We start from the raw sequence: 54489 nt of genomic DNA, 5'->3' as shown, positions 1-54489 counted from the left end.
CTCCAAATATCGTCCCTGCCCGCTGCTGGTGAAATATGTCGAAGCAGGCTGGCTTGGCCGCAAGTCCGGCCGCGGCTTCTACGACTATCGCGGCGACACGCCGATCCCGACCCGCTAAGACACCAACCGAGCTGGCGAACCATCAAAGCAGCCTATGCGCCACGGGCGTCGCGCTTCGCCTGTGAAACGGCGCCGGCCTTCCGCAATCTGCCTCGCTCCATCGGACGGATGAGATTCTTGCGCTTCGAGCTTTCGATCGAGTGCATGCCGGCATGCGCCTGACGTGTGTTGAATGCCTCGTCCTTCTCGCTTTTCGCTTCTTTCCTTCGCGCCAACGCGGCCCGCAGATTCTCGACCATCTGAACTTTAGCAAGCATTCTGCGCCGGCGGGCTTGTTCGGCATTCACACTACGCACGCCCATGGCCAGAACTTCGAGTTTAGCCCGCGTGCCCGTATCTTTGCGCGCTGGTGTCGCCCCTTTGGGTTGCGCCTTGCCCCTGATTTCCCTGCGCTGCCTATTCGCCTCGCTTTGCGCCCGATCGCGCCTTTCCCGTATGCGCTTGGCAAGATCGGAGAGATCAGCATCCGACAGATCCTGCATTGCCGGATGGTGGGTTTTCTGAACGAGCTGCCATTCGTCCGCCGTTAGCAAACGCTCTGCCTGCTTGCGCGAAATTGCCATCTACGCCTCCTATGCTGTCGCACCAGTGAACTGACTTGCGTTCGAATAGGGCTCGCCTGCGCCCGGGGCGAAGCGAGCTGAAGCTTCAAAAGCTTGGGAGATGCCGTCTCCCTGGCCATCCATTTTGGCGGCTTGACTATCGCTAGGCGCGCGACTGCATCTCATTCACAATCTAGCGCCGTATGGCGAGCTCGGCAATGGCCTTCAATATCGGTGGTCGCACGATCTCTTTCGAGGAAACACTCCAGGTTGTCGCCTGGCAACGAGCCGCGTCGCACAACGGGCTCGGACCATGGATGCCGCAATGAATGACGGAGCGCCAGATGCCACCCTGACAAAAGTTCAGCGTTGACTCTCCTCATATAAGCAAATGCCATCACTGGGGCTTCATGACGGCCTGCGACCGGAAGGCTAAGTCCAAATAAAATCAAACAGAGCGGGAGGCGAGCAGCATCCAGGCGTCGAGATTTCTATCGGCAGCTTCCCGTGTTATGATCGCGCTACTGGCGTCGTCCGCCGTGGGGTTATACGCACGGAGACCTGTCGAATGAGCGAAGTGGACGTGCTTTTTGCGACCTTGCGACAGGCGGCTGACCCGCAGACGGTCGAGTGCATCGAGACCGTTGTCATGCATGGCTCGGATCGCGATCTCAACCGCATCAATGCGCTCGCCTTCGCCGATGCGCATCATCTCGATGAAGAAAAAACCATCGCGGCGCTGCTCCATGCAGCCCGCATAGGCGCGTTCGAGATGACCTGGAATGTGCTTTGCCCGGGATGCGGCGGCGTCCTTGACACCGGCGCAACCCTGAAGGGAGTTGTCCAAGAGACCTACCATTGCGCGCTTTGCGCGGCCGGATACGAGCCAACCCTCGACGAAATGGTCGAGGTAACCTTTACGGTCAGTCCGAGAGTGCGCAGGATTGCTGCCCACGAGCCCGATCGGTTGCCTCCACTTGAGTATTACCGGCAAATCTTCTTCAGTTCCGGGGTCGATCTGCCCGATGACTTCGAAGCGCGGTTCGCACGCATCGTATTGGAGATGATCGAGTTGGCGCCGGGCGAGAAGGCTTTCGTCTCACTACAACTGCCGGCGCAATTCGTCATCATCTTCGATGCGGTGACACACTCGGCACAGTTCATCGACGTGAAAGGTGAGCCCACCCACGAACGTCAGAACCTCTCAATGGTCATCAGCCAGGCGCATGCGCTGAACGAAACGATTACTTTTTGTCCCGGCGTTCTCCGGCTCACCCTCGAGAACCACACCGATCGCAGAGTGGTACCGAACGTCTGCGTCGCCGGAGACGACCTGCACGACCTACTGGGCCGCAGACGAGCCTTTCTGACCGCCAAGCGCCTGCTGACGAACCAGAGCTTCCGCGACATCTATCGGACAGACACACTTGACGTGGACCAGCGTCTCCAGATCACAAGTCTGACCTTCCTCTTCACTGACTTAAGGGGCTCGACCGCCCTTTACGAGCGCGTCGGCGATCTTGCCGCCTTCGATCTGGTGCGAGCACATTTCAGGGTTCTTCACGAGATCGTCGCCACAGAGACCGGAGCGGTCGTGAAGACCATAGGGGATGCGGTGATGGCAACTTTCCCGAGCCCCGATCGCGCGGTGGCGGCCGCGCTGCGGATGCGGCAGGCGATGCTTCGGCTAAATGCCGAACGCGGCAGTGACGATCTCCTCCTGAAGATCGGCATCCATGAGGGACCATGCCTGGCAGTCAGCCTGAACGACCGGCAGGACTATTTCGGCCAGACCGTCAATATCGCTTCCCGCGTACAGGGTCTTGCTGATCCCAATGTGATCCTGACGACGGAGGCGATTGTCGGGGATGCCCAAGTTTCAGAGATCTTACGAGACAGCGGCATCACATCGGTCTCCCGGATGGAGGAACTGCAGGGCATCGGGAGGGAGGTCAGGATCTTCGCCCTGTCATGAACTTCGTCAGATCTTCTACGTCGTGCGAACTTCAGCAGGGCCTCACCGGCAGTTTGACATGACCTCGGTACGGCCAGCTCGGGCCAACGTTTCATTGTGGTGTTTGCAGCTGTCGCCATAGCCTTGCTGCCGATCGCTGCCGAACGAGATCGGCTTCGACGGTGGCGAGAGCATGCTGGTTTTCACGCAACCAGACGTGCTGCGATCAATCCGAAGAACGCCACAAGGACCAGGCCCGTGGCCATCAGACCTTGACCGAACTTCGGGCCTCTGTGACGCCCTTGATAGCGTCCGGCAATAGTGTCGCGTTCCTTTGTCAGATAGTCGATTCCATGCCGACCGAACATGCGTGTCTCCACCAAACAGCCCTAGTGGAGCGAGCTTGCATGTTCCAGCATATGAAATCGATATGGCGACGCGGCGCCGAAAATAGAAACTGCATTATAGCCAGAGCGGCGGTCAGCTTGCGACCCAAAGGATAAAAGCCAGTCCGGCGAAGAACGCCGCAAGCACGAGTGCGAGCCTGACGAAGATCCAGACATCGTCTGCGCGATCGAACGCGACTTCGTGCATCTCGGCGTTCCAAGACGGTCGACCTTGAGCCACCTGACGCGTCAGTTTTGCTTTTAAAGGGGGAATCCCAACTCCAAGACTGTCGTCACGATCAATGATCGCGTCCACTCATGCGCTCGATCCTGATCATAGCGAGAGTGCCAGTAGAGGTTCACGTGCGGCGCGGGAACATCGATGGGCGGTTCGACAAGGCGGAACTTCCCGCCGCGACCGCCCCGTCTCCCGAGATGATCGACGCGGTGACGCGCTGCTGCGCCGAGAACAATATCGCGATCGTCGGCCAACCGCTCGCCTAGTGCCTCACGTCCCAACCGCACCCTTGATCAGCGCCTTGGCGTCGTCGCTGTCCCAGGCGGCGGGGCCGTTCATGGCGGAGATCAGGCAGCCCTTGGCGTCGATCAGAAGCGTGACCGGCAAGCCGAAGGCGAGCCCCTCCTTCTTCAGGCTGTTGAAGACCTCGATGGTGTTGTCGCGATAGAACTGTAGCGCATCGACACCGATTTCCCTGAGGAAGGCCTTCGGCTTCTCGTCGTCGCCGGTATCGATGTTGACGGGAACGACCTGGAACCTGTCGCTGCCCAACTCCTTCTCCAGCGCGTTCAGAGCCGGCATTTCCTCGCGGCACGGCACGCACCAGGTTGCCCAGAGATTGAAGAGCACGGTCTTGCCGGCAAAACTGTCGAGCGTCATGGGCTTGCCGTCGGGGCCCTTGAAAGCAACCGTGGTGAGCTTGCGGTGCTCGTCAGGAGCAACCATCGCCGCCACTTGTCCCTTGAGCAGCGGCGCAATCCTCGTGGCGATGTCCTTTGAAGCCGCGCATTCGCCCGACGCCGTTTGCGTCCCGCCATTGCCAGACCCGGCTTCCCTGATGTAAACCGCTGCCGCACCGGCAATAATGCCTGCGACGGCCGCGATCCCAATCAGCTTCAGGGATGGCAGGCGCAGGGGCGTTCTTGTCGTCATTTCATTCTCCGAGACACGCGTTCTTCAAGGCAGGCATCGTCATGGCCGACAGCACGGACACCAAATCCTCCAACCAGATGTGGGGCGGACGTTTCGCTTCCGGCCCAGATGCGATCATGGAGGAGATAAATGCCTCGATCGGTTTCGACAAGAAGCTGTTTGCGCAGGATATCCGCGGTTCGATCGCCCACGCCACCATGCTCGCCCACCAGGGCATCATCCAGGCGGACGATAAAGACAAGATCGTTCAAGGACTAAGCACGATCCTGTCAGAGATCGAAAGCGGCAATTTCGAATTCTCCCGCCAGCTCGAAGACATTCACATGAATGTCGAGGCACGCCTTGCGACGTTGATCGGCCCGGCCGCCGGCCGCCTGCACACGGCGCGCTCCCGCAATGACCAAGTCGCGCTCGACTTCCGCCTCTGGGTCAAGGAAGAGCTTCAGAAGACCGAGCAGCTGCTGACCAACCTGATATCAGCCTTCCTCGACCGCGCCGAAGAGCATGCCGACACCGTCATGCCGGGCTTCACGCATCTGCAGACGGCGCAGCCCGTCACTTTCGGCCATCACTGCATGGCCTATGTCGAAATGTTCGGCCGCGACCGTTCGCGCGTGCGCCATGCCATCGAGCATCTGGACGAAAGCCCGATCGGTGCGGCGGCCCTCGCAGGCACCAGCTATCCGATCGACCGCCACATGACGGCAAAGGCACTCGGCTTCCGCGAGCCGACCCGCAATTCGATCGATACTGTCTCGGACCGCGACTTCGCAATCGAGTTCCTAGCGATCGCAGCCATCGCAGGCATGCACCTGTCGCGCCTGGCTGAGGAAATCGTCATCTGGTCGACGCCGCAATTCGGCTTCGTGCGCCTGTCGGACGCCTTCTCCACCGGCTCGTCGATCATGCCGCAGAAGAAGAACCCTGACGCCGCCGAACTGGTGCGCGCCAAGACCGGCCGCATCAACGGCTCGCTGGTGGCGCTTCTCACCATCATGAAGGGCCTGCCGCTCGCCTATTCCAAGGACATGCAGGAAGACAAGGAACAGGTCTTCGACGCTGCCGAAAGCCTGGAACTGGCGATCGCCGTGATGACAGGCATGGTGCGCGACATGACAATCAATGCCGCGCGCATGAAGGTGGCGGCCGGCTCCGGCTATTCGACGGCAACCGACCTTGCCGACTGGCTGGTGCGCGAGGCGGGTCTGCCGTTCCGTGACGCCCACCATGTGACTGGCCGCGCCGTGGCGCTTGCCGAAAGCAAGGGTTGCGATCTTGCCGAGCTGTCGCTTGCCGACTTGCAGGCGATCAATCCTGAAATCACCGACAAGGTCTACGATGTGCTGACGGTTGAGGCATCGGTCGCAAGCCGCAAGAGCTTCGGCGGCACTGCGCCTTCGGAAGTGCGCAAGCAGATCGCCTACTGGCGGGCCCGCAACTGACCTCAACAATCAGGGTGCACAAGGTGGATAAACTTCGCTATGAAGGTGTCCACCAGTGCCGCTCCAAGAGGAATTCCATGCAGAAGAGCTTGCCGCAGATCGTCCGCCTGACGGTTGTTTTTGCCGTGATCGGCCTTGCCGTCGCCGGGTGCGGGCGCAAAGGCGATCTCGATCCGCCAAGCGCGAACGCAACGAAGACCGGCGACTCGTCGAAGCCGACGCCACAGCCGGGCACCGCGGACAGGCCCTTCATCCTCGATCCGCTTCTCTAAAGCGCGCGGCGATCTTTCAGATTCGCCAGTCGCGCTTTAGTCTTTGTTTTTGCGCATGTCCTTACCCCGAAACCGGTTCCCACTTTCGGGAGACATGCTTTAAGAGGCCACTGACGTGAACCATTTCGAGTACCGCGACGGCGTCCTCTACGCCGAGAACGTTCCCGTTCCCGAGATCGCCAAGGCTGTCGGCACGCCCTTCTACTGCTACTCCACAGCGACGCTCGAGCGCCACTACCGCGTCTTCGCCAAAGCGCTCAGCGATGTCGATGCCATGGTCTGCTACGCCATGAAGGCGAATTCCAATCAGGCCGTGCTGAAGACGCTCGGTCGTCTCGGCGCCGGCATAGATGTCGTCTCCGAAGGCGAGCTGCGCCGCGCGCTCGCCGCCGGTATCCCGGCATCGCGCATCATGTTCTCCGGTGTCGGCAAGACACCGCGGGAAATGGACTTCGCGCTCGAGGCCGGCATCTACTGCTTCAATGTCGAGTCCGAGCCGGAACTCGAAATCCTCAACCAGCGCGCCGTCAAGGCGGGCAAAAAGGCGCCCGTCTCCTTCCGCATCAATCCCGATGTCGACGCCAAGACGCATGCGAAGATCTCGACCGGCAAGAAGGAAAACAAGTTCGGCATTTCCTGGGAGCGCGCCCGCGCCGTCTATGCCCGCGCAGCCACCCTGCCCGGCATCGAAGTGACCGGCATCGACATGCATATCGGCAGCCAAATCACCGAACTGCAGCCGTTCGAAGACGCCTTCAAGCTACTGCGCGAGCTGGTTAGCACGCTGCGCGCCGACGGCCACGATATCCATCACGTCGATGTCGGCGGCGGCCTTGGCATCCCCTACCGCGATGACAACAACCCGCCGCCGCATCCGGAAGCCTATGCCGAAATCGTCAAGAGCCAGCTGCGCGAACTGAACTGCAAGATCGTTACCGAGCCCGGCCGCCTGATCGTCGGCAATGCCGGCATCCTTGTGACCGAAGTGATCTATGTGAAGGACGGCGGCGAGAAGACCTTCGTCATCGTCGACGGCGCGATGAACGACCTCATCCGTCCGACCCTCTATGAAGCCCATCACGAAATCCGCCCCGTCGTGATCTCGGCGGCGAACGCACCGCGCATCAAGGCGGACGTCGTCGGCCCCGTCTGCGAAACCGGCGACTTCCTGGCGCTCGACCGTGAAATGGCGATGCCGAAGCCCGGCGATCTCTTTGCCATCAGCTCCGCAGGCGCCTATGGCGCGGTGCAAGCCGGCACCTACAATAGCCGCCTTCTCATTCCCGAAGTGCTGGTCAAGGGCAGCGATTTCCACGTGGTTCGCCCGCGCGGAACCTATGAAGAGCTGATCGGTCTCGATTCCGTCCCGACCTGGCTGGACTGATCACGCGTTCCCAGTAATGGCATCACTTTTTGGCGAAGAACCGTGAAAATCCGGCATTGGCCAGCGCTTGCCCTCGCCTTCGCCACAAAGAATGTTATCCTTGACCGAGAGCGAATTGCCCCGGCAATCGCCGGAAGTGCACTCTGCCCTCGAACGCCAGCTCGCGGAGACCGGTTTGAATAAGAGCTCCAGCAGCGAGAAACACGGTGCATTTGCCCTGAGGCCGTCCTTGGCGCGGCTGGTTGCGGCGAAGCGCTTTCTGGCGCGCCTGGTCCTGCTGTCCGAGCAGATCATGCCGCTGCTGTTGCCGATCTTTTCGGTCGTGGCGCTTTATATGGCGGCGTCCTGGTTCGGCGTTTTCCGCTATACGCCCGATTGGCTCCGCGTGGCGCTGCTGATCGGTTTCGCGGTTGCCTTCGTTGCCGCGCTTCTTCCACTTCGCCGGCTTTATTGGCCAGACACCGCCGCTGCGGATCGGCTGCTCGAACAGCGCAACGGCCTGCAACACCAGCCGGTGGCCGTTCAGGAAGACGAGCCCGCCACCGACACTCCCTTCGCGCGTGCCCTCTGGCGCGAACACCAGACGCGTATGGCGGAGAAGATCGCGGCGCTCGATACCGGCTTTCCCCGCCCTGACATCGCCTCCCACGACCGGCTGGCTCTGCGTGCCGTTCCGGTTTTGCTGGTGGTAATGGCCTTCGCCTATTCGCTGTCGCCGAGCGGCGGCTCGATTTCGGATGCGCTACAGCCGCGGCCGGCACCGCAAGCGAGCGATCCTGCCGTGCGCATCGATGCCTGGGTCACGCCCCCCTCCTATACGGGCCGCGCCCCGATCTACCTGACGGCAACCGGCACCGAGCAGGCGGCGATCCGCGTTCCCGAACTCTCGAACCTTACGGTCCGTGTCAGCGGCGGCAAAACCGCCGAGAAGGTCGTCTTCCGGCGTGAGAACGGCGAGGCGCAGGACATCGCGCCCCAGGAAGCGGCCAAGCAGCCCGCGACGCCAGCGGCGACGCAGCTGGCTGAAGGCGCGGCAGCAGCCAACCCCGTTCCGTCCGCCACCACGCATTTGATGAAGCTCGAGGAAAATGGCAGGCTCGAGGTCAATGGACGTACGTGGAGCTTCGATGTCATTTCCGATAAGGCGCCCGAGATCGCCTTCAATGGAATGCCGAAGCCAACCGTCAACGGCGCGCTTGAAATCGGCTTTACCGTCAAGGACGATTACGGCGTGCAGGAAGCGCGGGCAGAAATCGTTCCTGTCGAGGCCGATCCGACCGCAACACCGCTTTACCCGTTGCCGGACTTCCGCCTGGACATTCCTCGCCGCAATTCGCGAGACGCCAAGGGGCTGACCAGCAAGAACCTCACCGAGCATCCGCTTTCGGGCAAGCGAGTTCGCATTACCCTCGTGGCAAAGGACGCAGCAGGCCAGACCGGTCGCAGCCCGCCGCACGAGATGACGCTGCCCGCCCGGCCATTCAACGAGCCCCTTGCCGCAGCCGTGGCCGAGGAACGGCAGGTCTTCTCGCTCGATACCCGGAAGATGCCGGAAGCGATCGCACTGAACGAAGCGCTGACGCTCCGCCCGGAAGAGACGATCCCTAACCTGACGAACTACCTGTTGCTGCAATCCGCCTTGACGCGGATGAAGATTGCCAAGGGCGAGGAGGCGCTCAAGGACACGGCCGACTACCTCTGGGATATCGCGATCGGCATGGAAGATGGCGACCTCTCGCAGGCCGAGCGCAATCTGCGCAACGCCCAGCAGAACCTGGCGGATGCCCTGCAGCGCAACGCACCTGATGCCGAGATCAAGAAGCTCATGGACGAGCTGCGCAAGGCGATGCAGGAATACATGAAGGAGCTTGCCCAGCGCATGCAGAATGCGCCGATGCAGCCGAACCAGAACGCTCAGAACATCATCCGCCAGCAGGATCTCGAGCGGATGATGGACCAGATCGAGAATCTGGCGCGTTCAGGTAACCGGGACGCTGCCCAGCAGATGCTCTCCGAGCTGCAGCGGATGATGAACAACCTACAGGCCGGCAGGCCGCAACAAGGGCAGCAGGGCCAGGACAACAGCCAAATGCGCCAGCAGATGGACAAGCTCGGCCAGATCCTGCGTGACCAGCAGAAGCTGATGGAAGAAACCTTCAAGCTGGACCAGCAGCTGAAGGACCGCATGCAGCGCGGCGACCCCAACATGGGGATGAACGATCCGCTTCTCGACGACATGCCGATGGACAACGACGGCATGCAGCAGGATCAGCAACAGGGCCAGCAAGACCAGGGTCAGGACCCGGGCCAGCAGGGTCAGAATCAGCAGGGGCAGTCACCTTCCGACCAAATGACGGCCGAGCAACTGCGCGAAGCCCTGAAGCAATTGCGTTCGCGCCAGGACGAACTCGGCAAGCAGCTCGGCGAGCTACAGAAGGGTCTCGGCGACATGGGCATCAAGCCCGGCCCGGGCTTCGGCCAGGCGCAGCGCGAAATGGAAGGTGCCGGACGCGAACTCGGCCAGGGGCGCGGTGAACCGGCCATCCAGGGCCAGGGACGTGCCTTGGAGGCGTTGCGCCAGGGCGCGCGCGACATGATGAACCAGATGATGCAGGCAATGCAGGGCCAACAGGGACAAGGTCCGCAAGGCCAGGTCGGGCAAGGCAACCAGAACGGCCGCGACCCGCTTGGCCGTCCGCGCCGCGCCGAAGGACCCGATTTCGGCGATCAGGTTAAGGTACCCGACGAAATCGACGTACAGCGCGCCCGGGAAATCCTGGACGCCATTCGCGAAAAGCTCGGCAACAACCCACCGCAGGAAATCGAGCGACGCTATCTGGAGCGCCTGCTGGACATCCAGTAGGCCCACTTGTGCCAATTCGGGTCACAATCCCGTGAGATTCGCCGCCTCCACGCCGTAGATACCTATGTGTCTACTGTGACGCGAGGTTGCGTCGTTTTGGGCACGAGTTGAGGGTACTTCCATGAAAACGGAATTGAGGCTGATCGCAGCTGTCGCTCTTGGATTCGGCATGGCTGCTGGCACGGCAAGCGCATGGGATATCGGTGGTTTTGCCACGACGAACAGCGGCGGCAAGACCCTCGCTCACGACAACTACGAATCGACCCGAAGCGGGCGGGATTCGGACGCTTACAGACCGGCTCCCTACAGCATGGAGACGACAGGCAGCATCTCGTCCAATGGCACGATGGGACGACGTCCCGTCAATTGCCCACCGAGGCCGGTTCCTGGCACGCTGCAAACGCAGGGCGGAAACAGCGGAACGACGATCAATCCCGCCTGCCCCGACTACTGACAGGCCGCGGTGTGGATTTTGCCGATTGTGCCACCGTCCCCATCCAACGGGGACGTTGGCATTGAACGTGCATGACCTCACGGACACCGGGCTTTAATTTCGTCGCCGAGGCTAGCCCTGCCTGGCGAAAGCTTCGTATTGTCACCCTGCAGGTGATTAATGATAGCGATTCGATGGCAATTCTCTTCAAGACGGTAATCGGTGAAAACGCAGCGTTTGAGCTGATCGAGAACGCACTCTCCCGCACCGGCGACTATGATGGCTACCTCAACGTCGTAGCAGACGAGGGCGAGCGCACCCTTTCCTGGTCCCCTGGCATGCATGCCGAACAATTCCAGGCGGAGATCACCGAGATCCTCCGTTCGACCTGGGACATCTGCCGCTTCTGGGTGATCTACGAGCGGCGCGACGACCGGCAGGATGCCGAGGCCAACGCGATCCGCAACGCGGCGTTCAGACTGACGCGCGGCTATGCTGGCGTCATCGTCGTGACGCTCAGCCTGCTTCACAAGCGCGACAACCTGGCGGATATCGAATTGATCTTTGTATGTTTTCAGCAGGACTTCCAGCGCCGCAATTTCCGCGTACGCTACGAAGGCAAATTCATCCCCGAGGAGGGTTGAATGGTCGAGGAGTGCCGTTAGCCGCCTCAGGCGGCCAACGCACGCGCGACGGCCTTGCGGATATCCGGCAAGGCAAAGGGCTTCGAGACGACGTCGACGATCTTTTCCGCCAAATCGTCAGCGCGCTCGCGTTGTTCCGCATAGCCGGTCATCAACAGGATCTTCAACGCCGGAAAGGCGGATTTTGCCTGGTGCGCCAGCTCAATGCCGTCCATCACGGGCATGCGGATATCCGAGAGCAGCAGGTCATAGACGCCGTCTCTGAGCTTTTCCAGTCCTTCCGCACCATCGGCGGCTTCTTCGGTCTCATGACCGTCAAGACGCAAAGCGCGGGCTACGAAAGAGCGCAGGGAGTCCTCGTCTTCCGTAATCAGAATTTTTGCCATGGTGTGCATCACTCCGTTTCATGCCCCGCAACGGAAATCACACGACTTTCCTTTGCGATCGGTAAACGGCAGGAAGGGATGGACGGGATGGTTAACAACCCGTCTTATCCTGGCACGGTCAGGCGTCGCCGGTGACCACGCCGACAAACGGGAGTTCGCGGAACGCGTAAGCGACATCCATGCCATAACCGACCACGAAATAGTCGGGGCATTCGAAGCCGACGTAATCGGCTTCTAGCTTTTCCTTGCGCTTGACGCTCTTGTCGAGGAGCACGGCGATGGTGACGTTGCGTGCGCCGCGTTCGTAAAGCAGTTCCTTGGCGAACAGTAGCGTGCGGCCGGATTCCAGAATATCGTCGATCAGGAGAACGTCGCGATCCTTCACGTCGCTGTCGATATCCTTGACGATCCGAACGCCCTGCGACACCGTGCCAGTGCCGTAGCTCGACAGCGTGATGAACTCGACTTCGGGCGCCAGGCCACTGTCATGCAGCGCGCGGATAAGGTCGGCGGCAAAGATGAACGAGCCCTTCAACACGGCTATGACCAGCAGATCCTTCGTCGGTCCGGCTGCAATCTGCTTCGCCATCGCATGGTTGCGCTCCGCAATCTGCTCGGCGGTGAAGAGTGGCTCGATGTTTTTTCCGCGCACGACGGGCATAAGAAGGCTTGCTCCATGAATAGAAGGACAAGCCGTTACCACAAACGGCGGGACGAAACACCCCTTACGGCATGAAGGAGAGCCGGACTTCCGGCATTTTTCCACCCGCGTACTGCACTCTTGTAGAAAATCCGCGGCTTTGCCCACCGTAAATGACATCCGCAGGCGGATTGATCACAATGCTTGCGGTCAGCTGTTCGCCGGCAAACAGGTCCGCGCGGATGGGGCGCACTGCCTGGGTGGTACCGCTCTGATTGTCGATGATGCCGTTGATCAACAGCACCCGCATCCCGTTCGCATCACGCGGCGTCATCGTGACGTGCGAGAAATGTAGCGGCGAGTCCGTCGATGCAGCTTCGCTTTGAGAGAGGCCGGAGAAGCCACCAAAGAGGCCGAACACCAGCACCGACAGCGTAAGCACCAGCGCAACGAAGGTCTTGACCGATGCCTGCTGCAACCAGGATTCGCCCGCTCGAATGAATGATTCCATCAAGGTTCGCGGGAACGAAGGCTGGATCACCAAAGAGGCCGAGGGACGCCGGCGATTGTCGTTGAAGCTGCGTGCATTGAAGGTCTGCGCGCGACTGTTCGTTATCACCACGAATTCAGCGTCGGTCACATCGACCGGTCGAGTTCGGCGGGCCTCGCGCTTGGCCGGCTCTGGCGGCAGAAAATCATAAGCGCGACCGGGCGCCTGGCGTCTGAACGAGGAGGAGGTCATGATGACGGCCTTTCCGGTGTCCACATGGTTTCGGCCGGACGGAAATCCGGCATTGAAACGAATCCTGCCCAGTCGTAAATTTTAATGGTTAATGCTTCGCAAAGATCGCCATCAAAGCGGCGTCTTTCCGGTAAAATTTACTGGTTGTTAATGCTGTTGGTTAACAAGTCGTGCGGTGAACAAACAAAAGACTGATCTACCGTTGATCCACTTCGAAAATGTCGGTTTGCGCTATGGGATGGGCCCGGAAATTCTCCGGGACCTGACGTTCGACATTCCGAAAAAGTCGTTTCAGTTTCTGACGGGCCCTTCGGGCGCCGGCAAGACCACGCTGTTGCGACTGCTGTTTCTGTCGTTGCAACCAACCCGCGGGCTGATCCGCATGTTCGGGCGCGACATTTCCGATATTCCGCGCCCAGAGCTGCCGTTGCTGCGCCGCCGTGTCGGGATCATCTTCCAGGAATTCCGTCTGCTGGACCATTTGACCACTTACGAGAACGTGGCGCTGCCGCTGCGCGTTCGCGGTAAGGACGAAAGCTCCTACAAGACCGACGTGCTCGAGCTCCTGAAATGGGTTGGCCTCGGCGAACGCATCAACGTGCTGCCGCCGGTTCTGTCAGGCGGCGAAAAGCAGCGCGCCGCGATCGCGCGCGCCTTGATCGACCGTCCGGAGATCCTTCTGGCCGACGAGCCGACCGCCAACGTCGACCCGCCGATGGCCCGCCGTCTGCTCAATCTCTTCCTTGAACTCAATCGTCTTGGCACGGCGGTTGTGATTGCGACCCACGATCTGGCGCTGATGGACCAGGTGGAAGCCCGCCGTATGATTCTCTCGGAAGGGCACCTTGATATCCATGACTAAAGCCGCCCCCAAACCGCCGGCAGAGGCCGCTCCAAAAAGCCCGAAGCGGCCAGAGATGAAGGTGCGCCCGACGGCGCCGATCCTGCCTTCCGCCAACATCCAGGGAAATGCGCTGATGGTGGTCATCGCCATCATGGCCTTCCTCGCCTGCCTGACGCTCGGCGGCGTCAGCATGGTGCGTTCCACGGCCGCCAGCTGGGAGAGCCAGATTTCCCGCGAGATCACCATCCAGATCAAGCCCGAAGAGGGGCTGGACATGGACAAAACACTGGCGCAGGCACGTGATCTCGCCTTGACGTTCGTCGGCACGAAGAACGGCCAGATTGTTGATGAAGCAGCCACCGCCCGTCTGCTCGAGCCCTGGCTCGGCACCGGGCTCGACATCAAAGAACTGCCGGTTCCGCGGCTGGTGATCATCACCATCGACGAGAACAATCCGCCCGATTTCGAGGCGATGCGCTCGCTGCTCAAGGAAAGCATTCCGCAGGCCTCGCTCGATGATCACCGCACCTGGGTCGACCGGCTGGTTTCGATGGCCCACACCACCGTCATGATCGGCACTGGCATCCTGCTGCTGGTCTTTTCGGCGATGGTGCTGACAGTCGTTTTCGCGACCCGTGGCGCCCTGTCCGGCAATCGCCACATCGTCGAGGTGCTTCACTTCGTCGGTGCGGAAAGCTCGTTCGTCGCCACTGAGTTCCAGATGCATTTTCTGAAGATCAGCCTCAAGGGATCGGCGGTCGGCAGCGCCCTTGCCGCGCTCTTCTTCCTGACGGCCGGCTTCCTGCAAAGCCGCACGCTGGCCACACCGCAGACGGATCAGGCAACCGCTCTCTTCGGCACATTTTCGGTCGGTGCGCTTGGCTATGCCGGCATCTTTGCCACCATGATCGTCATCGCCCTGCTGACGACCTTCACGGCCCGGCTGACGGTAATGCGGACCATTTACGAGATTGACACGCTGCGTTCCGATCCGGCACGTGCCGATGGGCTCGTGAATTGAGCTTTACATGCCTTTTTTGCCATGAAAGCGTCTGTTCGCCGCCGCAATCTGCATATATTTTTCTGATTCATGAGCATGGGCAACTTTTCGCGCACCCCGATTCGCCCTGGAACGGAGCTTGCTCGCTCCGAGGGAGGACCTGCGCGCCGCGGTCCCGTACGGCGCATGCTGCGCTGGGGCGGTGTTACCTTCATCCTTGGCATCGCCCTCATCTTCGGCGGCTTCCTGCGGTTTGCCGATTCCGTTACGACCCTGAAGCCTCCGCCCGATCCGCGCGCGGACGCGATCGTCGTTCTGACAGGCGGCTACCAGCGCATCGATCAGGCCGTCGAGCTACTTAAGAAAGGTGCCGGTAAGCGCCTGCTGATTTCGGGCGTGCACCCAACAACCACGCCGAAGCAGATCCGCAGGATGACCCAGGCTTCGCCGGAGCTTTTCTCCTGCTGCGTCGACGTCGGCTACGACGCGCTCGACACGATCGGCAATGCCCAGGAAGCATCGAACTGGATCCACCAGCGCGGCTACAAGAGCGTCCTCGTCGTCACCAATAACTACCATATGCCGCGCAGCCTGGCAGAACTCGCCTACGTCGATTCCGAAACCCAGTTTATTCCCTATCCTGTGGTGAACACGGATCTGAAGACCAGCAACTGGTTCACCGATCCCAACGCCGTGCGGGTCATGCTTGCCGAATATGCGAAAGTGCTCTTCGCCGGCGTGCGCAATGTGACGGGTCTTGGCCGTCATGCGGGGCTGCGTTCGGCCGGCGTCTCCGGCTAAAGCTCAGCGAAACCTTTTTCTGACGGTCAATATCGTGTAGGAGGGCGCAACCCGCGTTTTGCGGACATTGGCCTTGGGAAAGTTTATGATCGCCCTGCGTTCCGTTCTCTTTAACACGATCTTCTACGCCAACCTCATCGTTCGCATGATCGTGCTGTCCCCCTACTATTTCGTCGCGCCACGCAAGGACGCCTATCGCATACCGAAAAACTGGGCGCTGTCGAGCCACTGGTTGATGGAAAAGATCGTCGGCACGACCTTCGAGATTGAGGGCTTGGAGAATCTGCCTGATGGCGGCTATATCCTCGCGCCGAAGCACCAATCCTTTTGGGACACCTATGCCCTCCTGCCGTGGCTGAAGGATCCGGTCTACATCCTGAAGCGTGAGCTGATGTGGATCCCGCTCTTCGGCTGGTATGCCAGGAAGCAGCGGATGATCCCGATCAACCGCGGGGCCCGCGGCAAGGTCATGGTCGAGGCATTGAAGCGCACGAAGGAAGAGCTGGCAACCGGCCGTCAGCTGATCATCTATCCCGAGGGCACCCGCCGCCCGCCCGGCGCCGAGCCGCTCTACAAATACGGCATTGCCCGCATGTACCGCGATCTGCAGCTGCCGGTCGTGCCGGTCGCCATGCATCCCGGCCTCTTCTGGCCGCGACGTCGCACGATGCGCTACCCCGGTCACTTCAAGGTGCGGATACTGCCGCCGATCCAGCCCGGCATGGATCCCGATGCCTTCTTTGCGCATCTGATCGACGTGACCGAGACGGCGAGCGACGAACTGCTGGTCGATACCGTCAAGCGCAATCCGAATCTGCCGCTTCCGCCGACCGCCGTTCAACGGCTAGCAGAATTGCAGAAGGCGAAGGCCGCGACGGCCTGAGCTCAGGCCCCGTTTCTCAGCCGTTCCACTTCGCCGACCACCTGCTCCAGCCAGTGATCGCGAATGCCCATCTCCTGCAGGTGCGCCAGCGTGTTGAAGACATAGGCGTCGTTCGGTCCTGATTTGCCCTTAGCGCCGTGGACGACCTGTGCCGCCGCGATCGCGTCGAGTCCACCAGCATATTGCGTGTGTTTGCGATCAACAACATAGGCGATCGCCTTGCTTGTTCTGCCATCGGCCAGTTGTAGCGGCAGGCAGCGCTCAAGATAGACGTTGGTTACGAGCTCGCGCTCCCTGAGATAGTCGATTGTTTCGTCCCACTCATGCGGTGCGATCCGGAAGGCCATGCCACGGCAGGAACCGCCACGATCAAGGCCGAGTACGAGCCCCGGATTCTGCTCGGTACCGCGATGCACCCAGGAATGAACGCAAAGCGAACGCCGGTAGCCACGGACAAGAGCCTGAGAACGCTCCAAAAACTCAAAGCCCGGATTCCACATCAGGGATCCGTAGCCAAATACCCAAAATTCGTCCATATCGCACGCCAGACCGACATTCCCACTCGCGAGTCACCATTGGAGAACATCATGGCAGCGTCAAGCCCATCCCGCAGCGGCAGAAAATTCTGGATGCTCGGCAGCGGTATCGTCTTGGTGATCGCGCTTTATACCGGCGCCTGGTTCTATGCCGCGTCCGAGTTGAAGAACACCGTCCTGAAGGCGATCGCACCCGGCAATACGGCAGGCGTCAGTGGCGAGTGCACAGATATCGACTTCCGCGGTTATCCATTCCGGATCGGTCTGTTCTGCTCGAAGGTCGATGTTGACGATACCGTCAATGGTGTCTCGGCGACCTTTGGCGAACTGCGCTCCGCAGCCCAGGTTTACGCTCCCGGTCATATCGTGTGGGAACTCGATTCGCCGGCAGAGATCCGCAGTGCCCATGGTCTGACGCTCAATGCGGAATGGGCGAGCCTGCAATCCAGCCTGATCACCAAGTTGAAGGGCATTGACCGCTCTTCGACCGTCATCGACGGGCTTAAGGGCACCGCCGTGTCCTCGCAGACAGGCCAGACGATCAACTTCGACGCCGCCCATACGGAAATCCACCTCCGCCAGAACGGTGGCGACCTTGACGGCGCAATCTCCGTGACGGATTCCAATACGGCGATTAAGGAGTGGCCCGCCCTCCCCAAGCTTTCTGCGAGTGCTGACGTGACGCTCGCCGGCAAGGCAGGCATGATCGACGGCAGCGACCAGAAAGGGCTTTACGGCGCCAGTGGTGAATTGCGCAAGGTCGTGGCCGACATCGGTGACGGCAAGGTCATGACGCTGAGCGGCCCATTCTCCTTTGATGAGGAGGGCTACCTGTCGGGCAAGTTCAAGCTGGAGATCGAGCAACTCGGCCCCTGGCGCGACAGCGTCAAGCAGACCTTCCCCGAGATCGCCAAGACCGTCGACACCGCCGCCAAGCTGCTGAAGGCGCTGGCGGGCGGCGGTGACAGGGTTTCCGTCGATCTCGTCGTTGCACGCGGCAATGCCACGGTCGGCGGCTTCATTCCGTTGGGATCGATCCCGCCGATCTGAAATCAGGCTTTCTTTTCGAGCGGATGCGGGCGCCCGAAATCCGGTGCGTCGACATCCTGGCCGGCCTTGATGATCGAACGACGGATGGCGCGGGTACGGGTGAAAAGATCGAAGATCTTGTCGCCTTCGCCCCAGCGAATGGCCCGCTGCAGATAGGCGAGGTCCTCGGAGAAACGCGCCAGCATTTCGAGGATCGCATCCTTGTTGTGCAGGCACACGTCCCGCCACATCGTCGGATCGGAGGCGGCCAGACGCGTGAAGTCGCGGAAGCCGGAGGCGGAATACTTGATCACTTCCGATTCGGTGACCGCTTCAAGATCATCCGCCGTACCGACGATGTTGTAAGCGATGATGTGCGGCAAGTGTGAGACGATGGCGAGCACCTTGTCGTGATGCTCCGGATCCATCTCGTCGACCTTGGAGCCCAACGCTTCCCAGAACTGCCGCAGCCGCTTCAACGCCGTTTCGTCGGTGCCTGAAATCGGCGTGAAGATGCACCAGCGCCCTTCGAAGAGCCCCGGGAACCCGGCATCCGGACCGGACTTCTCCGTACCCGCCAGCGGATGGCCGGGGATGAAGTGCACGTGCGGCGGCATGTGCGGCTGCATTTGCGCGATGACCGAGGCTTTGGTCGAGCCAACATCCGTTACAATCGCGCCGGGCTTCAGGCTGCCAGCAATTTCCTTCGCAACACTGTGCGACGCCCCAACGGGCACCGACACGATGACTAGATCCGCATCCTTCACCGCCTCGGCCGACGACGTCGTGTAGCGGTCGCCGAGCTGCAGTTGCTCAGCCCTTTTCAGGGTATCTGCACTGCGCGTCGCGATAACGACTTCTTTTGCGAGGCCAAGCCGCTTGATGTCATGCGCAATGGAGGAGCCGATCAGGCCGATCCCGATCAGCGCTATGCGATCGAACTGCGCGGTCATGACTTGCGTCCCATAAACTCGCCGAGCGCTTCGATAACGCCACGATTCGCCTCCTCCGGGCCGATGCTCATGCGCAGCGCATTCGGGAATCCGTAGCCCTTCACCGCACGCAGGATGTAGCCGCGGCTGGTCAGGAACTCATCGGCTTCAGGCGCGCGTTTGCCATCGACGTCGGGGAAGTGGATGAGAACGAAGTTTGCGACCGACGGGGTCACCTTGAGACCGATAGCTTCGAGCGCGCCCGTCATCTTTTCGATCCAGATCTGGTTGAAGGAAGCCGCCTCCTGCGTGAACGCCTGGTCGCGAATGGCCGCCGAGCCGGCGGCAATGGCAGCCGTGTTCATATTGAACGGGCCGCGGACGCGATTGACCGCATCGATGATATCTACCGGGGCATACATCCAACCGACGCGAAGCGCGGCCAGACCATAGACCTTGGAGAAGGTGCGCGTCATGACAACATTCGCGTTCGACGAGACGATCTCGATGCCGGCCTCATAGTCGTTGCGACGAACATATTCCGCATAAGCGGCATCGAGCACCAGAACGACATGCTTCGGCAGAGCTGCCTGCAGACGGCGGATTTCACTGACCGGGACATAGGTACCGGTCGGATTGCCGGGATTGGCGATAAAGACGATCTTGGTCTTCGGCGTGACGGCGGCCAGAATGGCATCGACGTCAACGGTCGCGTCCTTCTCCTTGACGACAACCGGAGTCGCGCCGGCGCCCATGATCTGGATCTTGTAGACGAGGAAGCCGTGCTCGGTGATGATGCCTTCGTCGCCCGGCCCGAGATAGACATGGCAAAGCAGGCCCAGCAACTCGTCCGAGCCGTTGCCGCACATGATGTTGGCAGGGTTCAGCCCATGTACGGCGGCAATCGCCTCACGCAATTCAGTTGCTTGGCCGTCCGGATAGCGCTCGAGACTGCTGGCGGCATTGCGGAAAGCTTCGATCGCCTTGGGGCTCGCGCCGAGCGGCGTTTCATTTGAGGAGAGCTTGTAGACGCGTGCGACACCCGGCGCATGTTCCTTGCCCGGCACATAGGCTGCAATATCCAGAATGCCGGGACGCGGAACGGGCTTGCTCTTCTCTTCGCTCATGAGATCGACCTTGGAAAATACCGGGAAAAATTCGGCTGAAAACTGCCCTGTGGCAATAGAACGGAAAGGCGGCCTTGTCGAGTGCTGCGGGACTCCAGGGCCTGACCCTAGCGACTGCGTGTCGTTGGAACACCATGCGGCGCCAGAACCGGGACGAAGACGCGCCGCGACGCACGGGCGGCAACCGGCAGGCCCTGGTAGAGCCGCTTCTGCGCCTCGACGACGATCACGCCGGAAAATGCCGGCCACAAGGTGCGTCCCACACGATCGAAGAGGCCGCGCAGGCGCATCATGGTGCGAAGCTTCGAGGGAGGGAAGAACAATGCCTCGGCCGTCGCGCCTGGCGTGAAATTGGTTTCCCGCAGGAGACTTGTCAGCTGCCCACGCGAATAGGGTCGCCCGGAGCCGAACGGCGTATGTTCCATCCGTGCCCAGACGCCACGGCGGTTCGGCACGACGATGACCAGGCGCCCGCCTGGCGCCAGCACCCGCCACAGCTCCTTCAGGGTCTCCCGCGGGCTCTCGGCAAATTCGAGCGAATGGACCATTAGCACCCGGTCGATCGAGGAATCGGGCAACGGCAGCTCCTCGTCGAAGATCAGGGCCGTCGAGGAAAGCGCCCCCACCGGCCAGTTCACGGCACCCTGCCCTGCCGGCATGAAGGCAAAGGTTCTCTCCGTGTCGGGCTGGAAGCGATCTAGGAAGGGCACGACATAGCCCAGACCGACGAGACGCTCCTGCGGCAGCCGAACCCAAAGCGAGGAAAGCGCCATGGCGATCGACTGCTCGGCAATGCGTCCGAGGTCGGAATGATAGAACTGGCGTAGGTCGACAATATCAGCGTGCATCGAGGTAAATGTTATCAGTGGGCGGTTGGACTTCAAGGCAGGACCCTCTACATTCCCGGTATACCCGCGATAAAGAGGCTGCCTGAGACTATGAAACCTTTGGATTTAGACGTTTTTCTCTGCCGTACCGACAATTTCGGCGTGTTGGTCCACGATCCGGAAACCGGCTTGACCGCCTCGATTGACGCTCCCGATGCAGGCGCGGTCGAGAAGGCGGCAGCCCGCCGCGGCTGGACGATTTCGCATATTTTTACTACCCATCACCATACCGACCACGTCGAAGGCAACCTGGCGCTGAAAGAGCGATATGGCTGCGAGATTATCGGTCCGATCAACGAGGCGGTGGCGATCCCGGGTCTCGACAAGACGATGGCCGACGGCGATACCTTCCTGTTCGGTGACCACACGGTACAGGTCATCGAGACTCCCGGGCATACGGCGGGACATATCTGCTACCACTTCGCCGACGACAAGCTGCTCTTTGCCGCCGACACGCTGTTTGCACTCGGCTGCGGGCGTCTTTTCGAGCGCCCGGCCGCCGATATGTGGCACTCGCTGCAGAAGCTTGCGGTGCTGCCCGATGAAACGGCCATCTACTTCGGCCACGAATACACGCTCTCCAATGCCCGTTTCGCCCTGACAATCGATCCGGACAATCAGCGCCTGATAGTCCGTGCGGCCGAGATCGAGGCCCTGCGGGCCGAGAACAAGTTCACGATTCCGACGACGCTGGCACTGGAGAAGGAAACCAATCCTTTCCTGCGCGCGGCTGATCCTGCCATCCGCCGCAACCTGCTGATGGAAACCAAGACCAACGAGGAAGTCTTCACGGAAATCCGCCGGCGCAAGGACAATTTCTGATGTCCCCGGACGATATCATTCGCGAACTTGCAATGGAGCCGCATCCCGAAGGCGGCTGGTATGTGCAGACATTCCGCGACACCGAGGGTAGTTCGCGCGGCCACTCGACGGCGATTTACTATCTCCTGAAGGCGGGGCAGCGATCCCACTGGCATCGTGTCCATGACGCTGCCGAGGTCTGGCATCATTACGCCGGGGCTCCGCTTGCGCTTCAGCGCTCGCAGAATGGGAGCAGTAGCGAGACGCTGGTACTTGGCACGGACATTCTCAACGGCGAGCGACCGCAGGCAATCATTCCGGCCAACTGGTGGCAGTCGGCCGAAACCCGCGGCGAGTATACACTGGTCGGATGCACCGTTGCGCCGGGCTTCGAATTCGCCTCCTTCGAGATGGCGCCGCCTGGCTGGAAGCCTGCTGGCTAAGGACTACTCCGCGGCGGCGCGCTGTTCAACCGTTGCGGACTTTCGGCGGAACATCTCGTTTGCCGCCAGCACGGCGCCGCCGGTAACCAATACGCAGGCGAGCGCGATACGCCAGCTCGGCCCGGCAAAGCCGAACAGCGTCAGGTTTAACGTCGAGAGAAGCGGTGCTGCATAGCTTGCGGCCCCCAGAATCTGGATGTCGCCATTCTTGACGCCGTAGTCCCAGGCATAGAAGGCCGCACCGACGGGAAAGAGCCCGAGGCCAGCGACAGCAATCCACTGCGATACCGTTTCCGGCCAGACGGTCGTCTCGAGCCCGAGATGGCAAATGAGCGACAGGATCGAGGTCGCCATGCAAAAGCCGGTGACGACATCGGTCGACACTGCATCGAAGCGACGCGTCAGGAGCGAATAACCGGACCATGTGAAGGCGCAAAGGAGGGCTGCGCCATAGCCGACGGCATAGGCGCCGTCGAAATCGATACCGTTGCGGGCGACGATCAGGAAGGTGCCGCAAAGGCCGGCCAGGGCGCCGACGATATGATACCAACGCAGGCGCTCTCCCGGCAGCAGCGCCGATCCGACGACGATCAGCAACGGCCAGAGATAGGCAATCAGCCCGGCTTCGACGGCCGGTGCGTTCCTAAGCGCCGTGAAATAGAGGAAATGGTATCCGAACAGGCCAGCAATCCCGACGATCCAGACCTTGGCCGGCTGCTTGAGCAGCGCCAGTCGCGACGGACTGAGGATCAGCACGACGATGCCGGGGATGCTGCCGATGGCAAAGCAGATGGCCGACAGCTGGAACGGCGGCATCCTGCCGGAGGCGGCCGTGAACAGCGCCAAAAACGACCACATGAGGATCGCCGTAAAGCCCATTAGCGTTGCCCGAAGCTTCACCTGTCCCCCTTTACGGAGGCTCCTGCTCCGTCAGCTTGCGCCGTATTTCACCGCGGTAATCGTCACCGGTCCGTATTGCGTCGGAATACGGACGTAGACCGGAGCATATACATTTGCCGCATCCGACTTGGCAAACCAGATTTCCATCCGGCTGCTCTTGCTCAGATAGTCGATGTCGCTGCGACCCTTCCTGTAGCCGGAGCGAGGGACGAACCGCACGCTGCATACGGTCGCTTTGCCGTTGAAACCCGCCGTCGAGAAGTTCTGCGCACCCTTGGGCGATAGCACCAGATCCATGCGCATTTCGCCATCATAGATCGGCAGCTTCTGGACGCAGACATTGGTGTCTGCAGGAAAGATCAGGCCCGAGATCGGATCGAGGACGGAGCGCATGTCGCTTGCCGGCACGCTGACCCAGTTATTCGGAGGTTTCCGAGGCGGCTTGACTGTAGTCGAGGTGATATTGCCGTTGCTGTAGCGCACCTCGTATGTGCGGGCGCGCTTGCCGCTCTTGTAGTAGAGATAGTAGCGGGACGCCTGCAGCCGGTCGCCGCGCAACACGCCGTCGACGCTTGTCTTGGCCGAGATATTGGTGACGAGATCGGCAAGGCCGGCCGAACTGATGTCGCCGGAGACCCTGTAGCTCTTGTCGTCCTCGATCTTCGTCAGGAAGGCGGCGCGGGCGATCGTCAGGATTCCTAGGGAAACCCTGTATTCCGTGCGATGCACGATCTCGCTTGCGCCGGCCGGAACGGCAATCAGCGCAGCTATCGCGGATATCAGAATGCGTTTGCCCGGATGAGCCATGAAATGAACCTTGTTCTGGCAGCTGGTAAAGCCGTTCATCACGGTCTATACGCCTGTCTCACGACGAAGCAAACACGAGCTTTTTGACAGAATTGCGGGAAATGCCAAGGTTTGGCTTGACGCGCCCGACCTGTCTGACTATAGAACCGCAACTTTCCAATCATGGCCTGTTGGATTGCTAACCCGGTTTTGCGCGGGGCATGCAACCGATGGCCGAGAAAAACAAGAATAGGTGTTCCATGTCCCGCATGTGCGAATTGACCGGCAAGGCAGTCCTGACTGGTAACAATGTCAGCCATGCCAACAACAAGACCAAGCGCCGGTTCCTCCCGAACCTGTGCCAGGTTACGCTGATCTCCGACGCGCTCGGCCAGCGTTATCGTCTTCGCGTTTCGGCTGCTGCTCTTCGTTCCGTCGAGCATCGTGGCGGTCTCGATGCCTTCCTAATCAAGGCAAGCGAAAATGAACTGTCGATGCGCGCTCGTCTGCTGCGTCGCCAGATCGTCAAGAAGACTGCAGAAGCCGCTGCTGCGTAAGCTTCAACCGCTTCTTCTACATACGGCTTCGAAAGGCTTGCACGGATGATCTCCGGACAAGCCTTTTGCTTTGCCGGTCTGTCCCTCCAACTGGTGGCATACCCCAGGATAAAAAAATGCTGACGACGCGCGTTACGCTTATTTATGTCGCACTGATGACGCTGGTCGTCGTCGCCTCGAACTTCCTCGTGCAGTTCCCGCTGAATGCCGAGTTCGCCGGCATCAATCTCGCCGACATCCTGACCTGGGGTGCCTTCACCTATCCCGTCGCCTTCCTGATCACCGATCTTACCAACCGTCAATTCGGCCCGCAGGCTGCCCGCAAGGTCGTCTTCGCCGGCTTCGTCGTCGGCGTGGCACTGTCCTTCTACACCTCGGTTCCGCGCATCGCGATCGCGTCCGGCTCGGCCTATCTCGCCGGCCAACTGCTCGATATTTCGGTTTTCAACCGCTTGCGCCGGCAGGCCTGGTGGCACGCCCCGCTCGTCGGCTCGCTGATCGGCTCGATGCTGGATACGGTGATCTTCTTCTCCTTCGCTTTCGCGGCCTTCTTCGTCCTCCTCGGCCCGAACGATCCCTTCGCGCTCGAATCCGCGCCGATCCTCGGCGTCTTCACCGCAGAGGCGTCGCGCTGGATTTCCTGGGCGATCGGTGACTTCGCGGTGAAGATGATCGTCGGCCTCGTGATGTTGCTGCCCTACGGCGCACTGATGAACGTGCTGCGCCCGATGCAGGCCGCCACCGCCCGCTAGGCATGCGCGCCCACCTGGAATTCCATTCCTAGGCTATTCGGCGGAGCTATCGCTCCGCCTTTTATCGGCAATGAACCCGGGACGGCTTGCCGAAAAGATTCTCGCCGCGACACTTTGCTGCCACGCTCGAATGCAAAAAGATCTATGTATGCCATGCACGGCGGTGGTTGTTCATGACGTTCTTACGACAGATAGTCGCAATCGCATCGAACCGAAGGACAAATCGTGAGCGAGAAGCGGAAGCGAGCTTATGAGGCGCTCTTGGACGGCTCGACGGAAGGTCTTTCCGGCAAGGCGCTTTCCGATTTCGTGCTGGAACGGTGTCCCAAAGCCACCAGCAAGAAGATCGTGCGTGCCTCTTTGCTGGCCCTGACCGATCCTGACGTCACCGACCGGAACGTTCTGCATACTATCTACGCGCTCGCCATCGCCCACCGGATGGATGAAGTAGGCTCTACCGGCGATCCAGACGACGATGAGAATCCGACGGAAAAGACCCCCGTGCTGCGGAAACTGAAGAAGAAATGCGCATCCGCTTCGGCGCCAGCAGAGGCTAACCAGATCTGAGCCGGGAGCAGCGGGGCGAGAAGAACGCTTCCGGACATTGCTGATGTTGCGGATGCAAAACACTGCGTGCGAAGCGGAATGTCGGACTCTCACGCCACAATGTTGCCACGGAACTGTTAATGTGGCCCCATCATCCCACCGGCCTACCGGACTCCCGTCATTTCTCAAGGCGAGAGCGGCTGCCGGTTGCGGCCATATTGCCGTGGCGAGCAGCCCATCACCCGCTTGAACGCCGTACTGAACGCGGCTTGCGACTCGTAGCCGAGCGATGGCGCGATGCGGGAAATGGGCTCTCTGGAGTTTTCCAGCCGGCCTCCGGCCAGAAGCATGCGCCAATGCACGAGGTAGTCCATCGGCGAGGTCCCGACCGTCTCCTTGAACCTGAGCGCAAAGGTCGAGCGCGACATGCCGGCGCGCGCCGCCAGTTCCTGCAGCGTCCAGCGGCGGGCCGGCTCGTCGTGCATCGCCGTCATCGCCGCACTCATCTGCTTGTCTGCCAGCGCAAAGAGCCATCCGACCCCGGCCCGGGAGCCGTCTGCGAGATAAAGCCGCAGCGCCTGAACCAGAATCACGTGCGCCAGGTGTTGCACGATCAGGAAGCCGCCCGGCTGCGGCTCGCGCAGCTCCTGCATCATCCGCTCGACCGACCAGCGCAGCGCCGCCTGGCCAGACTCGTCCCGGATCAGAACGATGGGCGGCAGGATGCGAAGCAGCAGGCCGGCATGCGCGCCGGTCAGCGCAAAACGGCTGCTCACCAGAAGGAAATCGTCGCCGCCATTGTAGGAGACGATGCCCCCCGTACGCGCCGGCGCAAAGATCGTGGCCGCACCGACCGGCGGTAGTGACAGGTCCGTCGCCAGGCGGAAAGGCCGACCGCTCGGCAGCAGGAAGCAATCGCCCGTCTGCAGCCGCACCGCCTCTGGCACGCCTTCCACGCAAAGCCAGCAATGGCCGGCAACCACGGCGCCGCATTTGACGCCTTCTTGTTGATCGGGGAACTGGATCGACCACTCCCCACCCGCCTCGAAGCCCGCAGACAGGTAGTTGCGGGGCTTCAGGAGAGACAGGACGTTTGACAGCGGATCCATGAGGCAATTCCGGACGATTGCGAAGATAATACGGACTTTATAGCATAGACCGTATTTCTCAAGATCCTATCTTGGTCTGGACGAGGCCGCAGGGCGGACGCCAGTTCAGAGATAACAAGGAGAAATTGATGCGTGTTTTCGTAACAGGCGCGACGGGATTTGTCGGCTCTGCCGTCGTTCAGGAACTGATCGGCGCGGGCCATCAGGTCCTCGGCCTTGCCCGCTCCGATGCCGCGGCGGCGGCGCTTGAAGCGGCAGGTGCTGAAGTGCATCGCGGCCACCTTGAGGATCTCGACAGCCTGCGCAGAGGTGCCGCGGTCGCTGACGGCGTGATCCATACCGGCTTCATCCATGACTTTTCCAGGTTCAAGGAGAACTGCGAGATCGACCGCCAGGCCATAGAGACGCTGGCGTCCGCCTTGGCGGCAGGCGGCCGCCCACTGGTCATCACCTCGGGAACCGGATTGCTTGCAAAAGGCCGATTGACCACCGAGCAGGATGCCCCGAGCGCCGCCTCTCCCCGCATCGCCTCCGAAGAGGCCGCCGCCGCGGCTGCATCGCGGGGCGTGCGCGCTATCATCATCCGCCTGCCTCCGTCGGTTCATGGCGACGGTGACCACGGCTTCGTGCCGTTGCTGATCGGCATCGCCCGCGAGAAGGGCCTTTCGGTCTATGCCGGCGAAGGAGGCAATCTCTGGGCCGCTGTCCACAGACTGGACGCAGCCAAACTCTACAGGCTGGCGCTTGAAAAGGGCAAGGCGGGAGGCCGTTATCATGGCGTCGCTGAAGAGGGCGTTCGCTTCCGGAAGATCGCCGAAGTCATCGGCCGCTGGCTGAACGTGCCGGTCGTTTCCAAGTCTCCTGAGGAGGCGGCCATACACTTCGGCTGGTTTGCGCATTTCGCGGCGATGGACAATCTCGCCTCAAGCAAGCGCACACGCCAAGAACTGGGTTGGAAGGCAACCGGTCCTGGGCTGATCGCGGATATCGACCGGCCGGTCTATTTCGGCGGCTGACGCCGAGCGGTCATCTCCGCAGGCGAGCCGTGTCGCCGGCCCGCGGCTCCACCAGCCGGAACTCCAGCATGAGATTGCGTTGCAGGATGGAGTGGTTGTCATCAGAGACGATCACCACATGCGTGGTCCCATCCTCGGCCGCGAAGACATCCAGGCCTTCCATATTATCGATCTGATAGTTGAAGTCGCCCTGCAACAATATCTCGCCGTCCATCACAGCGCCGGGGCGGATGTCGGCGGCCTTGATGCGGCGGATGCGCATTCCGATGCCTTCTGCGACGTTGAACCGCCGCTCCAGCAGCAAGAGGTCGCCATTCGGCAGGAAGGCTCCGTCCGTTGCGTCAAAATCGCCATAGTGAGCGAGCGACAGACGTCCTTTCAACGGCCCGTCCAGAATCGCGGCATAGGCATTGCCGTCGATGTCTAAGCTGCGTTCGGCCACGATCAACATCCCGCCCTTGAGGGCACTGTCCACGGGAGCAACGGCGATGGTCTCAAAGCCGCGGTTGCCACGCAGCGATCGTTCGGGGAACGGAATGGGAATGGTGTCGATCGCACGCGATGTCTCGAAGCCGGGGTCGGGATAGACGTCGACGCGGTGGTCCTGCTCGAAGGAAACGAGAATCTGGTCGCCATGCAGCGTAATACCCTCGGCATCCATATACCCCTTGCCTTCAAAGCTCTGCTCGGCGCGATTCTTCATCGGGGTGATCACGACATCGGCGAGGCCGGACAGACGCCCTTGAGGATCGCGCTCGATGCGCCCGGTCATCCAGTGGCCGGTGTCGAGCACGCCGACAAAATGCGTTCTGTCCGATCGAAAGCGGATCGATGACAGCGAGCCGAACAGCCGCTGCGGCGACACCATTTCCAGCCCGCCGAGGAATTCGAGAGGACCGAACCGAGTTTCGTCGGAACCGATCTTGAAATCGGTGATGACGCGGCCGCGCACCTCGACGTCACCATCGGCAAGCGTTGGCAGCGTGACAGCCGCCAGGCCGAAGGCGACTGAGATCAGCCTGGCGAACGGCTTTCGGAGCATCCAGAAAGCGTCCTTTCGCGGTTAGCTGGCGCGACGGAGGCGACCGCCCCGCGGCTGGACGGACTTGTCTTCGAAGAGCGACGCAAGCTGTTCCGTCATGGCGCCGGCCAGCTCGTCCGCATCGACGATCGTCACGGCGCGCCTGTAATAGCGCGTCACGTCGTGGCCGATGCCGATCGCCAGAAGCTCGACCGGCGAACGCGTCTCGATCCGATCGATGACGGCGCGCAGATGGCGCTCCAGGTAGTTGCCCGGATTGACCGACAGCGTCGAATCGTCGACCGGCGCACCGTCGGAGATCATCATCAGGATGCGACGCTGCTCGCGACGGGCGAGCAGGCGATTGTGCGCCCAGATCAGCGCCTCGCCGTCGATGTTCTCCTTGAGCAGGCCCTCGCGCATCATCAGGCCGAGATTGGCGCGCGCCCGGCGCCAGGGAGCATCGGCGGACTTGTAGATGATGTGGCGCAGATCGTTGAGGCGACCCGGCGTCTGCGGCTTGCCGCTACCGAGCCACTTCTCGCGCGCCTGTCCACCCTTCCAGGCCTTTGTGGTGAAGCCCAGGATCTCGACCTTGACGCCGCAACGCTCCAGCGTGCGCGCCAGGATATCGGCGCAGGTGGCTGCGACCGTGATCGGGCGGCCGCGCATCGAGCCCGAGTTGTCGATTAGAAGCGTCACGACGGTGTCGCGGAACTGCGTGTCTCGCTCCATCTTGAAGGATAGCGCCTGCATCGGATCAATGATCATGCGCGTCAGACGCGCCGGGTCGAGATAGCCTTCCTCGAGATCGAAATCCCAGGAGCGGTTCTGCTGCGCCATCAGCCGGCGCTGCAGCCGGTTCGCGAGACGGCCGACCGCGCCCTGCAGGTGTGCCAGCTGCTTGTCGAGGAAGGCGCGCAGACGTTCCAACTCGGCGGCGTCGCAGAGCTCTTCGGCGGTGATCGTCTCGTCGAATTCCTCGGTGAAGACGTGGTAGTCGACCTTCTCGTTGAAGTCGTCGAAGGGAGTGTTCGGACGGCGGGTTTCGCCCGGCGTCTCTGAATCTTCCTCGCCTTCCTCCTGCATGTCGTCGTCGGAGATTTCGGCGCCTTCGGTCTCGCCGTCCTCCATTTGCTCGTCGGCGACTTCGCTGTCCTCTACCGGCGCGGCGTCGGAACCGGCGTCGTCATCGACTTCGTCCTGATCCTGCTCGTCGCCGTTCGGCTGGTCTTCCTGATCAGATTCATCATCGGATTCAGGATCGCTGTCGTCGTCGCCATACTCTTCCGCCATCTCCATGGCCGAGAGCATGTGGCGGATCACCTTGGAAAAGGCCTGCTGGTCGCTGATGACACCGGGAAGGTTGTCGAGGTCGGATCCGGCCTTCTCCTCGATGAAGGAGCGCCAGAGATCGAGCACCTTGCCCGCCGATGCCGGCGGCGTCTCGCCGGTCAGCTTCTCGCGCACCATCATGGCGACGGCTTCGCCGATCGGCGCATCTTCCTGCCGCTCGATGCCGGAGAAATTCGCCTTGGCGTATTTCTCCTCGGTCATCGATCGGAGGTTTGCAGCAACGCCTTCCATGCGCAGCGCACCGATCGATTCCACGCGCGCTTGCTCGACGGCGTCGAAGATCGCCCGCGCGTCGGAGCCTTGCGGCGCCATCGTCGCGTGTACCTTGTCGTCGTGGCACGCAAGCCTCAACGCCATCGAGTCGCCAAGCCCGCGCGTTACCGCCAGCTCATGCATCGTCGGACGCTTGGAAAGCTCCGGCAGACGAATCCGCTCGGCAGTCATTCCAGGACGTTCGTTGGCGAAGGTCACCTCAACGTCGCCGTCGCCGGCAATCGCGCGAACGCTGCCTGATATCGCCCGGCGCAACGGCTCGACGTCGACTGGCGAACCCGGTTTTGCTTTCGAATTGTCACCGCGAGCTGCCATGATCGGTCGGCCTCAGGCCTCCAGAACGATGTTGGCGGCGCTTTCCTTCAGCTCGACGCCGAAAGCGCGCTGATAATGCTCGGCCACCAGCGGGCGCTCCAACTCGTCGCACTTGTTGAGGAAGGTAACGCGGAAGGCGAAGGCGAGGTCGCCGAAGATCTCGGCGTTCTCGGCCCAGGTGATCACGGTGCGGGGGCTCATGACGGTCGACAAGTCGCCGTTCATGAAGGAGGCGCGGGTCAGATCGGCAACGCGGACCATCTTGGACACGGTATCGCGCCCATTCTTGTCCTTGCCGAAGCTCTTCACCTTGGAAGCGACGATGTTCACTTCATGGTCGTGCGGCAGGTAGTTCAGTGTCGTCACGATCGACCAGCGGTCCATCTGCGCCTGGTTGATCTGCTGCGTGCCGTGATAGAGGCCAGTGGTGTCACCGAGGCCGATCGTGTTTGCCGTGGCAAACAGCCGGAAGGCCGGGTGCGGACGGATGACGCGGCTCTGGTCGAGCAGCGTCAGGCGGCCGGACGATTCCAGCACGCGCTGGATGACGAACATCACGTCGGGGCGGCCGGCGTCGTACTCATCGAAGACGAGCGCGACGTTGTGCTGGTAGGCCCAGGGCAGAATGCCGTCCTTGAACTCCGTGACCTGCAAACCGTCCTTCAGAACGATCGCGTCCTTACCGACGAGGTCGATACGGCTGACATGGCTGTCGAGATTGATACGCACGCACGGCCAGTTGAGGCGGGCTGCGACCTGCTCGATATGCGAGGACTTGCCCGTGCCGTGGTAGCCGGAGATCATCACGCGCCGGTTATGGGCGAAGCCAGCAAGAATGGCGAGCGTCGTCTCGCGGTCGAAGAGATAGTCGGGGTCGAAATCCGGAACATAGGCGCTGCCCTGGCTGTAGGCCGGAACGCGAATGTCGGAATCAATGCCAAAGACCTCCCTGACCGAAACGGTGGTGTCCGGAATCTCCGAAATATCAAGGTCAATCTTGCTCATCATGTCTCCAAGGCGGGTGACCGACACCCGACCATACTGTCTCAGCCCATATCGCTACCATGACGCCGCAGATCAGGTCCGCGCCCGCTCATGTCGGAACGTCGGCGATGCTTCTCCGGGACTGAAACGAAACCTCGGGGGCGACAAAATCCATCGCTTGCGAGCATTCTTGAACAAAGTCCCGGACAAGAAACGCCGCGCCCGGAAGTGGCCGAGGCGCCTGTGGGACAAACGCAGAAAGTTATGCCGCGGTTGCCTGCGGCCTCAGCCGATTTGGGACCATACCTGATTGAAGACCAAGAGCAAGGACGGGAACTAACAAAAACCGTTCTGCTTCAATAATTGATAGGCCTGGATGACGGCGCGGAACCGCTCTTCCGAACCGCGGTCGCCACCGTTGGCGTCGGGATGGTGCTTCTTGACCAGTTCCTTGTAGCGGCTCTTGATCTCCGAGGAGGTCGCGCTAGCATCGAGACCCATCGTGTCGAAAGCCTTGGCTTCCAGGCTTTTCAGCTTGCGCTGTTCGGGAAAGCGGGGACCGCTGCCCTTGGTGCCGTTGACGAAGCCGAAGGGATCTCGCACGCGATATGAACCCGACCGCAGATCGGACTGCAGCGGGCTGTTCTTGGCGGCCTTGTTCACGCCAACCGTCCAGGTCGGGCGATGTCCGGTAATCGCTTCCTTCTGGTAGCGCGCAATCTCGCCGTCGGAGAGGCCTGAGAAGTAGTTGTACCCCTTGTTGTATTCCTTCACGTGCTCGAAGCAGAAGAGAAAGAACTGCCCCTCGGCATTGCGTCCGACGGGAGCGCGATGCACGCCTTTCTTGTCGCAGCCATCCCACTGACAGGCGGGGGGAGCCTGTTCGGTTTCCTGCTCGCGTTTGCGGCGGGTGCGGATGCGGTCGAAATATTTGGAATCGAGTCTCATGGCGGCACTAATTATGGGCCCGTAGCGAGGCCACAACAAGAATTGACAAACCGGAATGTTGCTGGCTTGGTGGGAACCTTTTTCGCAAAGCAACGAGACCATGACCCTGCAGACCCGCATCGAAGAAAAGCTGACAGCCGCGTTCGCGCCCGAGCGCCTCAGCGTCATCAATGAAAGCCATCTTCATGCGGGCCATCAGCCTGACATAACGGGGACAGGCGAGACCCATATGCGGGTGCGCATCGTATCCGCCAAATTTGCCGGCATGCCACGGCTGGCGCGGCACCGTGCGATCACGGAGCTTTTGAAACCAGAACTGGATGCGGGACTGCATGCGCTTGCCGTGGAACCCGCAGCGCCCGGCGAACCGGTGCGCTGGTAGGCGGCTGTCCCTATCCAGGAAGCGCACTGCTCCTTCGGAAGAGCGCCGGACAATAGTCAGCGGATAAGAAGTGCCGTGCCATAGAGCCCGAGCGCGAAAAAGGTATGGGCGACGAGATTGAGGACGCGCACCTTGTTCGGATTGGGCGTCTTTGAGGCGGCGACGCCGAGCCCCATGCCCGGCTGCATCAGAAACCAGCCGGCGCCGACGGTGACGATGGCGAAGATCCAGGCCGGCAGGAAGGTCGGTGTGTCGAGCCAGGCGGAGCCGGCGAGCAGCACGAGCAGCAGTCCGTAGATGATGCCGACGGCGTAATGGCCGATCCAGCCGAGCGCCTGCTCGTGGCGATAGGGTTCGGCAGCATTGATGTCATCGTGGAAGACGCGCCCCTTGGCGACTTCCTTGAACCAGCGACCGGCCGGCGCCCAGTTCGGCAGGCCGCCGCCGGTTATCGCGCCGTAAATCACCGTCCAGATGTCCATGAGCGCGGTCGCGCCGATACCGACAATCACAGAACGCCAGACAATATCGAGCATAGGAAATCCCACTAAGAAATGCCGCCGGCGCCCGGCCGGATCGGCGGAAGGTCAGGCCGGGCCAGCCTCGTTTTCCTCCGCCGGCCGGATGCGAAGCTTCGTGATGCGGTTCTTCTCACGCTTCATAACGATGAAGCGCTTTTCGTGGAAAGTGAAGGCCTGACGCTCTTCCGGGATCGTCATCGACTCGTGAATGACAAGGCCGGCGATCGTCGTCGCCTCCTCGTCCGGCAGATGCCAGTCGAGAGCGCGATTGAGATCGCGGATCGGGACGTTACCATCGACCACGATCGAACCGTCCGCCTCCTGGCGCACGCCCTGGATGTCGATGTCGTGCTCGTCGGCAATATCGCCGACGATTTCCTCGAGGATGTCCTCCAGCGTCACAATGCCCTGCACCTCGCCGTATTCGTCGACGACCACGGCAAAGTGCTGCTTGCGGCGCAAGAAGGCGTTGAGCTGGGCTTCGAGACTGGTGCTGTCAGGTACGAACCACGGCTTCTGGGCGATCTTGACGATATCGAGATGTTCCGGCTCGGCATCGCGCTCGGCGAGCGCCCGCAGCAGGTCCTTGGAGTGCACCACGCCGATGATGTTGTCCGTCGAGCCGCGCCAGAGCGGCATGCGGGTAAAGGGGCTTTCGAGGATCGTCCGCACGACCACCTCAGGCGGATCGTCCGCATTGATCGCCCGCATCGCCATACGGTGGACCATGATATCGGAGAGCTCGAGCTCGCCGAGATCGAGGACGCCGCCCAGCCGATCACGGTCTGCCTTGACGAATGATCCCTCGCGATGCAGCAGATCGACGGCGCCGCGCAGCTCCTCGTGGGCGGAGAGCATCGAGGTCTCCCGCGAGAGGTTGATACCGAAGAGCGAGAGAAGCCGGCGCACGATCGCATTGACAAAGGAGGACAGCGGGCCGACGACCGCGACGAACAGCTTGACCGTATAGGCGACATTGAGCGCAAATCGATCCGGCGTCGAAATCGCCCAGCTTTTCGGCAGCACTTCGGCGAAGATGACCAGGATGACGGTCATTGCGAGAGTGGCAAGCGCCACGCCGGAGTTGCCGAAGAGGCCGAGAAAAAGGCTGGTCGCCAGCGACGAAGACAGGATGTTAGCTAGATTGTTGCCGATGAGCAGCGCACCGATCAGCCGGTCGCGACGTTCGATGAGCTGGCGCACCAGCCCCGCGCGCTCCTCGCCATTGGCTTCAAGCGTGTGGATGCGGCTGCGGGAGACAGCCGTCAGCGCCGTCTCGGAGCCGGAGAAGAACGCGGACATGAGCACGAGGGCCACGATGGAGACAATTTCCGGCCAGTATGCGGAAAGAAATGCCAACGTGCCGTCGAGGGTCATTGCGGGTGTTTCTCCTTGAGGAAGCTCAGCACTTCCGAGGCGGGAACATCATTGGCGATAAAGGACTGTCCGATGCCGCGGGTGAGAATGAAGGTCAACTTGCCACCCTTCACCTTCTTGTCCTGGGCGATCGCGTCCATCAGCACTTCGGCAGGTGGCAGCGTGCCAGGAATTTCGGCCATGCGCGTCGGCAGACCGACGGCCTTCAGGTGGCTTTCGACGCGGCGGGCGTCATCAGGGCTTGCAAGGTTCATGCGCGCCGAGAACTCGTGCGCCAGTACCATACCGATCGAAACGCCTTCGCCGTGGACGAGACGCGCGCTGTCATAGGCGGTTGCCGCCTCCAGCGCATGGCCGAAGGTGTGACCGAGATTGAGGAGCGCACGTTGCCCGGTCTCGCGCTCGTCGGCAACGACGACGTCGGACTTTGCCTGGCAGCTCGTAGCGATCGCCTCGATGCGGGCCGCCCCGCCGGCAAAGACCGCCTGCCAGTTGGCTTCCAGCCAGGCGAAGAAATCCGGCTTGTCGATCAGGCCGTACTTCGCGACCTCGGCGTAGCCCGCACGAAACTCACGCGCGCTCAGCGAATTCAGCACGTCAGTGTCGGCGAGCACGAGGTCAGGCTGGTGGAAGACGCCGATGAGATTCTTGCCGCGGCGGCTGTTGATGCCCGTCTTGCCGCCAACGGAGGAATCGACCTGCGACAGCAGCGAGGTCGGCACCTGCACGAAACGCACACCGCGGCGCACGATGCCGGCGGCAAAGCCGGAGAGATCACCAATGACCCCGCCGCCGAGCGCGATGACATAATCGTTGCGCTCGATCCGCGCTTCGAGGACCTTGTCGCATACGGTCATCAGGTGCTCGAAGCTCTTGGTCTTCTCGCCCGCCGGCAGCACGAGGGTCGCTGAGGCGATGCCTGCCGCCTCGAGGCTTTGGACGAGCGCGTCAAGATAAAGCGGCGCCACATGCGCGTCGGTGATGACAGCCGCCTTGCGGCCTTTCAGGCGTGCAGCGATCTCGGCGCCGGCGCGCGCGATCAGGCCCGGCCCGATTAGGATATCGTAGGCGCGCTCGCCGAGCGGCACGTGAACCTTGCGTTCGGAGGTGGAGGCAATCGCATTCATCAGGCTGCACTTTCGGTTCGGGAGTCGATAACGGCTTTCAGAACCTCCTCCGCCATCAGTTCCTTGCGTACGTCGCGCGACAGGACGGTGAGGTCGGCGAGTTCGTAGATCGGATAACGCGCGTTCATCAGGTTTTCGAGGGTCTGCTTGGGGTTCTCGGTTTTGAGCAACGGCCGCGTATCGCGCTTGCTGACGCGCTCCCAGAGAACGTCGAGGTCCGCCTTCAGCCAGATGGAGACGCCGCCCTTCTTGATATGCTTGCGCGTCCGGTCGTTGATGAATGCGCCGCCGCCGGTGGAAACCACGCGCGGACCGTTCTTCAAAAGGCGCTTCATGACCCGGCTTTCAAGCGCACGAAACTCTTCCTCGCCGTAAGCGGCGAACAGCTCGCTTATGGACATGCGAGAGACTTTCTCGATCTCGGCGTCGCTATCGACGAAAGGGATGCCGAGCTGATGTGCGACGATCCGGCCAACGGAGGATTTGCCTGCGCCCATCAATCCGACCAGGATCAGATTGCGAGAACCGAGCGCAGCACGAGCCCTGTCTTTCAAGCTTTCGGCAACGGTCAGAACTGGGTCGCTCATTGGTCCATTCACACTTTGTTTGCGAACGGTATCGACAAATGCAGGTGTAGCGTCAAGTCGCGGGCAAGGGAAACGTGGTTCAAATGCATCTTCTTGCACTTGCAAACATGCTTCTTCATAAAGAAGTAGAGCCATGGAGTTGTTGAATGCCGAGTTTGTTCCGTTTTCTCGCCATATTGGCGATCATCGCCGGTGCGATATACGGAACGATGTGGGCACTGGTTGCTTTCGTCGAGCCGCAGGAGCGCGACGTGACGATCCGCATTCCGTCCGAGCGGATCAACCCTCCGTCGACCGGCGCCATCAACCCGTCCAAGAAGTGAGCCGATGAAGGATCTCGGCTGGGTTCACGTCGAAGCCTTTCTGGAAATGATGAGCGCGGAGCGGGGCGCGGCGGCAAACACGCTATCCTCCTACGAGCGCGACCTCGACGATCTGCACGGCTTCCTGAATAGCAAGGGAGTGCGCCTGATGGACGCGGCATCAGCGGATCTTTCGGCCTACCTGTCCTGGCTTGCCGCCCAAGGGTTCAAGCCTTCCTCGCAGGCACGGCGGCTGGCCGCGATGCGCCAGTTTTATAAATTCCTTTACGCCGAGGGCCTGCGCACCGACGATCCGACTGGCGTACTCGATGCGCCGAAGAAGGGCCGGCCACTGCCGAAGACGATGGGTGTCGACGAGGTGGGCCGACTGCTGGAGCAGGCGGAAACCGAAGCTCATGACCCTGCCCCCGGCCAGCTCCAGCGGCTTCGGATGCTGGCTCTTCTCGAACTCCTTTACGCGACGGGGATGCGCGTCAGCGAGCTTGTTTCGCTTCCCGCCCGCGTGCTCGATCAGGATGGGCGTTTCCTGATGATCCGCGGCAAGGGCAACAAGGAGCGGCTTGTACCGCTGTCGCAATCGGCGATCGCCGCGTTGAAGCTCTACGGCCGCATGCTCGCCACCGAGAACGCCGCCGCCAAGGTCCCGCAGGAAAGCCCGTGGCTGTTTCCGGCAGCCTCCAGGGAAGGCTACCTGCCACGTCAGGTTTTCGCGCGTGACCTGAAAAATCTTGCGATCAGGGCAGGTCTCACCCCATCTATGATCTCACCGCACGTTATGCGGCACGCATTTGCAAGCCATCTTCTCGCCAACGGCGCGGATCTTCGCGTCGTTCAGGAACTGCTCGGACACTCGGACATTTCTACCACGCAAATTTATACGCATGTGTTGGAGGAACGGCTTCAACAACTGGTCCAAACGCACCACCCCCTTGCCAAACAGGCTAAAAAGCAGGAATAGGACCGGCAACAAAGGGCGAGCTCATACTAAGCAGCCCCGGCAAAAGGAACGGAAACGCACCTCATGCACAACTATCTCGACTTCGAAAAGCCGATCTCCGACCTCGAAGGCAAGATCATCGAACTGAAGAAGCTCGCCACGGAAGACGAGAGCATCGACACGTCAGATGAAATCGGCAGGCTCGAAGTTCGCGTGCGCGAAGCGATGGTCGACATCTATTCGAAGCTCAATGCCTGGCAGAAGACGCAGGTTGCGCGCCATCCGCAGCGACCGCATTTCGTCGACTATGCCAAGACGCTGTTTCAAGAATTCACCCCCCTCGCCGGCGACCGCAAGTTCTCCGAAGACGCCGCGATCCAGGCGGGCCTCGCCCGCTTCCGCGGCCAGCCTGTCGCCGTGCTCGGCCAGGAAAAGGGCAGCGACACGAAGAGCCGCCTGAAACACAATTTCGGCAGCGCTCGTCCCGAAGGCTACCGAAAGGCGATCCGCATCCTGGAAATGGCTGACCGCTTCGGCCTCCCCGTTATCACCCTCGTCGATACGGCAGGCGCCTATCCGGGCGTCGGCGCCGAAGAGCGCGGTCAAGCCGAAGCCATCGCCCGCTCGACGGAAATGTGTCTTTCGGTGAAGGTGCCGATCGTCTCGGTCGTCATCGGCGAAGGTGGCTCGGGCGGCGCAATCGCGATCGCCACCGGCAACCGCGTCTACATGCTGGAGCATGCCATCTACAGCGTCATCTCGCCGGAAGGTGCCGCCTCGATCCTCTGGCGCGATTCCGCCCGCGCCAAGGAAGCGGCCACCAACATGAAGATCACGTCCGAGGACCTGAAGGCGCTCGGCATCATCGACGGCATCATCAGCGAGCCGCTCGGCGGTGCGCATCGCGATCCGGACAGCGTGATCGCGGCTACCGGCGATGTCATTGCCAATGCTCTCGGTGAACTTTCCAACCGCACCGGCGAGCAGCTTCGCAACGACCGCCGGCAGAAATTTCTCAATATGGGCCGCAATTTGTAGTGCACAAACGCGCGGCTGCGCTGTGAATGAGGCCAAACCTTGGCCACAATAATGTTATCAATAACGTTCCTACTTGCGGGGGACGCGAGCGCGCTTCATAGGCTGCTAAGAGTTTGTGAACCATAGTCAGCCTATGATTCGCTCCGCGCTCGTCGCGGCCGGGTTGCATACTGTTGATGGGCTATTTTGAATGCGCATTCGTCATTTTGCATATGTTTCCCTGATGGCGCTGGCCCTGGCCGGCTGCAACGATGCATTGGAAACCGCCCAGGTCGACCTCTCGAGGGTCAAGAACAAGGTCGAGCAACCGCTGCCGCCGCGTATCCTCTCCGAGATCTCCGCCAAGGGCATGCAGCGCAATTCGCCGATCATGATCCGCATCTTCAAGGAGGAAGGCGCGCTGGAGATCTGGAAGGCGAAGACCGACAATCGCTTCGACAAGATCGCCGACTACAAGATCTGCGCCTGGTCGGGCCGCCTCGGTCCGAAGGTGAAAGAGGGTGACCGGCAGGCGCCGGAAGGCTTCTATGACCTGACGCGCGCCAACCTCAATCCGAATTCGAAGTACTACCTCGCGATCAACACCGGCTTTCCGAACCGCTATGACGCCGTCAACGGCCGCAATGGCACCAATCTGATGATCCATGGCGCCTGCTCGTCGTCAGGCTGCTATTCGATGACCGACCAGCAGGTTCTGGAGATCTACGCCTTCGCCCGCGACGCCTTCGCCGGCGGCCAGTCGACAGTACAGCTTCAGGCCTTTCCCTTCCGCATGACCGCGGAGAACATGGTGCGGCATCGCCTGAACCCGAACATCGAGTTCTGGAACATGCTGAAGGTCGGCTACGACAACTTCGAGGTCACGAAGCGTCCTCCTGAAGTGAATGTCTGCGAGAAGAAGTATGTCTTCAACCAGCAGACAAGCGACAATGGCGCCTTCAATCCTGCCGGAGCGTGCCCGGCAATGTCGACGCCGCCAGCGCTGACCGCCGCCCTTGCCTCCTACGGCAAGACCTACGATGCCGACTACACCAAAGCCATGAAGAAGTATGACGGCATGGCCTGGTACGATCCGAGCGAGGCCGAACGCAAGGCCGTGGTTGCTAAGCTGCGGAAGGGTCGCGAGCTGGCCTACGCGCCGACCGGCACCTCGCTAGAAGCAGGCAAGATGGTCAAGGTCGCCGAGCTCGAAGAGATGATGGCGAGCAAGACCGCATCCACGGTCGCCGCCAATGCTGCACCCGGTGCCGCGCCGGCAACGCCCGAAGCAAAGGAAATCGCCGTCGCCGCTGCCGTTCCGGCCCAGGTTCCGGTCCCCACGCCGAGCCCTCTGGCATTCGCGCCGGTGGAACAGCCGGAGCCAGTGGAGGTCGCCTCAAAGAAGCCGTTCTGGAAGTTCTGGGGCAAGGATTGATGGCGTGAGCGCCATTCTCTACGACCTGCGCGGGCTGAAATGCCCGCTTCCGGTGCTGAAGACGCGCCGCAAGATGTCCTCCCTGCAGAAGGGTGCACTGATCCGCGTCGAAACGACCGATCCGCTCGCCGGAATAGACATCCCTCATTTCTGCAGCGAAGACGGCCACGAGCTCATCGAGACCGAAAAGACCGAGGCCGGCCACCGCTTCCTCATCCGCAAGGGCTAGAGCCTTTCAGAACCGCATGCCCGGCACGGCAAGCGGATTGTCGTTCAGCGCCGTCCGATCCGGCGTATCGATGCGCGGCTTGCCGAGGAACGCGTCGAACAGATCCTTAACGAAAGCTTCCGGCAAATCCTTGGTGATCAGGACCATGCGCGTGCGGCGGTCCTTAGGGTCCGGCCAGGCCGGCAGGCGCGACGGCGGATGGAAGATGCTCTGCACACCGTGAAGCACCAGCGGGCGATCCGGACGGTCTGATACCGCGACGATCGCCTTCATCCGCAGTAGTTTTTCGCCGTGCGCCGACCGCAGGAGGTCGATGAACATATCAAGCGCCATCGGGTCGATCGGCTTGTCCTCGACGATCGAGAAGGAACGGATCGAGGCATCGTGACGGTTCACATCATGGGGGTCCTGATGATCGTGTCCGTGATGATGGTGATGATGATGTCCGTCAGCGCCATGGTGATGGTGTTCATGGTGGTGGCGCGCGTCATGCGCATCCTCGTCCCGCAGCCAGCGGCCAACGTCGGCGATCTTGCTTGCCGGATCGTAGAGGCCGTTGACGAGGACACCCACCTGCCCTGCTTCGTCGTTGTCGGCATCCATCAGCGCCGCACGCGGATTGAGCGCATCAAGACGCGCCTCCAGCGCCCGCAACGCCTCCGGCGACGCCATCGTCCGCTTGGAGAGAATCAGCCGATCAGCGACCGCGACCTGCTTCACCGCCTCCTCGTGATTGTCGAGGGTTTGCGCACCGTTGACCCCGTCGACTACGGTCACAATGCCGTCGAGATCAAAATTGGTGGCGATGATGGGGTTGCCCATGATCGCCTGCATGACGGGCGCGGGGTCGGCAAGACCCGTCGTCTCGATCACAACGCGCTTCACCGGCTTGACGCGGCCGGTCTGCACCGCGTCCATGAGGTTTGCCAACGTATCGACCAGCTCGCCGCGCACCGTGCAGCACAGGCAGCCATCCGACAGCTCGATGATCGCGTCGCCAGAGCTTTCCACCAGCAGATGGTCGATGCCGACATCACCGAACTCGTTGATGATCACGGCGGCATCCTTCATCGCCGGATCCTTGAGGATACGGTTCAGCAGCGTCGATTTGCCGGCGCCAAGAAAGCCGGTCAGGATGGTAACCGGGATCCGATCGGAAGCAGCGCTCATCGCAAGTGGACCTTAGAAGGAGGTGGCCGGACGCGGCAGCGGCACCGGGACGTTGGCGACAGTTCCCGCGGTCTCCGCAGTCGCCAGCTTGTCCGGCTGCGGCTCGTTCTGGCCCGGAATCAGTCCCGCGAAGACGAAGTTCGGCTCGTGGTCCATTTCCTGGATATAGGGCGACTGGACCTTCATCCGGCCGACCTCGTCGCGCGTTTCGCTGCGGACCTTGGCACCCTTGGCGCTGCAGATATCGGCGGAAATGTCGGTGACCTGATCCTGGCCCGGCCCATAAGGTCGCAGCGAGGCGAGCGTGTCGGGAGCGGAAAACTGCGAGGTGAAGCCCTTCTGCAGCAGGTCGGCGGACGCATCCGCACGGGCCGCAAGGCTGTCGGTGCCGAGGACGACGGAGATCAGGGTGCGGCCGTTGCGGGTCGCCGAGGCGATCTGGTTGAAGCCCGAGGCGCAGATGAAGCCAGTCTTCATGCCGTCGGCGCCTGCGAAACGGCCGATCAGGGCGTTGATGCTCGGCACATTCTTGGTGCCCGTCGTGATACCCTCGAGCGAGAAATATCCGGCATATTGCGGGAACTCGCGGCGCAGCGCGACGGAAAGAACCGCAAGATCGCGCGCCGTCGTGTACTGGCCCTTGCCGGGCAGGCCGTTCGGATTGACGAAGTGCGAGTCCGTCATGCCAAGCTTCGCTGCCCCGGCATTCATCTTCAAGACGAAGGCTTCCTGCGTACCACCGACGGCCTCTGCAACAGCAACGGCGATGTCATTCGCCGACTTGACCATCAGGATCTTCAGCGCGCTGTCGAGCGTCAGCTTCTGTCCCGGCTTGAAATACATCTTTGCCGGCGGCTGGGCGGCCGCCCGCTTGCTCATGACAATGGGGGTATCGAGACTGATCTGACCGGCGCGAACCGCATCGAACACCGTATAGACCGTCATCAGCTTGGTCAGCGAGGCCGGATACCATTTACGGAACGCCTCGTCGTGCTCCAGCACGCGGCCGCTCTGGACATCGACTAGAATATGCGGGTTCGCATAGGCTTGGGCGGAGGCCGAAAGAGCGATAGCGGCTGCGGAAGCTGCAATTGAGAGCGGCCGCAAGGCGGCAAGCAAACGATTCTGGCGCGTCGACACGGTTCGTCCTTAAAGATGTCCGGAGGTCTCGAAAGTTTCCCCTATTTAACGTATATGGCCATGACATGGCAAAGGGCCTTGATTAAGTTATTTCCGCGGCATCGTGTCCCCCCCGCGACCCGACCCGTCCCCGTTTCGATTTCACGACAGGAAAGCTGACATGCCGATTTTGAACAGAGCCGCCGAACTTCAGGACGAGGTGACAGAGTGGCGCCGGCATATCCATGCGCGTCCCGAACTTCTCTTCGCGGTCGAGAACACCGCCGCCTTCGTGGCCGAGAAGCTCAAGGAATTCGGCGCCGATGAGATCGTCACCGGCATCGGCAGAACGGGCGTCGTCGGCCTGATCAAGGGCAAGGGCGAAGGCGCTCGCACCATCGGCCTGCGCGCCGACATGGACGCCCTGCCGCTCACCGAAATCAGCGGCAAGCCCTGGGCTTCGACGACCCCCGGCAAGATGCACGCCTGCGGCCATGACGGCCACACGGCCATGCTGCTTGGCGCGGCGAAGTATCTGGCCGAGACCCGCAACTTCAACGGCAATATCGCGGTCATCTTCCAGCCGGCCGAAGAGGGCGGCGGCGGCGGCAATCTGATGGTCAAGGACGGCATGATGGAGCGCTTCGCCATCGAAGAGGTCTACGGCATGCACAACTTGCCGGGTCTGCCGGTCGGCCACTTCGCCATCCGCAGCGGCGCGATCATGGCCGCCACCGACGAATTCACCATTACCGTCAAGGGCCGCGGCGGCCATGCGGCACAGCCGCACCGCACGATTGACCCGATCGCCATCGGCGCGCAGATCGTCAGCAACCTGCAGATAATCGCCTCCCGCAGCGTCGACCCGTTGCGCTCGGTGGTCGTCTCGGTCACCAAGTTCAACGCCGGCTTCGCTCACAACGTCATCCCGAACGACGCGACGATCGCCGGTACGGTGCGCACGCTCGACGAGGAAGTACGCGACCTTGCCGAAACCCGATTGAAGCAGATCGTCAACGGCCTCGTTGCCGCCCACGGCGCCGAAGTCGATATCAATTTCAACCGCAACTACCCCGTCACCTACAATCACGCGACGGAAACCGGCCACGCCATCCGCATCGCCGGCGAGATTGCTGGCGCGGGCAACGTGAATGCCGAGATTGACCCGATGATGGGCGGCGAGGATTTCTCCTACATGCTGAACGCCCGCCCCGGCGCGTTCATCTTCATCGGCAACGGCGATACGGCGGGTCTGCACAACGCCGCCTACGATTTCAACGACGAAACCATCGCCCACGGCATTTCCTACTGGGTGCGGCTCGCCGAACAGCGCCTCGGCGCCTGAATTCCGACTTTACCAACATATGCAAAAGAGCTTGGCTTCCGGCCAAGCCTTTTGTATGCATGACGCTCAAGTGGTCCCGTAGCTCAGCAGGATAGAGCATCAGATTCCTAATCTGAGGGTCACGCGTTCGAATCGCGTCGGGATCACCACTGTTTTCAAAGACTTAATTGGCATTACACCTCCCTGTCAGAGGGCAGAGGAAGCAGAATGTAATGATCGTGCAATGAGAAGTTCAGTTTTCCAAGCCCGATGGCTCTATACACAAGGGAAGCTTGCTTCGTTCAATGAGCTGCTCCTGACTGCAACTTGCCGTTCTCTTTCGCAGTCGAATCACCTCTCCTCCGCTGAGGGGCTTCCGTAAATGGAGATCAAAGACCTTGTTGGGCTGGAGAAACCAGCGACGCTCTCCATGGAATGTCCGTTCATCGGACGTTAAGCATGAGCATGCAATTCGTGCGATCGGCGGGGGGGTTAACCTCGACGGAGGCACTATGAAGAAACTGGTCTTGTCCGTGGTCACCGCAGCGATAGCGGCCGGTAGCGTCCTTGCCGTGGCCGAAACAGCTGCGGCTCAAGAACGGCGTCAACCATATTACGACAGTCCGCCGCCCCCACGCAGACATCACCACCATGACAATGGTGCGGCGATTGCAGGCGGCTTGGCTGCCGGCGTGATCGGCGGCCTCATCGGTGGCGCGATCGTCAACAACAACAGCGGGCCCCGCTACATCGATCCTCCGCCACCTCCGCCGCCACGCTGCTGGTTTGAGGACCGCGACGTTCGTAACGCCTATGACGGCGGCTGGCACACGGAAAGCGTTCGTGTCTGCAGCTAGTCGCTCGGGCGGCGAGCAAGGCCGGGAATTATTCCCGGCCCACGCAGCCACCTAAAGCCTTGTCAGAAACGTCTCCAGCTCCTCGGCGTCAACAGGCACGCGATGACGCTCCTCCGGATAGGCACCGCTGGCGATGTCGGCGGCGTATTCGCGGAATGCCGCGATCCGTTCGGCCTGGATCCGATCATATTCGGCCGCAAGGTTGCGGTAGACCTTGGCATGGCGCGGATAATGCCCGCGGTTGAGGCCGAGCACATCCTCGGAGAAGAGATATTGCGCATCGCATCCGCTGCCGGCGCCCATTGAGATCATGAGCATGGAGGTTCGTTGCGAGATCGCCGCGGCCACTTCGGCCGCCACGACCTCGATCTCAGCGCTGAAGGCGCCGGCGGCCTCCAGATCCTTGACCTGCTTGTAGACGAGAGCCGCCGTTTCGGCCGTCTTGCCGACCGCGCGAAAGCCTCCGGTCCAGGTGGAGTGCGAGGGAATGAGCCCCGTGTGTCCACAGACCGGAATATGCTCGTCGCGCAGCCGCCTGATCGTCTGCAGGCTTGCGGCGCAGTAGATGGCATCAGCGGAAGCTGCCCGCATTTTCACGGCGGAGCGCAGGATCTCATCCGTGGTGGCGCCGCTTTGACCATACTCTCCGCCGGGGATGGCGAAGCGCCCGGGGGCGGCATCGCGAAATCGCGGATCGAAGAGGAGTTCGGGCGGAACGGAAATCAGATCGATGCCGGCAGCCTCGGCCGCTTCGGCCTCCTCGAGCGATACGACGCGCAGCATGCTGAGCTGCCGCTTGCCCTTCATCGCCAGGAGGTCATGCACAGTCGGACGCACTTGTTTGCCCATTGCTAATACCTTGAGAATGGGGTCGCCAGTCAGGCGGCCAGGAGGGATTTCAGTTTGACGCTGCTTGCGACCAGTGCCGCCGGATCCGGATGCGCACGCGCCGCGATCAGCATCTCGGCAAGCCGGATATCGCGGGCGACCGCGTTGCCGCGACCGATGCCGCTCGCGGCAAGCAGCCGGCCGACCCGGTCGAGATGGAACAGAATGAAGGCGCCATCGCCGAGGTCGCGGCGCAAATGCTGGACGGCACCCTCCGCCAAACCGGCGATCTGCAGCGTTACGTCATATTGGTCGGACCAGAACCAGGGCACGGCCGAAACGGCTTCGCCAAGCCCCATCATGTTGGCGGCGGCCAAGCCCCCCTGCTCCTGGGCGTTCCGCCAGGATTCGAGCCTTACACGCCTGCCGCCATAGATCGCCAGCGGGAAGGAGCAGCAGTCGCCGGCCGCATAGACGTCGGGCGCCGAGGTGCGAAGGAATTCGTCGACGGCGATGCCGTTGTCGATCTGGAGGCCGGCGCGAGCGGCGAGCTCCGTATTGGGAGTGGCGCCAATTCCGACGAGCACGAGATTTGCCTCGACGATATCGCCGTCGGCCAGTTGAATGGTGGCTCTCTCGTCGTCTTCCGTGATCGCCGTGATTGCCACGCCGCAGCGGATGTCGACGCCCTCGAGCGAATGCCGTTCGCAGATCACCCCTGCGACCTCCTCCGGCACACCGCGCTTCAACACGCGTTCCAGGCCCTCGAGAACCGTCACGTCAGTTCCAAGTGCACGTGCCGTCGCGGCAAGTTCCAAGCCGACAAAGCCGCCACCAATGATCACGATATGCTTTCCAGGCACCATCGCCTTGCGAAGTGCGACCGCGTCGGCATGGGTGCGCAGCAGACGGATATGCTTGCTATCCTCGGCAATCCCAGGAAATGCACGCGCACGGGCGCCGGTCGCGAACAAAAGCTTGTCATAGGCAATGGTACGGCCATCGGAAAGCGCAACGGCCTTTGCATCGGGATCAACGTCCTGAACCGTCACGCCCGTCAGCAGGCTGATCCCGACTGCGGCATATTTCTCAGGCTCGGCGATGAATTTCGGTTCCACAGCCCCTTCCTCGGTCGCCTTCGAAAGCGGCGGCCGCTCGTAGGGCGCGAGCGGCTCGCTTCCAATCAGCGTGATCTCGCCATCAAACCCTTTTTCGCGCAGGGCAAACGCCGTGCGTGCGCCGCATTCCCCTGCCCCGATGATCACGAAATGGGTCATGGCAGGCTCCTCAGATCGAAATGAAGACGGCGCCGTCTTCGACCTTCACGGGATAGGTGCTGAGATTGACGCAGACCGGCGCACCCTTGGCCTGCCCCGTCTTATAGTTGAAACGGCCATTGTGCTTGGGACATTCGATGATCTCGTCCATGACCAGGCCGTCGGCGAGATGGACGTGCTCGTGTGTGCAGAGCCCGTCGGTCGCGAAAAACTCGTCGTCAGGGCTGCGATAGACGGCAAACGTCCTGCCTTGATGGTCGAACCGCATGACATCTTCCTCGTCGATGTCCTCGACAGCACAGACCTCGATCCAATTTCCGCTCATCTTGTCCTCCCAGAACTTCGTGTTTTGTGCTGCGCTATTGGGCGGCCGGCGCAAGCTCGGCGTGGAATTCCTCGCGATAGGGCCGCGCTGTCGCCGGCAGCTCGCGCCTCAGGAAGTAGTCCTCATTGCGCAGCTGCCGTAGGAACGCCGGGATCATCTCGCGATAGCCGGACCACATCGACGGGTTTGCCGCCGGCAGATCGTGCTTGATCATTGCGTGCAGGCGCGGCAGCGCGTGATAGGGCACCATCGGAAACATGTGATGCTCGACGTGGTAGTTCATGTTCCAGTAGATGAAGCGGCTGACCGGGTTCATGTGGACCGTGCGGCTATTCAGGCGATGGTCGATGACATTGTCGGCGAGGCCGCCGTGCTGCAGCAGGCCGGTCAGCACATGATGCCATGCGCCATAGAGCCGGGGCAGACCAATCAGCACCAGCGGCAGGATAGACCCCATCGCAATCGCGGTGGCGATCGCGACGACATAGATGGCAAGCCAGATACGGGCGATGAAGATGGCGCGCGGCTGCTCCATCTCGGGGATGAAGGTCTTCTCTTCGGCGCTAATGACGCCCAAGGCATTGCGCAGCATGTCCACCATCGCATGCCAGACATCGAGCACGCCGAAGAAGTTCACGATCAGCCGCAGCAGATCCGGCGGGCGCATCACGGCAATCTCAGGATCGCGGCCGACGATCACCGTGTCGGTATGATGGCGCGTATGGCTCCAGCGCCAGGTAACGGGGTTGCGCATGATCATGAAGCAGGCGATCTGGTAGACGGCGTCGTTCATCCAGCGCGTCTTGAAGGCCGTTCCATGGCCGCATTCGTGCCAGCGGCTGTCGGATGCCGAACCGTAAAGCACCCCATATGCAAGGAAGAAGGGGACACAGAGCCACGAACCCCAGAAGTGGACCCCGAGCCCGGCAAAAACGATCATCGCGCCCAGCCAGATGATCGTGTCGCGGACAGCAGGCGCGTCGGAGCGCTGCATCAGCGCCTTCATCTCCTTGCGCGGAACCTCGGTGTGATACCAATGCGCAGCCGCCAGCCCCATCTCGACGGCCGTCCGGCCGCTTTCGCCGAGCAGGCTGTAGTCTCGCTTCTTCGTCTGATCCGCCATTGCAACCTCCCGCATGCCATCCCTCCCGGCCTCTCCAACAGAGATTAGGTTGACTTTCGTCATGCGACAATGCAGCCTTGATGTATTCTATCAAAACACATCATTGCGACGGACATCACGATGATGGATTCTTGCAAAGGCCAAATGGTGAAGCGACCAACGATACAAGATCTGGCGGATGCGTCCGGCGTCAGCGTCGCGACGGTCGATCGTGTGCTGAACGGTCGTCATCGCGTTCGCGAGGAGACGGCCCGGCGTGTCTATAACGCGGCCGCCTCGATCGGCTACCACGCCGTCGGTCTGCTCAGGCAGCGCGTATTCCAGGATCTCCCGCATCACCGGCTGGGCTTCCTTTTGCAGCGTCCAACGCAGTCGTTCTATCAAACGCTCGCCCGCGAAATCGAGCAGGCGGCCAACGCCAACACATCGTCACGCATCACCGCGCAGATCGAATATGCGACGGCGTCCACACCTGCCGCGATCATCGAAAAGCTCAAGCTTCTTGCCAGCCGCAATCAGGCGATTGCATTGGTCGGTCCGGACTATCCGGCCGTCACCGCCGAGGTCGAAGATCTGAAAGCCAAAGGTATCGCTTCCTTTTCCATTCTGTCTGATCTCGCCAGTGGCATCCGCCAGGGTTATGTCGGGTTGAACAATCGAAAGGTCGGCCGCACGGCCGCCTGGATGATCACAAAGGCCGCCAAGAGACCTGGCAAGGTCGCCTGCTTCGTCGGCAGCCATCGCTATCACGGACATGAGCTGCGCGAGATCGGCTTCCGCTCATACTTTCGCGAGAATGCGCCTGATTTCGAGGTCCTTGAGACACTGATCAACCTCGAAACCCCGGAGATAACGCACGAGGCCACCGTCAATCTCCTCAAGGAGCATCCGGATCTGGTCGGATTCTACGTCTGCGGCGGCGGCATGGAGGGTGCAATCTCCGCCGTCCGTGAAGAAGGCCTTGCCGGCAAGCTTGTCGTGGTCGTCAACGAACTGACACCGGACTCGCGCGCGGCACTCGCCGACGATGTGGTGACCATGGCGATCGCAACCCCCGTCAAAAGCCTCTGCAACGAGCTGATTACACTGATGACCTCTTCCCTTGGGTCGGAGAGCGATGCGGTTCCCGGGCAGTCGTTCCTGCCTTTCGATATCTACACTTCAGAGAACATCTAGCCGCTCGGCAGGGCATTCCATACCAACGAGCGGCGTCGGTCAGCAGCAAGTGCATTCAGGTGTGTGTCAGTTTCATGACGCAGTAAGCCGCTGCTGCGGTGGACTGAATGGTCGCCCGTGCGAACAAACAGGCACCGAGGGCCGCCCTCTTGACACAACCGTCGACTTATCGGCCAAGAATCGGCAGCATTTCGCTGTCCGCCATCACCGGGCTTTATCTCGTCCTGTTTACGAACCGGACGTTCTGGGGCAAGGTCCACGCCTATCTCGCCACGACACCGACAGCGGTCGCCGCACTTTACATTGCGATATCGGTTCTGTTCGTGGCCATCGTCACGGCTTTCTCGGCAAAATATGTCATCAAACCGGTTCTGATTTTCCTGGTACTTGCGGCGGCACTGGCAGCGTGGTTCACCGACACCTTCGGCGTGATCGTCGACAGCGACATGATCCGAAATGCGATGGAAACGACGCCTGCCGAGGCCAATCACCTGATTACGCCCGGCTTTCTCCTGCATGTCGTATTGTTCGCCATCGTCCCGATCACGCTGATCCTTTGGGTCAAGGTGGTTCACCGCCCCGTGCTGCAGAAGCTCTTGTGGAACAGCGTGACGATCGTCGGCTGCCTGTTGGTATTCGGCGCCGTCGCGGGCGTCTACGCCAAGGAGTATACCACAGCGATCCGCCAGCACCGCGACATCGTGAAGAGCCTGAACCCCGTCACCCCGATCGTCAGCGCCACACGATATTTCATGCAGGCCGGCAAAGAGGCCAGGCTCGTCGTCAAGCCGCTCGGCACCGACGCCAGGGTCGTCCCTGTCGTGGACGTGCACAAACCACGGGTGACGATTATCGTTGCCGGCGAGACGGCGCGGGCGATGAACTTTTCGCTCGGCGGCTATCACCGCGACACCAACCCCGAGCTTCGGAAGCAGGGCGTCATCTATTTCCCGCAAACGACGAGCTGCGGCACGGCGACGGCAACGTCGATACCCTGCATGTTCTCGCAGTTCACGCGCGCAAGCTTCACCCATAGCAAAGGCATCGAGAACGAAGGCTTGATGGATGTTCTTGCCCACGCAGGCATCGACGCGACCTGGTTCGACAACAACACCGGCAGCAAGGGCGCCGCAGCGCGCATCAATTATGTCGACCTCGCAAAATCGACGGATCCGAGGTTCTGCAGGGACGGCGAATGTCAGGATGGCATTTTTCTGGACAAACTGGACGCATGGCTGAACGGCGTGACCAGGGATAGCGTGCTTGTGCTGCATCAGATCGGCAGCCACGGGCCGGCCTACTATCTGCGCTATCCTAAGGAATTCCGGAGGTTTACGCCTGAGTGCGAGACGGCGGAGCTCGCGAACTGCAAAGACGACATGATCGTCAATGCCTATGACAACTCCATCCTCTACACCGACCATTTCCTTTCGACCGTCATCGACAGGCTCAAGGCCCGGAGCGACAAGATCGCCAGCGGTTTGATCTACATGTCGGATCACGGTGAGTCGCTGGGTGAAAGAGGCCTCTACCTTCACGGCACACCCTATATCCTCGCCCCGGAGGAGCAGACTCACGTTCCGTTCCTCGTTTGGCTCGACCCGGATTTCACCGCGTCGATGGCGCTCGACAAGGCATGTCTTGCCCAGTCGACGGCACAGCCGACATCCCATGACAACCTGTTCCACAGCGTGCTCGGGATGATGAATGTCTCGACACGAGCCTACAACGCGAAGCTGGACGTCTTTGCCGGCTGCAGGACAGGCCGGACCTCCTAGCGGCTAAGAGCGCGCCGCCCACGAAAGGCCGCGACGAAGAATGAGGCGCATGTAGGGATGATCGAACTCGCTCGCTACATGGCCAAGTGCCGAGTAGAACACGCGTCCCGAGCCGAACTGGCGCTTGAAGGCAACAGGCATTGTGACATTCCGCGCGACCGCATCATACTCTCCTGAAAAGCTCGTCGTCGCCAGAATCTCGACCGACGGATCGTAGTGAAGATAATACTGCTCGGACCGATAGTCGAAATCGGGAATCCCCTCCATCACAGGGTCGTGCTGGCGCGTAATGTTGACGCGAAAATCGATGATGTTGCCGGGATGGGCGACCCAGGTCACCCCCGAGACATAACGGAACGGCGCGCTCTCTTTGAACGAGGTCGCAAGTGCGCCGTGATGTCCACCCAGCCCGAGACCGCCACGCACCGCTTCCACCAAGCCATCAGCATGTGCTTTTTCGATCTTCTCGCCGGTAATGACGGGCACAAGCAGATCGGCCTTCGCGATCGCGGCTGAGCCGAATATGCTAAGGTCGCCGGTCACCTCGACGGCAAAGCCATCCTCCCGCAACAGCTCCCCGACGCGGTGCGCGCACGCTTCAGGTTGGTGACCGCTCCAACCGCCCCAGACGATGATCGCTTTGCGCATACTAACCTCCCTTGCCAAAAGCATCGGCCGAGGAGTTCACACAGACGGCCGACTTTTTCCTTACGACAGGACGGCCGGTAGAAGCCAGCGCAAGCCTTTGCCGATCACATTTTCTGACCGTAATCCGAAGCGGGAACTTTCCGACCTAAACGGCGTTGGGGGGGATAAAGAGAGGAGTGCTCGCCATGCGCCTGAAACTGACGTTGCTTGCATTCGCATATCTCATCGTCAGCGGCCTGTTGCTCGCGACCGCCTATAAATCGACGGGGCCGATCACGACGCCCAAGACGGACAGGGTCGCGGTTTTCGAGATGGAACGCTTCGCGGGCTGACATCTCACTGCGCCATCTTGATTTCATTGCGTACCGGTGTCGTCCCGGCGATTGCCTGTGCGACAGCAGTCGCGCGCTCAATCTCCGGGGCTGTGGCAACGATGCCCGTCAGCACCACGGCATGATCGTCCAGAGTCACCTTCACATCCGCGGCATCAATCCCACCGGCTACAGCCAGGGCATTCGCCACGGCCTCCTCGAGCGCTGCGTCCTTATCCGCCCCCGCCTCCGGTTCGTAGGGTTCGCCAAAGAACGTCGGTTGCTTGAAAACCATTCTTCCTTCCTCCTGTCTCGATAGTTCCAAAACGCGGCAACTGGCAGTTGGTTTCGCCCGAACCACCCAACAGATGAACGCCGCTGACATTGAGACGACTGCGTGATTTCTGCTGCGCCGCACACTTGCCGCTTATTTCAATCCCCTGTACAGCCAGAGCCAATGCAAGTGTTTTGGCGAAATCACCGATGATGGCAGGCGGAAGCGCGCCCAGGCGCCTCAGTATTTTTGGCTCAACCGGCTCGATCGGACAAAATACGCTCGACGTCGTCGAGCAATTAGGCGGACGGGACTGCTATGAGATCTCTGTCGTAACCGGCAACGAGAACGTCCAGCTTCTGGCGCAGCAGGCCAAGTCCGCGGGTGCCAAGCTTGCGGTCACGGCCAGCGACGGCAAGTATCACTCGCTGAAGGAAGAATTGTCCGGCAGCGGCATTGCCGTGGCCGCCGGCATATCCGGCCTTGCGGAAGCCGCAGACCTCGATACGGATTGGGTCATGGCCGCCATCGTCGGCACCGCGGGACTGGCGCCGACGCTTGCCGCCGCCCGCAAGGGCGCCACGATCGCGCTTGCCAACAAGGAATGTCTGGTGTCGGCTGGCGACCTCTTTGTCGATGCCGTGGCAAAGGGCGGCGGACGGCTGATCCCTGTCGACAGCGAACACAGCGCGATCTTTCAATCTCTTGACGAAGACCAGCGGCACGCTGTCGAACGGATCATCCTGACAGCTTCGGGTGGGCCCTTCCGCACCTGGTCACGCGCCGACATGGCGAACGTGACCGCAGCGACGGCGCGAGCACACCCCAACTGGTCGATGGGGCTGAAGATCTCGGTCGGAAGTGCCTCGATGTTCAACAAGGCGCTGGAGATGATCGAGGCAAAGCATCTCTTCGGCGTTCATCCGCACCAGATCGAAGTGATCGTACACCCGCAATCGATCATTCACTCCATGGTTGGCTACACGGATGGATCGATCATCGCCCAGCTCGGCAGCCCCGACATGCGGACGGCGATCGGCTACGCCCTCGACTACCCGCGCCGACCGACATTGAACGTCGAGCGGCTGGATTTCGCCAAGCTCTCCCGCCTCGACTTCGAGGCGCCGGATGAAGAGCGCTTCCCGGCGCTGAGGCTGGCGCGTACGGCGCTGGAACGTGGCGGCCTACAGGGCGCCATCATGAACGCGGCGGAGGAAGTTGCGTTTCACGCCTTCGTCGAGGAGCGGATCGGCTTCCTGGCCATGGCCGACATTGCCGAAGCGGTCATGGATAAGATGATCGCAACTGGCGAGGCGAAGACGATGGACGACGTCTTTGCCGCCGATGCGGAGGCCCGCAGGCTTGCCGCGGAACTGGTAACCCTCAACGAAAAGGCCGCCTGACGGCGGCCTTACTTTCCCGGATAATCCTTCAGGCCACGTGCCGCGCCAGGGCGCAGCGCGACCAGAGCGAATGCAGGGCATCGACGAGATGTTCGATGTCGGCGTCGCTGTGCAGC

61 protein-coding genes and 1 tRNA gene (1 of these 62 only partly in view) are annotated in these 54489 nt (G+C 61.3%); 33 read left to right on the top strand and 29 right to left on the bottom strand.

Annotation, left to right across the window (positions count from 1 at the left end; translation table 11 throughout):
* On the top strand, positions 1 to 118 hold the 3' end of the coding sequence (locus K9B32_RS26910; protein ID WP_007789382.1) for a 3-hydroxybutyryl-CoA dehydrogenase. It extends 764 nt beyond the left edge of the window; 118 of the gene's 882 nt are visible here — the last part of the coding sequence; its start codon lies off the left edge, out of view; it ends in the stop codon at positions 116 to 118.
* Positions 119 to 152: 34 nt separating this feature from the next.
* Here the strand turns inward: K9B32_RS26910 and K9B32_RS26905 are convergent, their stop codons facing one another.
* Positions 153 to 683 (bottom strand): hypothetical protein, encoded by a 531-nt coding sequence (locus K9B32_RS26905; RefSeq protein ID WP_224568058.1) that lies wholly within the window; start codon positions 681 to 683, stop codon positions 153 to 155.
* Between the two features lie 547 nt (positions 684 to 1230).
* Between K9B32_RS26905 and K9B32_RS26900 the strand changes: the two genes are divergently transcribed.
* A complete protein-coding gene (locus K9B32_RS26900) occupies positions 1231 to 2637 on the top strand; it encodes an adenylate/guanylate cyclase domain-containing protein (RefSeq protein WP_224568056.1) in 1407 nt (468 codons plus the stop codon).
* A 182-nt stretch (positions 2638 to 2819) separates the two neighbouring features.
* On the opposite strand, the gene K9B32_RS26895 is transcribed toward K9B32_RS26900, so the two are convergent.
* Positions 2820 to 2984, bottom strand: a complete 165-nt coding sequence (locus tag K9B32_RS26895) for a hypothetical protein (protein ID WP_224568054.1) — start codon at positions 2982 to 2984, stop codon at positions 2820 to 2822.
* Between the two features lie 381 nt (positions 2985 to 3365).
* Between K9B32_RS26895 and K9B32_RS26890 the strand changes: the two genes are divergently transcribed.
* Positions 3366 to 3506, top strand: a complete 141-nt coding sequence (locus K9B32_RS26890) for a hypothetical protein (RefSeq protein ID WP_224568052.1) — start codon at positions 3366 to 3368, stop codon at positions 3504 to 3506.
* Positions 3507 to 3510: 4 nt separating this feature from the next.
* Here K9B32_RS26890 and tlpA read toward each other — a convergent pair whose 3' ends face one another.
* Positions 3511 to 4173 carry a thiol:disulfide interchange protein TlpA gene (gene tlpA, locus K9B32_RS26885; protein WP_224568050.1) on the bottom strand — a complete coding sequence of 221 codons (663 nt, stop codon included), beginning with the start codon at positions 4171 to 4173 and terminating at the stop codon, positions 3511 to 3513.
* A 41-nt stretch (positions 4174 to 4214) separates the two neighbouring features.
* On the opposite strand from tlpA, the gene argH reads away from it, so the two are divergent.
* From argH to K9B32_RS26855, 6 genes are all read left to right on the top strand, one after another.
* On the top strand, positions 4215 to 5615 hold the full coding sequence (gene argH, locus K9B32_RS26880; protein WP_224568048.1) for an argininosuccinate lyase: 1401 nt from the start codon (positions 4215 to 4217) through the stop codon (positions 5613 to 5615).
* Positions 5616 to 5692: 77 nt separating this feature from the next.
* Positions 5693 to 5887, top strand: coding sequence for an LPS translocon maturation chaperone LptM (lptM, locus tag K9B32_RS26875; protein WP_007789400.1), 195 nt, complete (start codon positions 5693 to 5695; stop codon positions 5885 to 5887).
* Between the two features lie 115 nt (positions 5888 to 6002).
* Positions 6003 to 7271 carry a diaminopimelate decarboxylase gene (gene lysA / locus K9B32_RS26870; RefSeq protein WP_224568046.1) on the top strand — a complete coding sequence of 423 codons (1269 nt, stop codon included), beginning with the start codon at positions 6003 to 6005 and terminating at the stop codon, positions 7269 to 7271.
* Between the two features lie 229 nt (positions 7272 to 7500).
* Positions 7501 to 10134 (top strand): TIGR02302 family protein, encoded by a 2634-nt coding sequence (locus K9B32_RS26865; protein ID WP_224568068.1) that lies wholly within the window; start codon positions 7501 to 7503, stop codon positions 10132 to 10134.
* Positions 10135 to 10255: 121 nt separating this feature from the next.
* Positions 10256 to 10588, top strand: coding sequence for a hypothetical protein (locus K9B32_RS26860; RefSeq protein WP_224568044.1), 333 nt, complete (start codon positions 10256 to 10258; stop codon positions 10586 to 10588).
* Positions 10589 to 10761: 173 nt separating this feature from the next.
* The gene (locus K9B32_RS26855; RefSeq protein WP_224568066.1) at positions 10762 to 11211 is read left to right on the top strand and encodes a hypothetical protein; all 450 of its coding nucleotides are present in this window, start codon (positions 10762 to 10764) and stop codon (positions 11209 to 11211) included.
* A gap of 26 nt (positions 11212 to 11237) precedes the next feature.
* Here K9B32_RS26855 and K9B32_RS26850 read toward each other — a convergent pair whose 3' ends face one another.
* From K9B32_RS26850 to K9B32_RS26840, 3 genes are all read right to left on the bottom strand, one after another.
* Positions 11238 to 11597 carry a response regulator gene (locus K9B32_RS26850; RefSeq protein ID WP_007789408.1) on the bottom strand — a complete coding sequence of 120 codons (360 nt, stop codon included), beginning with the start codon at positions 11595 to 11597 and terminating at the stop codon, positions 11238 to 11240.
* A 118-nt stretch (positions 11598 to 11715) separates the two neighbouring features.
* Complete coding sequence (gene hpt, locus K9B32_RS26845; protein ID WP_007528026.1) at positions 11716 to 12258, bottom strand: hypoxanthine phosphoribosyltransferase; 543 nt, start codon at positions 12256 to 12258, stop codon at positions 11716 to 11718.
* Between the two features lie 64 nt (positions 12259 to 12322).
* Positions 12323 to 12877: a hypothetical protein gene (locus K9B32_RS26840; RefSeq protein WP_318013375.1), complete on the bottom strand. Its 555-nt coding sequence runs from the start codon at positions 12875 to 12877 to the stop codon at positions 12323 to 12325.
* Between the two features lie 304 nt (positions 12878 to 13181).
* Here K9B32_RS26840 and ftsE point away from each other — a divergent pair, with 304 nt between their 5' ends.
* From ftsE to K9B32_RS26820, 4 genes are all read left to right on the top strand, one after another.
* On the top strand, positions 13182 to 13841 hold the full coding sequence (gene ftsE / locus K9B32_RS26835; protein ID WP_007528031.1) for a cell division ATP-binding protein FtsE: 660 nt from the start codon (positions 13182 to 13184) through the stop codon (positions 13839 to 13841).
* Between the two features lie 55 nt (positions 13842 to 13896).
* On the top strand, positions 13897 to 14844 hold the full coding sequence (locus K9B32_RS26830) for a cell division protein FtsX (protein ID WP_411969757.1): 948 nt from the start codon (positions 13897 to 13899) through the stop codon (positions 14842 to 14844).
* Positions 14845 to 14913: 69 nt separating this feature from the next.
* Positions 14914 to 15624 carry a YdcF family protein gene (locus K9B32_RS26825; protein WP_411969756.1) on the top strand — a complete coding sequence of 237 codons (711 nt, stop codon included), beginning with the start codon at positions 14914 to 14916 and terminating at the stop codon, positions 15622 to 15624.
* Between the two features lie 85 nt (positions 15625 to 15709).
* A complete protein-coding gene (locus K9B32_RS26820) occupies positions 15710 to 16507 on the top strand; it encodes a lysophospholipid acyltransferase family protein (protein ID WP_224568036.1) in 798 nt (265 codons plus the stop codon).
* Positions 16508 to 16509: 2 nt separating this feature from the next.
* On the opposite strand, the gene K9B32_RS26815 is transcribed toward K9B32_RS26820, so the two are convergent.
* The gene (locus K9B32_RS26815) at positions 16510 to 17043 is read right to left on the bottom strand and encodes a gamma-glutamylcyclotransferase (protein ID WP_224568033.1); all 534 of its coding nucleotides are present in this window, start codon (positions 17041 to 17043) and stop codon (positions 16510 to 16512) included.
* A 51-nt stretch (positions 17044 to 17094) separates the two neighbouring features.
* On the opposite strand from K9B32_RS26815, the gene K9B32_RS26810 reads away from it, so the two are divergent.
* On the top strand, positions 17095 to 18093 hold the full coding sequence (locus tag K9B32_RS26810; protein WP_224568031.1) for a DUF2125 domain-containing protein: 999 nt from the start codon (positions 17095 to 17097) through the stop codon (positions 18091 to 18093).
* 2 nt (positions 18094 to 18095) lie between these two features.
* Here the strand turns inward: K9B32_RS26810 and K9B32_RS26805 are convergent, their stop codons facing one another.
* The 3 genes from K9B32_RS26805 to K9B32_RS26795 all read right to left on the bottom strand — a co-directional run bounded on the left by K9B32_RS26805 (position 18096) and on the right by K9B32_RS26795 (position 21015).
* On the bottom strand, positions 18096 to 19025 hold the full coding sequence (locus K9B32_RS26805) for a prephenate/arogenate dehydrogenase family protein (RefSeq protein ID WP_224568029.1): 930 nt from the start codon (positions 19023 to 19025) through the stop codon (positions 18096 to 18098).
* The gene (gene hisC, locus K9B32_RS26800) at positions 19022 to 20131 is read right to left on the bottom strand and encodes a histidinol-phosphate transaminase (RefSeq protein WP_224568027.1); all 1110 of its coding nucleotides are present in this window, start codon (positions 20129 to 20131) and stop codon (positions 19022 to 19024) included. The genes K9B32_RS26805 and hisC overlap by 4 nt, the downstream gene beginning before the upstream one ends.
* A 107-nt stretch (positions 20132 to 20238) precedes the next feature.
* Complete coding sequence (locus K9B32_RS26795) at positions 20239 to 21015, bottom strand: class I SAM-dependent methyltransferase (RefSeq protein ID WP_224568024.1); 777 nt, start codon at positions 21013 to 21015, stop codon at positions 20239 to 20241.
* Positions 21016 to 21069: 54 nt separating this feature from the next.
* Between K9B32_RS26795 and gloB the strand changes: the two genes are divergently transcribed.
* Entirely contained in the window at positions 21070 to 21840 is a 771-nt protein-coding gene (gloB, locus tag K9B32_RS26790; RefSeq protein WP_224568022.1) for a hydroxyacylglutathione hydrolase, read from the top strand.
* On the top strand, positions 21840 to 22262 hold the full coding sequence (locus K9B32_RS26785; protein ID WP_224568020.1) for a cupin domain-containing protein: 423 nt from the start codon (positions 21840 to 21842) through the stop codon (positions 22260 to 22262). Before gloB ends, K9B32_RS26785 begins: the two co-directional genes overlap by 1 nt.
* 3 nt (positions 22263 to 22265) lie before the next feature.
* Here the strand turns inward: K9B32_RS26785 and K9B32_RS26780 are convergent, their stop codons facing one another.
* Together K9B32_RS26780 and K9B32_RS26775 are read right to left on the bottom strand one after the other, a co-directional pair.
* Entirely contained in the window at positions 22266 to 23162 is an 897-nt protein-coding gene (locus K9B32_RS26780; protein WP_224568018.1) for a DMT family transporter, read from the bottom strand.
* A gap of 30 nt (positions 23163 to 23192) precedes the next feature.
* Complete coding sequence (locus K9B32_RS26775; protein WP_224568064.1) at positions 23193 to 23969, bottom strand: DUF3108 domain-containing protein; 777 nt, start codon at positions 23967 to 23969, stop codon at positions 23193 to 23195.
* A gap of 239 nt (positions 23970 to 24208) precedes the next feature.
* On the opposite strand from K9B32_RS26775, the gene rpmB reads away from it, so the two are divergent.
* The 3 genes from rpmB (at position 24209) to K9B32_RS26760 (ending at position 25824) form a co-directional block, all read left to right on the top strand.
* Positions 24209 to 24505, top strand: coding sequence for a 50S ribosomal protein L28 (rpmB, locus tag K9B32_RS26770; protein WP_007789441.1), 297 nt, complete (start codon positions 24209 to 24211; stop codon positions 24503 to 24505).
* Between the two features lie 116 nt (positions 24506 to 24621).
* Positions 24622 to 25257 (top strand): queuosine precursor transporter, encoded by a 636-nt coding sequence (locus tag K9B32_RS26765; RefSeq protein WP_224568016.1) that lies wholly within the window; start codon positions 24622 to 24624, stop codon positions 25255 to 25257.
* Between the two features lie 225 nt (positions 25258 to 25482).
* The gene (locus K9B32_RS26760) at positions 25483 to 25824 is read left to right on the top strand and encodes a hypothetical protein (RefSeq protein WP_224568014.1); all 342 of its coding nucleotides are present in this window, start codon (positions 25483 to 25485) and stop codon (positions 25822 to 25824) included.
* 164 nt (positions 25825 to 25988) lie between these two features.
* On the opposite strand, the gene K9B32_RS26755 is transcribed toward K9B32_RS26760, so the two are convergent.
* Positions 25989 to 26912 carry an AraC family transcriptional regulator gene (locus tag K9B32_RS26755; protein WP_224568012.1) on the bottom strand — a complete coding sequence of 308 codons (924 nt, stop codon included), beginning with the start codon at positions 26910 to 26912 and terminating at the stop codon, positions 25989 to 25991.
* A gap of 128 nt (positions 26913 to 27040) precedes the next feature.
* On the opposite strand from K9B32_RS26755, the gene K9B32_RS26750 reads away from it, so the two are divergent.
* Positions 27041 to 27928 (top strand): SDR family oxidoreductase, encoded by an 888-nt coding sequence (locus tag K9B32_RS26750; protein WP_224568010.1) that lies wholly within the window; start codon positions 27041 to 27043, stop codon positions 27926 to 27928.
* A 10-nt stretch (positions 27929 to 27938) separates the two neighbouring features.
* On the opposite strand, the gene K9B32_RS26745 is transcribed toward K9B32_RS26750, so the two are convergent.
* From K9B32_RS26745 to K9B32_RS26730, 4 genes are all read right to left on the bottom strand, one after another.
* A complete protein-coding gene (locus K9B32_RS26745; protein WP_224568008.1) occupies positions 27939 to 28970 on the bottom strand; it encodes an esterase-like activity of phytase family protein in 1032 nt (343 codons plus the stop codon).
* A 21-nt stretch (positions 28971 to 28991) separates the two neighbouring features.
* Positions 28992 to 30893 (bottom strand): cobaltochelatase subunit CobT, encoded by a 1902-nt coding sequence (gene cobT / locus K9B32_RS26740; protein WP_224568006.1) that lies wholly within the window; start codon positions 30891 to 30893, stop codon positions 28992 to 28994.
* Positions 30894 to 30905: 12 nt separating this feature from the next.
* Entirely contained in the window at positions 30906 to 31898 is a 993-nt protein-coding gene (cobS, locus tag K9B32_RS26735; protein WP_007789452.1) for a cobaltochelatase subunit CobS, read from the bottom strand.
* A gap of 315 nt (positions 31899 to 32213) precedes the next feature.
* Positions 32214 to 32825, bottom strand: coding sequence for a J domain-containing protein (locus K9B32_RS26730; RefSeq protein ID WP_224568004.1), 612 nt, complete (start codon positions 32823 to 32825; stop codon positions 32214 to 32216).
* 100 nt (positions 32826 to 32925) lie between these two features.
* Between K9B32_RS26730 and K9B32_RS26725 the strand changes: the two genes are divergently transcribed.
* Positions 32926 to 33207, top strand: coding sequence for a BolA family protein (locus K9B32_RS26725; protein WP_037081939.1), 282 nt, complete (start codon positions 32926 to 32928; stop codon positions 33205 to 33207).
* A 56-nt stretch (positions 33208 to 33263) separates the two neighbouring features.
* Here the strand turns inward: K9B32_RS26725 and K9B32_RS26720 are convergent, their stop codons facing one another.
* Genes K9B32_RS26720 through K9B32_RS26705 form a run of 4 tightly spaced genes read right to left on the bottom strand, consistent with a single transcriptional unit; the run spans position 33264 to position 36819 of the window.
* Complete coding sequence (locus K9B32_RS26720; protein WP_224568001.1) at positions 33264 to 33743, bottom strand: DUF2938 domain-containing protein; 480 nt, start codon at positions 33741 to 33743, stop codon at positions 33264 to 33266.
* 51 nt (positions 33744 to 33794) lie between these two features.
* A complete protein-coding gene (locus K9B32_RS26715) occupies positions 33795 to 35105 on the bottom strand; it encodes an HlyC/CorC family transporter (protein ID WP_224567999.1) in 1311 nt (436 codons plus the stop codon).
* Positions 35102 to 36232 (bottom strand): 3-dehydroquinate synthase, encoded by a 1131-nt coding sequence (aroB, locus tag K9B32_RS26710; RefSeq protein WP_224567997.1) that lies wholly within the window; start codon positions 36230 to 36232, stop codon positions 35102 to 35104. Before aroB ends, K9B32_RS26715 begins: the two co-directional genes overlap by 4 nt.
* Positions 36232 to 36819, bottom strand: coding sequence for a shikimate kinase (locus K9B32_RS26705; protein WP_224567995.1), 588 nt, complete (start codon positions 36817 to 36819; stop codon positions 36232 to 36234). The genes aroB and K9B32_RS26705 overlap by 1 nt, the downstream gene beginning before the upstream one ends.
* Positions 36820 to 36965: 146 nt before the next feature.
* Between K9B32_RS26705 and K9B32_RS26700 the strand changes: the two genes are divergently transcribed.
* The 5 genes from K9B32_RS26700 (at position 36966) to K9B32_RS26680 (ending at position 40760) form a co-directional block, all read left to right on the top strand.
* Positions 36966 to 37142, top strand: a complete 177-nt coding sequence (locus K9B32_RS26700) for a hypothetical protein (RefSeq protein ID WP_007789465.1) — start codon at positions 36966 to 36968, stop codon at positions 37140 to 37142.
* A gap of 4 nt (positions 37143 to 37146) precedes the next feature.
* Positions 37147 to 38100, top strand: coding sequence for a site-specific tyrosine recombinase XerD (gene xerD / locus K9B32_RS26695; protein WP_224567993.1), 954 nt, complete (start codon positions 37147 to 37149; stop codon positions 38098 to 38100).
* A 63-nt stretch (positions 38101 to 38163) separates the two neighbouring features.
* Positions 38164 to 39117 (top strand): acetyl-CoA carboxylase carboxyltransferase subunit alpha, encoded by a 954-nt coding sequence (locus tag K9B32_RS26690; RefSeq protein ID WP_224567991.1) that lies wholly within the window; start codon positions 38164 to 38166, stop codon positions 39115 to 39117.
* Positions 39118 to 39307: 190 nt separating this feature from the next.
* The gene (locus tag K9B32_RS26685; protein ID WP_224567989.1) at positions 39308 to 40531 is read left to right on the top strand and encodes a murein L,D-transpeptidase family protein; all 1224 of its coding nucleotides are present in this window, start codon (positions 39308 to 39310) and stop codon (positions 40529 to 40531) included.
* A gap of 4 nt (positions 40532 to 40535) precedes the next feature.
* On the top strand, positions 40536 to 40760 hold the full coding sequence (locus tag K9B32_RS26680; RefSeq protein ID WP_132594373.1) for a sulfurtransferase TusA family protein: 225 nt from the start codon (positions 40536 to 40538) through the stop codon (positions 40758 to 40760).
* 6 nt (positions 40761 to 40766) lie between these two features.
* Here K9B32_RS26680 and K9B32_RS26675 read toward each other — a convergent pair whose 3' ends face one another.
* Complete coding sequence (locus K9B32_RS26675) at positions 40767 to 41930, bottom strand: CobW family GTP-binding protein (protein WP_224567987.1); 1164 nt, start codon at positions 41928 to 41930, stop codon at positions 40767 to 40769.
* 12 nt (positions 41931 to 41942) lie between these two features.
* Positions 41943 to 43070, bottom strand: a complete 1128-nt coding sequence (locus K9B32_RS26670) for a D-alanyl-D-alanine carboxypeptidase family protein (RefSeq protein ID WP_224567985.1) — start codon at positions 43068 to 43070, stop codon at positions 41943 to 41945.
* Positions 43071 to 43230: 160 nt separating this feature from the next.
* Here K9B32_RS26670 and K9B32_RS26665 point away from each other — a divergent pair, with 160 nt between their 5' ends.
* The 3 genes from K9B32_RS26665 (at position 43231) to K9B32_RS26655 (ending at position 45230) form a co-directional block, all read left to right on the top strand.
* Positions 43231 to 44394, top strand: coding sequence for a M20 aminoacylase family protein (locus K9B32_RS26665; RefSeq protein WP_224567982.1), 1164 nt, complete (start codon positions 43231 to 43233; stop codon positions 44392 to 44394).
* Positions 44395 to 44466: 72 nt separating this feature from the next.
* Positions 44467 to 44543, top strand: a tRNA-Arg gene (locus K9B32_RS26660).
* Between the two features lie 342 nt (positions 44544 to 44885).
* Positions 44886 to 45230 (top strand): hypothetical protein, encoded by a 345-nt coding sequence (locus K9B32_RS26655; protein ID WP_224567980.1) that lies wholly within the window; start codon positions 44886 to 44888, stop codon positions 45228 to 45230.
* Positions 45231 to 45281: 51 nt separating this feature from the next.
* Here the strand turns inward: K9B32_RS26655 and K9B32_RS26650 are convergent, their stop codons facing one another.
* Genes K9B32_RS26650 through K9B32_RS26635 form a run of 4 tightly spaced genes read right to left on the bottom strand, consistent with a single transcriptional unit; the run spans position 45282 to position 48783 of the window.
* Entirely contained in the window at positions 45282 to 46079 is a 798-nt protein-coding gene (locus K9B32_RS26650) for a 3-methyl-2-oxobutanoate hydroxymethyltransferase (RefSeq protein ID WP_224567978.1), read from the bottom strand.
* Between the two features lie 29 nt (positions 46080 to 46108).
* Positions 46109 to 47335, bottom strand: coding sequence for an NAD(P)/FAD-dependent oxidoreductase (locus K9B32_RS26645; protein WP_224567952.1), 1227 nt, complete (start codon positions 47333 to 47335; stop codon positions 46109 to 46111).
* A gap of 10 nt (positions 47336 to 47345) precedes the next feature.
* Positions 47346 to 47660 (bottom strand): MocE family 2Fe-2S type ferredoxin, encoded by a 315-nt coding sequence (locus K9B32_RS26640; protein ID WP_007789486.1) that lies wholly within the window; start codon positions 47658 to 47660, stop codon positions 47346 to 47348.
* 34 nt (positions 47661 to 47694) lie between these two features.
* Complete coding sequence (locus K9B32_RS26635) at positions 47695 to 48783, bottom strand: fatty acid desaturase family protein (RefSeq protein ID WP_224567951.1); 1089 nt, start codon at positions 48781 to 48783, stop codon at positions 47695 to 47697.
* Positions 48784 to 48927: 144 nt separating this feature from the next.
* On the opposite strand from K9B32_RS26635, the gene K9B32_RS26630 reads away from it, so the two are divergent.
* Both K9B32_RS26630 and K9B32_RS26625 read left to right on the top strand, forming a co-directional pair.
* The gene (locus K9B32_RS26630) at positions 48928 to 49959 is read left to right on the top strand and encodes a LacI family DNA-binding transcriptional regulator (RefSeq protein ID WP_224568062.1); all 1032 of its coding nucleotides are present in this window, start codon (positions 48928 to 48930) and stop codon (positions 49957 to 49959) included.
* Positions 49960 to 50066: 107 nt separating this feature from the next.
* A complete protein-coding gene (locus K9B32_RS26625) occupies positions 50067 to 51737 on the top strand; it encodes a phosphoethanolamine transferase (RefSeq protein WP_224567950.1) in 1671 nt (556 codons plus the stop codon).
* A gap of 3 nt (positions 51738 to 51740) precedes the next feature.
* Here K9B32_RS26625 and K9B32_RS26620 read toward each other — a convergent pair whose 3' ends face one another.
* Positions 51741 to 52385, bottom strand: coding sequence for a ThuA domain-containing protein (locus tag K9B32_RS26620; protein ID WP_224567949.1), 645 nt, complete (start codon positions 52383 to 52385; stop codon positions 51741 to 51743).
* 185 nt (positions 52386 to 52570) lie between these two features.
* On the opposite strand from K9B32_RS26620, the gene K9B32_RS26615 reads away from it, so the two are divergent.
* Positions 52571 to 52717: a hypothetical protein gene (locus tag K9B32_RS26615; RefSeq protein ID WP_224567948.1), complete on the top strand. Its 147-nt coding sequence runs from the start codon at positions 52571 to 52573 to the stop codon at positions 52715 to 52717.
* Between the two features lie 4 nt (positions 52718 to 52721).
* Here the strand turns inward: K9B32_RS26615 and K9B32_RS26610 are convergent, their stop codons facing one another.
* Entirely contained in the window at positions 52722 to 52991 is a 270-nt protein-coding gene (locus K9B32_RS26610) for a BON domain-containing protein (RefSeq protein WP_224567947.1), read from the bottom strand.
* A 188-nt stretch (positions 52992 to 53179) separates the two neighbouring features.
* Between K9B32_RS26610 and dxr the strand changes: the two genes are divergently transcribed.
* On the top strand, positions 53180 to 54373 hold the full coding sequence (gene dxr, locus K9B32_RS26605; protein WP_224567945.1) for a 1-deoxy-D-xylulose-5-phosphate reductoisomerase: 1194 nt from the start codon (positions 53180 to 53182) through the stop codon (positions 54371 to 54373).
* Positions 54374 to 54489: the final 116 nt, after the last annotated feature.

The organism is Rhizobium sp. 3T7, from assembly GCF_020166565.1.
In the GTDB taxonomy this organism is placed as follows: Bacteria; Pseudomonadota; Alphaproteobacteria; order Rhizobiales; family Rhizobiaceae; genus Rhizobium.
The sequence above is the reverse complement of the archived record's forward strand: the minus strand, read 5'-3'. Positions and strand labels throughout refer to the sequence as shown.

Excerpts from the sequence above, each read along its gene's own strand:
- K9B32_RS26725 (WP_037081939.1), top strand. The coding sequence starts at position 32,926 with ATGACCCTGCAGACCCGCATCGAAGAAAAGCTGACAGCCGCGTTCGCG.
- K9B32_RS26855 (WP_224568066.1), top strand. The coding sequence starts at position 10,762 with ATGGCAATTCTCTTCAAGACGGTAATCGGTGAAAACGCAGCGTTTGAG.
- K9B32_RS26745 (WP_224568008.1), bottom strand. The coding sequence starts at position 28,970 with ATGCTCCGAAAGCCGTTCGCCAGGCTGATCTCAGTCGCCTTCGGCCTG.
- K9B32_RS26815 (WP_224568033.1), bottom strand. The coding sequence starts at position 17,043 with ATGGACGAATTTTGGGTATTTGGCTACGGATCCCTGATGTGGAATCCG.
- K9B32_RS26820 (WP_224568036.1), top strand. The coding sequence starts at position 15,710 with ATGATCGCCCTGCGTTCCGTTCTCTTTAACACGATCTTCTACGCCAAC.
- K9B32_RS26830 (WP_411969757.1), top strand. The coding sequence starts at position 13,897 with ATGAAGGTGCGCCCGACGGCGCCGATCCTGCCTTCCGCCAACATCCAG.
- K9B32_RS26720 (WP_224568001.1), bottom strand. The coding sequence starts at position 33,743 with ATGCTCGATATTGTCTGGCGTTCTGTGATTGTCGGTATCGGCGCGACC.
- K9B32_RS26615 (WP_224567948.1), top strand. The coding sequence starts at position 52,571 with ATGCGCCTGAAACTGACGTTGCTTGCATTCGCATATCTCATCGTCAGC.
- K9B32_RS26775 (WP_224568064.1), bottom strand. The coding sequence starts at position 23,969 with ATGGCTCATCCGGGCAAACGCATTCTGATATCCGCGATAGCTGCGCTG.
- K9B32_RS26905 (WP_224568058.1), bottom strand. The coding sequence starts at position 683 with ATGGCAATTTCGCGCAAGCAGGCAGAGCGTTTGCTAACGGCGGACGAA.
- K9B32_RS26700 (WP_007789465.1), top strand. The coding sequence starts at position 36,966 with ATGCCGAGTTTGTTCCGTTTTCTCGCCATATTGGCGATCATCGCCGGT.
- K9B32_RS26635 (WP_224567951.1), bottom strand. The coding sequence starts at position 48,783 with ATGGCGGATCAGACGAAGAAGCGAGACTACAGCCTGCTCGGCGAAAGC.
- K9B32_RS26900 (WP_224568056.1), top strand. The coding sequence starts at position 1,231 with ATGAGCGAAGTGGACGTGCTTTTTGCGACCTTGCGACAGGCGGCTGAC.
- K9B32_RS26715 (WP_224567999.1), bottom strand. The coding sequence starts at position 35,105 with ATGACCCTCGACGGCACGTTGGCATTTCTTTCCGCATACTGGCCGGAA.
- tlpA (WP_224568050.1), bottom strand. The coding sequence starts at position 4,173 with ATGACGACAAGAACGCCCCTGCGCCTGCCATCCCTGAAGCTGATTGGG.
- K9B32_RS26805 (WP_224568029.1), bottom strand. The coding sequence starts at position 19,025 with ATGACCGCGCAGTTCGATCGCATAGCGCTGATCGGGATCGGCCTGATC.
- hisC (WP_224568027.1), bottom strand. The coding sequence starts at position 20,131 with ATGAGCGAAGAGAAGAGCAAGCCCGTTCCGCGTCCCGGCATTCTGGAT.
- K9B32_RS26755 (WP_224568012.1), bottom strand. The coding sequence starts at position 26,912 with ATGGATCCGCTGTCAAACGTCCTGTCTCTCCTGAAGCCCCGCAACTAC.
- dxr (WP_224567945.1), top strand. The coding sequence starts at position 53,180 with ATGATGGCAGGCGGAAGCGCGCCCAGGCGCCTCAGTATTTTTGGCTCA.
- xerD (WP_224567993.1), top strand. The coding sequence starts at position 37,147 with ATGAAGGATCTCGGCTGGGTTCACGTCGAAGCCTTTCTGGAAATGATG.
- cobT (WP_224568006.1), bottom strand. The coding sequence starts at position 30,893 with ATGGCAGCTCGCGGTGACAATTCGAAAGCAAAACCGGGTTCGCCAGTC.
- K9B32_RS26625 (WP_224567950.1), top strand. The coding sequence starts at position 50,067 with ATGGTCGCCCGTGCGAACAAACAGGCACCGAGGGCCGCCCTCTTGACA.
- rpmB (WP_007789441.1), top strand. The coding sequence starts at position 24,209 with ATGTCCCGCATGTGCGAATTGACCGGCAAGGCAGTCCTGACTGGTAAC.
- cobS (WP_007789452.1), bottom strand. The coding sequence starts at position 31,898 with ATGAGCAAGATTGACCTTGATATTTCGGAGATTCCGGACACCACCGTT.
- K9B32_RS26860 (WP_224568044.1), top strand. The coding sequence starts at position 10,256 with ATGAAAACGGAATTGAGGCTGATCGCAGCTGTCGCTCTTGGATTCGGC.
- lptM (WP_007789400.1), top strand. The coding sequence starts at position 5,693 with ATGCAGAAGAGCTTGCCGCAGATCGTCCGCCTGACGGTTGTTTTTGCC.
- K9B32_RS26850 (WP_007789408.1), bottom strand. The coding sequence starts at position 11,597 with ATGGCAAAAATTCTGATTACGGAAGACGAGGACTCCCTGCGCTCTTTC.
- gloB (WP_224568022.1), top strand. The coding sequence starts at position 21,070 with ATGAAACCTTTGGATTTAGACGTTTTTCTCTGCCGTACCGACAATTTC.
- K9B32_RS26620 (WP_224567949.1), bottom strand. The coding sequence starts at position 52,385 with ATGCGCAAAGCGATCATCGTCTGGGGCGGTTGGAGCGGTCACCAACCT.
- K9B32_RS26895 (WP_224568054.1), bottom strand. The coding sequence starts at position 2,984 with ATGTTCGGTCGGCATGGAATCGACTATCTGACAAAGGAACGCGACACT.
- K9B32_RS26645 (WP_224567952.1), bottom strand. The coding sequence starts at position 47,335 with ATGACCCATTTCGTGATCATCGGGGCAGGGGAATGCGGCGCACGCACG.
- K9B32_RS26610 (WP_224567947.1), bottom strand. The coding sequence starts at position 52,991 with ATGGTTTTCAAGCAACCGACGTTCTTTGGCGAACCCTACGAACCGGAG.
- K9B32_RS26675 (WP_224567987.1), bottom strand. The coding sequence starts at position 41,930 with ATGAGCGCTGCTTCCGATCGGATCCCGGTTACCATCCTGACCGGCTTT.
- K9B32_RS26810 (WP_224568031.1), top strand. The coding sequence starts at position 17,095 with ATGGCAGCGTCAAGCCCATCCCGCAGCGGCAGAAAATTCTGGATGCTC.
- argH (WP_224568048.1), top strand. The coding sequence starts at position 4,215 with ATGGCCGACAGCACGGACACCAAATCCTCCAACCAGATGTGGGGCGGA.
- K9B32_RS26640 (WP_007789486.1), bottom strand. The coding sequence starts at position 47,660 with ATGAGCGGAAATTGGATCGAGGTCTGTGCTGTCGAGGACATCGACGAG.
- K9B32_RS26655 (WP_224567980.1), top strand. The coding sequence starts at position 44,886 with ATGAAGAAACTGGTCTTGTCCGTGGTCACCGCAGCGATAGCGGCCGGT.
- hpt (WP_007528026.1), bottom strand. The coding sequence starts at position 12,258 with ATGCCCGTCGTGCGCGGAAAAAACATCGAGCCACTCTTCACCGCCGAG.
- K9B32_RS26650 (WP_224567978.1), bottom strand. The coding sequence starts at position 46,079 with ATGGGCAAACAAGTGCGTCCGACTGTGCATGACCTCCTGGCGATGAAG.
- K9B32_RS26730 (WP_224568004.1), bottom strand. The coding sequence starts at position 32,825 with ATGAGACTCGATTCCAAATATTTCGACCGCATCCGCACCCGCCGCAAA.
- K9B32_RS26705 (WP_224567995.1), bottom strand. The coding sequence starts at position 36,819 with ATGAGCGACCCAGTTCTGACCGTTGCCGAAAGCTTGAAAGACAGGGCT.
- K9B32_RS26690 (WP_224567991.1), top strand. The coding sequence starts at position 38,164 with ATGCACAACTATCTCGACTTCGAAAAGCCGATCTCCGACCTCGAAGGC.
- K9B32_RS26825 (WP_411969756.1), top strand. The coding sequence starts at position 14,914 with ATGAGCATGGGCAACTTTTCGCGCACCCCGATTCGCCCTGGAACGGAG.
- K9B32_RS26685 (WP_224567989.1), top strand. The coding sequence starts at position 39,308 with ATGCGCATTCGTCATTTTGCATATGTTTCCCTGATGGCGCTGGCCCTG.
- K9B32_RS26665 (WP_224567982.1), top strand. The coding sequence starts at position 43,231 with ATGCCGATTTTGAACAGAGCCGCCGAACTTCAGGACGAGGTGACAGAG.
- K9B32_RS26765 (WP_224568016.1), top strand. The coding sequence starts at position 24,622 with ATGCTGACGACGCGCGTTACGCTTATTTATGTCGCACTGATGACGCTG.
- K9B32_RS26630 (WP_224568062.1), top strand. The coding sequence starts at position 48,928 with ATGGTGAAGCGACCAACGATACAAGATCTGGCGGATGCGTCCGGCGTC.
- aroB (WP_224567997.1), bottom strand. The coding sequence starts at position 36,232 with ATGAATGCGATTGCCTCCACCTCCGAACGCAAGGTTCACGTGCCGCTC.
- K9B32_RS26785 (WP_224568020.1), top strand. The coding sequence starts at position 21,840 with ATGTCCCCGGACGATATCATTCGCGAACTTGCAATGGAGCCGCATCCC.
- K9B32_RS26750 (WP_224568010.1), top strand. The coding sequence starts at position 27,041 with ATGCGTGTTTTCGTAACAGGCGCGACGGGATTTGTCGGCTCTGCCGTC.